This window comes from Pseudoalteromonas sp. PAR1, assembly GCF_947311895.1.
Taxonomy (GTDB): Bacteria; Pseudomonadota; Gammaproteobacteria; order Enterobacterales; family Alteromonadaceae; genus Pseudoalteromonas; species Pseudoalteromonas lipolytica_C.
Genome location: NZ_CAMZMY010000001.1, coordinates 1 through 57,671, shown reverse-complemented (window position 1 = coordinate 57,671; position 57,671 = coordinate 1). Strand labels below are relative to the sequence as shown.

At 46.9% G+C, this 57,671-nt stretch carries 54 protein-coding genes (1 of these 54 running past the window's edge); 41 read left to right on the top strand and 13 right to left on the bottom strand.

The window, feature by feature from the left end:
- From pglX to QL229_RS00235, 8 genes are all read left to right on the top strand, one after another.
- On the top strand, positions 1 to 662 hold the final stretch of the coding sequence (pglX, locus tag QL229_RS00270; RefSeq protein WP_281546387.1) for a BREX-1 system adenine-specific DNA-methyltransferase PglX. It extends 2,947 nt beyond the left edge of the window; only the last 662 of its 3,609 coding nucleotides appear in the window; the start codon falls outside the window, past its left edge; it ends in the stop codon at positions 660 to 662.
- Positions 662 to 3,319, top strand: a complete 2,658-nt coding sequence (gene pglZ, locus QL229_RS00265) for a BREX-1 system phosphatase PglZ type A (RefSeq protein WP_281546386.1) — start codon at positions 662 to 664, stop codon at positions 3,317 to 3,319. The genes pglX and pglZ overlap by 1 nt, the downstream gene beginning before the upstream one ends.
- Positions 3,320 to 3,335: 16 nt before the next feature.
- A complete protein-coding gene (gene brxL, locus QL229_RS00260) occupies positions 3,336 to 5,411 on the top strand; it encodes a protease Lon-related BREX system protein BrxL (RefSeq protein WP_281546385.1) in 2,076 nt (691 codons plus the stop codon).
- A 43-nt stretch (positions 5,412 to 5,454) separates the two neighbouring features.
- Entirely contained in the window at positions 5,455 to 8,106 is a 2,652-nt protein-coding gene (locus tag QL229_RS00255; protein ID WP_281546384.1) for a TrlF family AAA-like ATPase, read from the top strand.
- Positions 8,107 to 8,260: 154 nt separating this feature from the next.
- Positions 8,261 to 10,411, top strand: coding sequence for a MobH family relaxase (mobH, locus tag QL229_RS00250; protein WP_281546383.1), 2,151 nt, complete (start codon positions 8,261 to 8,263; stop codon positions 10,409 to 10,411).
- Positions 10,412 to 10,458: 47 nt separating this feature from the next.
- Positions 10,459 to 12,279, top strand: a complete 1,821-nt coding sequence (traD, locus tag QL229_RS00245) for a conjugative transfer system coupling protein TraD (protein ID WP_102136955.1) — start codon at positions 10,459 to 10,461, stop codon at positions 12,277 to 12,279.
- A gap of 9 nt (positions 12,280 to 12,288) precedes the next feature.
- Positions 12,289 to 12,849 (top strand): conjugative transfer protein, encoded by a 561-nt coding sequence (locus QL229_RS00240; RefSeq protein WP_281546382.1) that lies wholly within the window; start codon positions 12,289 to 12,291, stop codon positions 12,847 to 12,849.
- The gene (locus tag QL229_RS00235) at positions 12,836 to 13,471 is read left to right on the top strand and encodes a DUF4400 domain-containing protein (protein ID WP_281546381.1); all 636 of its coding nucleotides are present in this window, start codon (positions 12,836 to 12,838) and stop codon (positions 13,469 to 13,471) included. The genes QL229_RS00240 and QL229_RS00235 overlap by 14 nt, the downstream gene beginning before the upstream one ends.
- A gap of 26 nt (positions 13,472 to 13,497) precedes the next feature.
- Here QL229_RS00235 and QL229_RS00230 read toward each other — a convergent pair whose 3' ends face one another.
- Positions 13,498 to 14,085 carry a plasmid-related protein gene (locus QL229_RS00230; RefSeq protein WP_193305307.1) on the bottom strand — a complete coding sequence of 196 codons (588 nt, stop codon included), beginning with the start codon at positions 14,083 to 14,085 and terminating at the stop codon, positions 13,498 to 13,500.
- Between the two features lie 287 nt (positions 14,086 to 14,372).
- On the opposite strand from QL229_RS00230, the gene traL reads away from it, so the two are divergent.
- From traL to traA, 6 genes are all read left to right on the top strand, one after another.
- On the top strand, positions 14,373 to 14,654 hold the full coding sequence (traL, locus tag QL229_RS00225) for a type IV conjugative transfer system protein TraL (RefSeq protein WP_000433891.1): 282 nt from the start codon (positions 14,373 to 14,375) through the stop codon (positions 14,652 to 14,654).
- Positions 14,651 to 15,277 carry a TraE/TraK family type IV conjugative transfer system protein gene (locus QL229_RS00220; protein ID WP_281546380.1) on the top strand — a complete coding sequence of 209 codons (627 nt, stop codon included), beginning with the start codon at positions 14,651 to 14,653 and terminating at the stop codon, positions 15,275 to 15,277. The genes traL and QL229_RS00220 overlap by 4 nt, the downstream gene beginning before the upstream one ends.
- Positions 15,261 to 16,157 carry a type-F conjugative transfer system secretin TraK gene (locus tag QL229_RS00215; protein WP_257887785.1) on the top strand — a complete coding sequence of 299 codons (897 nt, stop codon included), beginning with the start codon at positions 15,261 to 15,263 and terminating at the stop codon, positions 16,155 to 16,157. The genes QL229_RS00220 and QL229_RS00215 overlap by 17 nt, the downstream gene beginning before the upstream one ends.
- 2 nt (positions 16,158 to 16,159) lie before the next feature.
- Positions 16,160 to 17,449, top strand: a complete 1,290-nt coding sequence (locus QL229_RS00210) for a TraB/VirB10 family protein (protein WP_281546379.1) — start codon at positions 16,160 to 16,162, stop codon at positions 17,447 to 17,449.
- Positions 17,450 to 17,523: 74 nt separating this feature from the next.
- Positions 17,524 to 18,096 (top strand): type IV conjugative transfer system lipoprotein TraV, encoded by a 573-nt coding sequence (gene traV, locus QL229_RS00205; RefSeq protein ID WP_024008834.1) that lies wholly within the window; start codon positions 17,524 to 17,526, stop codon positions 18,094 to 18,096.
- On the top strand, positions 18,093 to 18,479 hold the full coding sequence (gene traA / locus QL229_RS00200) for a TraA family conjugative transfer protein (RefSeq protein WP_281546378.1): 387 nt from the start codon (positions 18,093 to 18,095) through the stop codon (positions 18,477 to 18,479). The genes traV and traA overlap by 4 nt, the downstream gene beginning before the upstream one ends.
- Positions 18,480 to 18,749: 270 nt before the next feature.
- Here traA and QL229_RS00195 read toward each other — a convergent pair whose 3' ends face one another.
- Together QL229_RS00195 and QL229_RS00190 are read right to left on the bottom strand one after the other, a co-directional pair.
- Entirely contained in the window at positions 18,750 to 19,406 is a 657-nt protein-coding gene (locus QL229_RS00195) for a hypothetical protein (protein ID WP_141180374.1), read from the bottom strand.
- 43 nt (positions 19,407 to 19,449) lie between these two features.
- A complete protein-coding gene (locus QL229_RS00190; RefSeq protein ID WP_162838621.1) occupies positions 19,450 to 19,596 on the bottom strand; it encodes a hypothetical protein in 147 nt (48 codons plus the stop codon).
- A 241-nt stretch (positions 19,597 to 19,837) separates the two neighbouring features.
- Between QL229_RS00190 and QL229_RS00185 the strand changes: the two genes are divergently transcribed.
- The 7 genes from QL229_RS00185 to traN are packed head-to-tail and all read left to right on the top strand — an operon-like array spanning position 19,838 to position 29,607.
- The gene (locus QL229_RS00185; RefSeq protein WP_281546377.1) at positions 19,838 to 20,530 is read left to right on the top strand and encodes a DsbC family protein; all 693 of its coding nucleotides are present in this window, start codon (positions 19,838 to 19,840) and stop codon (positions 20,528 to 20,530) included.
- A complete protein-coding gene (gene traC / locus QL229_RS00180; RefSeq protein ID WP_281546376.1) occupies positions 20,530 to 22,929 on the top strand; it encodes a type IV secretion system protein TraC in 2,400 nt (799 codons plus the stop codon). The genes QL229_RS00185 and traC overlap by 1 nt, the downstream gene beginning before the upstream one ends.
- A complete protein-coding gene (locus QL229_RS00175; protein WP_281546375.1) occupies positions 22,922 to 23,269 on the top strand; it encodes a plasmid-related protein in 348 nt (115 codons plus the stop codon). The genes traC and QL229_RS00175 overlap by 8 nt, the downstream gene beginning before the upstream one ends.
- A complete protein-coding gene (locus QL229_RS00170; RefSeq protein WP_188708039.1) occupies positions 23,253 to 23,765 on the top strand; it encodes a S26 family signal peptidase in 513 nt (170 codons plus the stop codon). The genes QL229_RS00175 and QL229_RS00170 overlap by 17 nt, the downstream gene beginning before the upstream one ends.
- Positions 23,766 to 23,775: 10 nt before the next feature.
- Complete coding sequence (locus QL229_RS00165) at positions 23,776 to 24,900, top strand: TrbC family F-type conjugative pilus assembly protein (RefSeq protein WP_281546430.1); 1,125 nt, start codon at positions 23,776 to 23,778, stop codon at positions 24,898 to 24,900.
- Complete coding sequence (locus QL229_RS00160) at positions 24,884 to 25,912, top strand: TraU family protein (protein ID WP_281546374.1); 1,029 nt, start codon at positions 24,884 to 24,886, stop codon at positions 25,910 to 25,912. The genes QL229_RS00165 and QL229_RS00160 overlap by 17 nt, the downstream gene beginning before the upstream one ends.
- 2 nt (positions 25,913 to 25,914) lie before the next feature.
- A complete protein-coding gene (gene traN / locus QL229_RS00155; RefSeq protein ID WP_281546373.1) occupies positions 25,915 to 29,607 on the top strand; it encodes a conjugal transfer protein TraN in 3,693 nt (1,230 codons plus the stop codon).
- Positions 29,608 to 29,771: 164 nt separating this feature from the next.
- On the opposite strand, the gene QL229_RS00150 is transcribed toward traN, so the two are convergent.
- The 3 genes from QL229_RS00150 to QL229_RS00140 all read right to left on the bottom strand — a co-directional run bounded on the left by QL229_RS00150 (position 29,772) and on the right by QL229_RS00140 (position 31,843).
- Positions 29,772 to 30,299, bottom strand: a complete 528-nt coding sequence (locus tag QL229_RS00150) for a hypothetical protein (RefSeq protein WP_281546372.1) — start codon at positions 30,297 to 30,299, stop codon at positions 29,772 to 29,774.
- Positions 30,300 to 30,308: 9 nt separating this feature from the next.
- On the bottom strand, positions 30,309 to 31,082 hold the full coding sequence (locus QL229_RS00145) for a hypothetical protein (RefSeq protein WP_281546371.1): 774 nt from the start codon (positions 31,080 to 31,082) through the stop codon (positions 30,309 to 30,311).
- A 158-nt stretch (positions 31,083 to 31,240) separates the two neighbouring features.
- The gene (locus QL229_RS00140; RefSeq protein WP_199356486.1) at positions 31,241 to 31,843 is read right to left on the bottom strand and encodes a hypothetical protein; all 603 of its coding nucleotides are present in this window, start codon (positions 31,841 to 31,843) and stop codon (positions 31,241 to 31,243) included.
- A gap of 367 nt (positions 31,844 to 32,210) precedes the next feature.
- On the opposite strand from QL229_RS00140, the gene QL229_RS00135 reads away from it, so the two are divergent.
- The 17 genes from QL229_RS00135 to QL229_RS00055 all read left to right on the top strand — a co-directional run bounded on the left by QL229_RS00135 (position 32,211) and on the right by QL229_RS00055 (position 49,272).
- Positions 32,211 to 32,537, top strand: a complete 327-nt coding sequence (locus tag QL229_RS00135) for a plasmid-related protein (RefSeq protein ID WP_281546370.1) — start codon at positions 32,211 to 32,213, stop codon at positions 32,535 to 32,537.
- A 15-nt stretch (positions 32,538 to 32,552) separates the two neighbouring features.
- Positions 32,553 to 32,972 carry a single-stranded DNA-binding protein gene (ssb, locus tag QL229_RS00130; RefSeq protein ID WP_032469935.1) on the top strand — a complete coding sequence of 140 codons (420 nt, stop codon included), beginning with the start codon at positions 32,553 to 32,555 and terminating at the stop codon, positions 32,970 to 32,972.
- A 79-nt stretch (positions 32,973 to 33,051) separates the two neighbouring features.
- Positions 33,052 to 33,870, top strand: a complete 819-nt coding sequence (bet, locus tag QL229_RS00125) for a phage recombination protein Bet (RefSeq protein WP_000414662.1) — start codon at positions 33,052 to 33,054, stop codon at positions 33,868 to 33,870.
- An 81-nt stretch (positions 33,871 to 33,951) separates the two neighbouring features.
- Complete coding sequence (locus tag QL229_RS00120; protein WP_015066581.1) at positions 33,952 to 34,095, top strand: hypothetical protein; 144 nt, start codon at positions 33,952 to 33,954, stop codon at positions 34,093 to 34,095.
- A 61-nt stretch (positions 34,096 to 34,156) separates the two neighbouring features.
- On the top strand, positions 34,157 to 35,173 hold the full coding sequence (locus QL229_RS00115) for a lambda-exonuclease family protein (RefSeq protein ID WP_281546369.1): 1,017 nt from the start codon (positions 34,157 to 34,159) through the stop codon (positions 35,171 to 35,173).
- Positions 35,174 to 35,382: 209 nt separating this feature from the next.
- Positions 35,383 to 36,342 carry an AAA family ATPase gene (locus QL229_RS00110; protein WP_001959209.1) on the top strand — a complete coding sequence of 320 codons (960 nt, stop codon included), beginning with the start codon at positions 35,383 to 35,385 and terminating at the stop codon, positions 36,340 to 36,342.
- A complete protein-coding gene (locus tag QL229_RS00105; RefSeq protein WP_281546368.1) occupies positions 36,342 to 37,109 on the top strand; it encodes a hypothetical protein in 768 nt (255 codons plus the stop codon). Before QL229_RS00110 ends, QL229_RS00105 begins: the two co-directional genes overlap by 1 nt.
- A gap of 98 nt (positions 37,110 to 37,207) precedes the next feature.
- Positions 37,208 to 38,161 (top strand): DUF3150 domain-containing protein, encoded by a 954-nt coding sequence (locus QL229_RS00100; protein WP_281546367.1) that lies wholly within the window; start codon positions 37,208 to 37,210, stop codon positions 38,159 to 38,161.
- Positions 38,162 to 38,222: 61 nt separating this feature from the next.
- A complete protein-coding gene (locus tag QL229_RS00095) occupies positions 38,223 to 38,663 on the top strand; it encodes a hypothetical protein (protein WP_024015929.1) in 441 nt (146 codons plus the stop codon).
- 69 nt (positions 38,664 to 38,732) lie between these two features.
- A complete protein-coding gene (locus QL229_RS00090; protein WP_281546366.1) occupies positions 38,733 to 40,388 on the top strand; it encodes a VWA domain-containing protein in 1,656 nt (551 codons plus the stop codon).
- A gap of 85 nt (positions 40,389 to 40,473) precedes the next feature.
- On the top strand, positions 40,474 to 40,971 hold the full coding sequence (radC, locus tag QL229_RS00085) for a DNA repair protein RadC (protein WP_000791199.1): 498 nt from the start codon (positions 40,474 to 40,476) through the stop codon (positions 40,969 to 40,971).
- A complete protein-coding gene (locus QL229_RS00080) occupies positions 40,971 to 41,312 on the top strand; it encodes a plasmid-related protein (protein WP_085285714.1) in 342 nt (113 codons plus the stop codon). The genes radC and QL229_RS00080 overlap by 1 nt, the downstream gene beginning before the upstream one ends.
- Before the next feature lie 91 nt (positions 41,313 to 41,403).
- On the top strand, positions 41,404 to 42,477 hold the full coding sequence (locus QL229_RS00075) for a primase-helicase zinc-binding domain-containing protein (protein ID WP_281546365.1): 1,074 nt from the start codon (positions 41,404 to 41,406) through the stop codon (positions 42,475 to 42,477).
- Between the two features lie 89 nt (positions 42,478 to 42,566).
- Positions 42,567 to 43,271, top strand: a complete 705-nt coding sequence (locus tag QL229_RS00070; RefSeq protein WP_281546364.1) for a hypothetical protein — start codon at positions 42,567 to 42,569, stop codon at positions 43,269 to 43,271.
- A gap of 92 nt (positions 43,272 to 43,363) precedes the next feature.
- Positions 43,364 to 44,308 carry a thioredoxin family protein gene (locus tag QL229_RS00065; RefSeq protein WP_032081044.1) on the top strand — a complete coding sequence of 315 codons (945 nt, stop codon included), beginning with the start codon at positions 43,364 to 43,366 and terminating at the stop codon, positions 44,306 to 44,308.
- Between the two features lie 2 nt (positions 44,309 to 44,310).
- Entirely contained in the window at positions 44,311 to 45,699 is a 1,389-nt protein-coding gene (locus tag QL229_RS00060) for a conjugal transfer protein TraH (protein ID WP_025587948.1), read from the top strand.
- A 3-nt stretch (positions 45,700 to 45,702) separates the two neighbouring features.
- The gene (locus QL229_RS00055) at positions 45,703 to 49,272 is read left to right on the top strand and encodes a conjugal transfer protein TraG N-terminal domain-containing protein (RefSeq protein ID WP_281546363.1); all 3,570 of its coding nucleotides are present in this window, start codon (positions 45,703 to 45,705) and stop codon (positions 49,270 to 49,272) included.
- A 32-nt stretch (positions 49,273 to 49,304) separates the two neighbouring features.
- Here the strand turns inward: QL229_RS00055 and eexR are convergent, their stop codons facing one another.
- Genes eexR through QL229_RS00020 form a run of 7 tightly spaced genes read right to left on the bottom strand, consistent with a single transcriptional unit; the run spans position 49,305 to position 52,980 of the window.
- Complete coding sequence (eexR, locus tag QL229_RS00050; protein ID WP_000183214.1) at positions 49,305 to 49,736, bottom strand: entry exclusion protein EexR; 432 nt, start codon at positions 49,734 to 49,736, stop codon at positions 49,305 to 49,307.
- Positions 49,737 to 49,793: 57 nt separating this feature from the next.
- Positions 49,794 to 50,327: a FlhC family transcriptional regulator gene (locus QL229_RS00045; protein ID WP_000566753.1), complete on the bottom strand. Its 534-nt coding sequence runs from the start codon at positions 50,325 to 50,327 to the stop codon at positions 49,794 to 49,796.
- Positions 50,324 to 50,623 (bottom strand): flagellar transcriptional regulator FlhD, encoded by a 300-nt coding sequence (locus tag QL229_RS00040; protein WP_000210563.1) that lies wholly within the window; start codon positions 50,621 to 50,623, stop codon positions 50,324 to 50,326. The genes QL229_RS00045 and QL229_RS00040 overlap by 4 nt, the downstream gene beginning before the upstream one ends.
- A complete protein-coding gene (locus tag QL229_RS00035; protein WP_025610846.1) occupies positions 50,620 to 51,168 on the bottom strand; it encodes a lytic transglycosylase domain-containing protein in 549 nt (182 codons plus the stop codon). Before QL229_RS00035 ends, QL229_RS00040 begins: the two co-directional genes overlap by 4 nt.
- The gene (locus tag QL229_RS00030) at positions 51,155 to 51,817 is read right to left on the bottom strand and encodes a DUF6475 domain-containing protein (RefSeq protein ID WP_007105460.1); all 663 of its coding nucleotides are present in this window, start codon (positions 51,815 to 51,817) and stop codon (positions 51,155 to 51,157) included. The genes QL229_RS00035 and QL229_RS00030 overlap by 14 nt, the downstream gene beginning before the upstream one ends.
- Positions 51,804 to 52,673, bottom strand: a complete 870-nt coding sequence (locus QL229_RS00025) for a hypothetical protein (protein WP_281546362.1) — start codon at positions 52,671 to 52,673, stop codon at positions 51,804 to 51,806. Before QL229_RS00025 ends, QL229_RS00030 begins: the two co-directional genes overlap by 14 nt.
- Positions 52,674 to 52,728: 55 nt before the next feature.
- On the bottom strand, positions 52,729 to 52,980 hold the full coding sequence (locus QL229_RS00020; protein WP_000451746.1) for a helix-turn-helix domain-containing protein: 252 nt from the start codon (positions 52,978 to 52,980) through the stop codon (positions 52,729 to 52,731).
- 117 nt (positions 52,981 to 53,097) lie between these two features.
- Here QL229_RS00020 and QL229_RS00015 point away from each other — a divergent pair, with 117 nt between their 5' ends.
- From QL229_RS00015 to argS, 3 genes are all read left to right on the top strand, one after another.
- Positions 53,098 to 53,745, top strand: a complete 648-nt coding sequence (locus QL229_RS00015; protein WP_000854920.1) for a LexA family transcriptional regulator — start codon at positions 53,098 to 53,100, stop codon at positions 53,743 to 53,745.
- 256 nt (positions 53,746 to 54,001) lie between these two features.
- Positions 54,002 to 55,591 (top strand): peptide chain release factor 3, encoded by a 1,590-nt coding sequence (prfC, locus tag QL229_RS00010; protein WP_135925889.1) that lies wholly within the window; start codon positions 54,002 to 54,004, stop codon positions 55,589 to 55,591.
- A gap of 61 nt (positions 55,592 to 55,652) precedes the next feature.
- Positions 55,653 to 57,395 (top strand): arginine--tRNA ligase, encoded by a 1,743-nt coding sequence (gene argS / locus QL229_RS00005; protein ID WP_135925888.1) that lies wholly within the window; start codon positions 55,653 to 55,655, stop codon positions 57,393 to 57,395.
- The last annotated feature ends 276 nt before the right edge of the window (positions 57,396 to 57,671 follow it).

Sequence of the window (57,671 nt, the reverse complement as noted above, 5' to 3'; positions counted from 1 at the left end):
ACTCTGAAAACTATGGTGGTTTTATTCCTGATGAGGATGCCATTATTCCTTTGACAGACAATGAGTGGTTTAAAGACGATGCCACAAACCGTTTTCGTGAGTTTGTTCAGGTTGTTTGGGGTGAGGAACACTTACAAGAAAACCTCGATTTTGTTGCAGAGTCTCTGTGCTTAAATGCCATAAAGCCCAAGAAATCAGAATCAGCTCTTGAGACGATCCGTCGCTATTTATCGACTCAGTTCTATAAAGACCACCTGAAGACTTACAAAAAACGCCCTATTTATTGGCTGTTTAGCTCAGGTAAACAGAAGGCTTTTGAGTGCCTGGTTTACCTGCACCGTTACAACGAGGGCACGCTTTCTCGTATGCGTACCGAGTATGTCACCCCGTTACTAGGCAAATACGATGCTTATGCAGAGCAACTTGAGAAGCAGATTGAAACGGCAGACTCGACCAGTGAAGCGAACCGCTTCAAGAAAGAGTTGGATGCCTTAATCAAGAAACAGGTCGAACTACGAGAGTTTGATGACAAGCTAAAACACTACGCTGATATGCGTATTTCACTGGATCTGGATGATGGCGTGAAAGTGAATTACGGCAAGTTTGGTGATCTGTTGGCTGATGTTAAGGCCATTACCGGTTCGGCCCCGGAGGTTAACTAATGCAGATTAGCGAACTGGCACAAGGTGTCGCTGCCAAGCTCGAACAAAGCCGCATTGTGTTTTGGTACGACCCAGAGCAAAGCTTTACTGAAGAGCTTGAGCATTTAGCTAACGCCCTATCTATTGCAAAAGAAGTAGGCGATAGCGCAGCAGATATAACTGCCAGAGTACTGCCAAATGATTTGACCATCCTCAATATGGGTAGTGAGTCCGTATTGGCAGTGAAAAAACGCATTGAAGTAGATGAGCGTGAAGCTAAATTCCTTATCTATTTTCCAAGCGCTGAGCCAGAGCCTGACCGCGATTGGTTGCTAGACGTGCGTTTGTATAGCGAGCAGTTTTTTGCTGATCACAGCTCAATGCTGCTTAATGAGCTGGGTATCCCGAAAATGGCGCTACGCACGCACATTCGTAAGCGCCAAAGCTTTTTTGCCAATAAACAGCGCATAGCCGGTTTAAAGAAGTGGGTGACTGAGAACGAAGACGAACTGTCGTTAGACAGGAAGATGATGGCGGTGGTTGTAAAAGCTGATTCTGCGTCTTTGTCGGACATTTTGCTTGGGTTACTACGCGAATATGCGGCTTATATCGAAGATGAAAGCCTTGGCCAACCTTTATGGAGCCAGCTAGGAAAGTTTGATCTTGAGACCTCACTCTGGGCATATCTGAGTGAGGGTTTTGGCTATACAGTCGAAGAGCCAACCTTCCCAGACTTCGTGTTGAAATTATTCTGTACTGAATTCTGGAGCCAAATTGAAGGTGTTGAACGCGATTGGTTGCTTAACAATGTTCTAAAAAGCGCATCAGGCCGGGCGACAGCCTTGGCGTTTATGGTGAGCTGGCGCGACAGCCGCTCTTTCGCCGCTTACTACGAAAGCATCTCTAAGGTGCTTAGCCAACAGTTGGAAATTTCGACTCGTGCTGGCCAGTACCATCCGGTTGAACTTATCGAATGCGAAACGTTCGAGGCTGTGGAACAGGCCATAATCCGTGGTTTAGTTCGTGATTTGCTCGATAGCAGTAAAGCGCTAGACCGGGTTCAGTTTGATACGGTCTTATCAAGACGTCTTGCTAGCCACTGGACATTGTCACGCAAAGAATACTTCGCAATTTATGAAGCTATCCGCAACGCTGAAGAGTTAATGCACTTGCGAAATCGCTATGTGGACGGGTTCCACTTTGATAACGCGAAAGCAATGTACGACGCCTATACCACAGACATTTATCGTTTTGACCAGGCTTACCGTTTGTTCAATGAGCATGTGCACTCTGTATTGAGTAAAGGTGCAGACATACTGCGTCAGCTCGACGACGAAGTCGAAAGCATTTATACCAACTGGTACTTATATGAGCTTGGCCTTGCCTGGGATCGTCACTTGGCCAATGAAAAATTACTTGAAAAGTGGCAGATTTCTGGCGTACCGCACCAGTATGACTTCTATGAAAAAGAAGTTCGCACACGACTGAGTCTGAAACAGACAAAACGAGTGTTTGTGATTATCTCTGATGCCCTGCGATTTGAAATTGCGAATGAGCTTGGCGCTATCATTAACAACGAGAAGCGATTTAAGGCTGAGGTGTCTACGCAGTTGGGTGTTTTGCCAAGTTATACCCAACTTGGGATGGCGGCATTATTGCCTCATAAGGCGCTCAGTTACCAGCCAGAGCAAGGCACGGCTGTTTATGTGGATGGTATTTCTTCACAGGGTTTAGAGAATCGTACCTCCATCCTACAGAAGGTAGGTGGTATGGCAGTGAGTTCTAAGGAACTGATGAGCTGGAGTAACCAGGAGGGGCGTGACAAGGTTCGAGACGTAGAAGTAGTTTATATCTATCACGATACCATTGATGCGATTGGTGATAAGGCAGCAACTGAAGAGAAAACGTTTGAAGCCTGTCGTAGTGCCATTGAAGAGCTAAAAGACCTCGTTGGGCGGGTCATCAACCGTCTAAACGGCAGCCGAGTTGTGATCACTGCTGACCATGGCTTCCTCTTCCAACAAAAAGCACTTGTAGCGGCTGACAAAACCTCGTTGAAAACCAAACCTGCTGGCGCGATAGAAGCCAAGAAACGTTATATCGTTGGTAATAACTTGCCTTCAGATGAAGCCTGTTGGAAAGGCTCAATTAACGATACGGCTCATGGCTCTAGTGATACCGAGTTCCTGCTTCCAAAAGCGGCTCAACGCTTCCACTTCGTTGGTGGTGCTAAGTTTGTGCATGGCGGAGCGATGCTACAGGAAGTCTGCGTACCGGTACTACATGTGCGAGAGCTACAAAAAGAACAAGCAGCAAAACATGAGAAACAACCGGTAGGTGTTGTAGCAGCCACTCAGCCCATCAAATTAGTAAACAATATCGACAAGGTCAGATTTATTCAGACAGACCCTGTAGGCGAGCGTTTCGTCGCACGGTTGTTGGATGTCTATATCGTCGATGCACAAGGTAATGAAGTCTCCAGTCGTGAAACGATTAACTTTGATAGCGTGAGTAAAGTGATGGATGAACGTACTCGCGAAGCTAGGTTAAAGCTTATTGGCTCTCAGTTCGACAGGAACGCTCAATACACATTAGTTCTTGAGAATGCGGAAATGAGAACCCGTTATAGCCAATACGCGGTAACCATTGATTTGGCATTCCAAGATGATTTTTTCTAAGGCGCTGAGGTGAAACATGACAACTGATTTTTCACAAGATCATAAAGACGAAAAAAATCAGATGCAAAGCGCCGACTTAGACGCATTGCTCAACCAATATTTTAAAGGCCGTGTCGTTCGAAAAGATCTGACAAAGCAATTGAAAGAAGGCGCTAACGTCCCTGTTTACGTGCTGGAGTATTTACTAGGGATGTATTGTGCGTCCGATGACGACGAAGTTGTAATGCAAGGCCTTGAGAATGTGAAAAAAATCTTGGCTGAGAACTATGTTCGACCTGATGAAGCGGAGAAAGTGAAGTCACTTATCCGTGAACGCGGCACGTTTAAAATCATCGACAAAGTAAGCGTTAAGCTCAATCAGAAAAAAGACGTTTATGAAGCTGCGTTGTCGAACCTGGGGATCAAGGATGCCCTTGTACCGACCAAAATTGTACAAGACAACGAAAAATTATTAACTGGCGGTATCTGGTGCATTATTACCGTCCAGTATTTCTTTGAGGAAGGTCAGAAGACATCACCTTTCTCCATTATGAGTTTAAAACCGATACAAATGCCGTCCATGAACATGGATGAGGTGTTTTCAACCAGAAGACAGTTTAGTACCGATCAGTGGATGGATGTGTTGCTTCGTTCCGTGGGTATGGAGCCAACCAACTTAGAGCATCGGGTGAAATGGCATCTTATCACTCGCATGATCCCATTCGTTGAAAACAACTACAACGTTTGTGAGCTCGGACCAAGAGGGACAGGTAAAAGCCATGTCTACAAAGAGTGCTCACCAAACTCATTGCTTGTCTCGGGCGGACAAACAACTGTGGCGAACTTGTTCTATAACATGAGCTCGCGCCAAGTTGGGTTGGTCGGAATGTGGGATGTTGTCGCCTTTGATGAAGTAGCGGGTATTAACTTTAAAGACAAAGACGGCGTCCAAATAATGAAAGATTATATGGCGTCAGGGTCTTTTGCCCGTGGTCGTGATTCAATCGAAGCGAAGGCTTCCATGGTATTCGTCGGTAACATCAATCAAAGCGTTGAGACACTGGTGAAGACCAGTCATCTGTTGGCACCTTTTCCTGATGCCATGATTGACACTGCTTTTTTTGACCGTTTCCATTCCTATATTCCTGGATGGGAAATACCGAAGATGCGTCCTGAGTTTTTCACCAATAGTTACGGATTAATCACAGACTATCTTGCTGAATACATGCGTGAAATGCGCAAAAGAAGTTTTGCGGATGCTATCGATAAGTTCTTCAAACTCGGTAATAACCTTAATCAGCGTGATGTAATTGCTGTACGCAGAACTGTTTCGGGCTTGTTAAAGCTACTACACCCCGACGCACAGTACTCAAAAGATGATGTAAGAGCCTGCCTGACCTATGCGCTGGAAACTAGACGTAGGGTCAAAGAGCAATTGAAAAAGCTTGGCGGAATGGAATTTTTTGATGTGCACTTTAGCTACATCGATAACGATTCATTAGAAGAATTCTTCGTCAATGTTCCGGAACAAGGTGGCAGCAAGCTAATTCCTGAGGGCTTACCTCGCGCTGGTGTTGTGCACTTGGTTACTCAGGGAAGTACTGGGCAGCTTGGGTTATATCGCTATGAAACCCAGATGATGGCTGGTTCTGGTAAACACTCAGTGTCTGGCCTTGGTTCGAATACCGCAGCGAAAGAAGCTGTGCGTGTTGGCTTTGATTATTTCAAAGGTAACCTGAATAGAATAAGTGCGTCGGCGAAGTTTTCTGATCATGAGTATCACCTCCATGTTGTTGAGCTCCACAATACGGGGCCAAGTACAAAGTCATCGCTCGCTGCATTAATTGCGTTCTGTTCAATTCTGATGAACCGACCGATTCAAGAGCAGATGGTTGTTTTGGGTGAGATGACTTTAGGTGGTGTTGTAAATCCTGTTCAAGATCTTGCAGGCAGTCTTCAGTTAGCTATGGACAGTGGCGCAAAGCGTATTTTGCTCCCAATGGCCTCAGCCTCAGATATTCCAACGGTTCCTGCTGAGTTGTTTTCAAAATTCCAGATCAGCTTTTATGCAGATCCCGTCGATGCCGTGTTTAAGGCGCTTGGGGTTAATTGATTAGGTGTCGTTTGACGCGCCATTTTATGGAGTAATTACAGGTATGTTTACCAAAGCTCGTTTCTTTAAATGTGCATTGCAGGTAAATCCGGCAGGATACATAAAATATCGTGGGCAACAGCAGACCATCACGGAAGATGAATATAACCAAAATCTGCTTGCGGCATCACTGGAAGCGGGCATAGAGGTCATTGGATTAGCTGATCATGGTTCAATAGATGGTGTTGATAAAATCCGCAATCTTTTTGTTGAGAATGGGATTGTTGTTTTCCCCGGCTTTGAGATTGCGTCAAGTGAGAAAATTCACTTTGTTTGTCTGTTTGATGAAAACAGAACTTCGCAAGAACTTGAACGGATTTTGGGGCGTCTAGATTTACTTGATCCAGAGGATGGTATTTTGCCGACCAACCTCACAGCAATTCAGCTGATTGATAAAGTGAATGAGATAGGTGGATTTATCTTTGCAGCACACTGCATAAATGATGATGGTGTGCTCAGTCGAAAGATGAACCATGTATGGAAACATGAAAGGTTGATGGCAGCTCAGATACCAGGCGACAAGTCGATTGAAGATCTTAAAGGAATAGAAAATGATTTCTACCGTAAGGTCTTCCTCAACAAAGATCCTAACTATAAGCGCGAGCGCGAAATGGCTGCTATTAACTCCTCAGACGTTGCAAAACCAGAGGATATCAAAGCATCGGGTGCTTCTTGTTTGATTAAAATGACCAACCCTTGCTTTGCTTCCTTTAAGCAAGCCTTTTTAGATGCAGGTTCGAGGGTTCGTTTGAACTCAGATAAGCCAGAAAGCTATGCTTCGGCAATTGAGCGTATTCGATTTGTTGGTGGCTATCTGGATAGCGTCGATATTGAACTATCGGACCATCTAAATGCTGTGATTGGTGGTCGTGGAACTGGTAAGTCAACCTTGTTGGAATGTATTCGCTATGCTTTCGGATTAGAACCTAAAACACCTAACGCAATCAAACAGCACAAAAGTGTCATTGATACTAACCTTGGGAAAGAACGAGGTTTAGTTGAAATTACGTTGCGTTCATCAGTTATGCACGGTCGCAGATTCAAAGTAAGCCGAAAACACGGTAGTGATCCGGTAGTGGTTGACTCCCAAGGAAATATATCCCCCTATCTTCCGACGGATCTTTTGCCTGGTATAGAGCTTTACGGGCAAAACGAAATCTATGAAATGACACGAGATGAACAAAGTCGTAATCAGCTCATCGAACGTTTTCTTGAGGGCGAACATGAAAAGTTTGATGCAGATATCGCTGACGTTTTAGCAAAGTTAAAAGATAATCGAGAATCCATCAAGCGAGTCCTAGGTCAGAAAGATGACATTGAAGCAGAGGTCGAGCGCTTACCTAAGTTATTGGATCAGGCAAAACAGTATCAAGCATTAGGTATAGATGAAAAGCTGGAGCTTATTCCTAAACTTGAAAAAGAAAAACAGTTGAATGATCAGATTGGTGAGGATGTTGCGAGCGTCCAACTGGCTATCGATGCGCTCAAAAACAGTTTGCCAGATACTTTGTATTTAAGTGATACCAATTTGGATGGCTTACCTCATGCTGAGCTCTTGAAGCAGCAGCGTGAAGTTTTGAATGCCCTGAAAACGGGCGTTCAACAGACATTAGTACAGTTAGAACAGCTAACTTTAAATGCAAATCAACAGTTGTTACCGGTCAAGCAATCTTTATCAGAAAAGCAGCAACTTGAAGAGCAAAAACTTGAGTTGGCTTTTAAGGATATACCTGCAAGCCAGGGTAAAACTGGCCGACAAATTGGTGCTGAATATCAGACTCTGTTAAAACAAATTGAGCAGATACGCCCTAAACAAACCACCTTGCAAGATCGCCAGACACAAATTGACGAATTGTACAACTCGCGAAAGAAGCTGCTTCTGGAGTTAGAACAACACACAAGTGCGCGTGCGAGTAGTATTACTAAATCTGTTAAAAGGTTAACAAGAAAACTGGAGCAGAAGGTACGGCTTACCCTACAGCCAGAAGGTGGCCGCCAAGAACTTGTGAATTTTCTGACTGGGTGCAATTTAGAGGGGGTTGGGCCTAAACGTCTCGCCTGGGTATTAGAAGGTAACTTCTCTCCAAGCAGTTTAGCCTCGACTATCCGTCAAGGAGAGTCGGAGCTAGGACGAAAGTTTGGCATATCAGGCACTGTTGTTTCAGCTTTAATTCGTCTTTCAGAAGTAAAACTAATGGAACTGGAAGAATTGCAGTTACCGGATACCATGGCGATTGAGTTAAATGTGACTCATGGAGAACGAGAAGCTGTATTTAGGTCAATTGATGAATTATCGACGGGACAGCAGTGCACTGCTGTTTTGCACTTATTGCTGTTGGATAATCAAGACCCATTAATCCTTGATCAACCTGAAGATAATTTGGATAACGCATTTATAGCTGAGAGGATAGTCGCAGAACTACGTAGGGCTAAACTGAGTCGTCAGTTTCTATTTGCAACACATAATGCCAATATTCCGGTTTTCGGTGATGCTGAATGGATTGGCGTTTTGAGCGTAGAAGATAATAAAGGGCTAATTCTTCCAGAACAACAAGGTGCGATCGATGTTTCCAATGTTCAGGCTTTAGCCGCTGATATATTAGAGGGCGGGAAAAGTGCATTCAATCAGCGTCGTGAGAAATATGGATTCGTGTAAAGCACAATCTTGGGATTAATCACTAAGAATCAGGTTCCGCACCTCTTTGAAACCGTGAAATTAGCTCGTATGTTATTCTTCTACATGAATTATCAATCTATCTAGCCATCAAGCTCAGAGTTGAACCTTCACACTATCGTGTCGGAGGTTCACTATGTTCAAAAACCTATTTTTTCAAGCCAAAGCATTACCAGATCTGTCATCTCAACTCGATGCAGAAATTCCGCGCTATCCGCCATTTCTAAAGGGGTTGCCAGCAGCGTCACCCGAGGATTTGCAGTCCACACAAGACGAGCTAATTGCCAAACTGCGCCAAGTACTTGGCTTTAACCTGCGTGATTTTCAAAGGCTAATTCAGCCCTGCATTGACCATCTGGCTGCTTACGTTCACTTGCTGCCAGCTTCTGAGCATCATCATCACAGTGGTGCTGGTGGTTTATTACGTCATTCGTTGGAAGTTGCTTTCTGGGCGGCACAAGCAGCTGAAGGGATCATCTTTGTTGCCAGTGGCACACCGGTTGAGAAAAAAGAGCTGGAACCAAGGTGGCGTGTTGCTGCGGCTCTTGGCGGTTTGTTCCATGATATTGGTAAACCTGTTTCAGACCTGTCCATCACAGACGAAGATGGACGCTATCAGTGGAACCCATTTTTAGAAACCTTATCCCAGTGGACCACTAATAACAGCATTGAACGCTATTTCATTCGCTGGCGCGATGGACGGTGCAAGCGGCATGAGCAATTTTCAATTCTGGTGTTAAACCGGGTGATGACACCTGAGTTGCTCGCTTGGTTAACCCAGCCGGGCCCTGAAATTTTGCAAGCCATGTTGGAAGCAATTGGCAATACCGATCCCGAGCATGTCCTGTCTAAATTGGTTATTGAAGCTGACCAAACCAGTGTTCAGCGAGACCTGAAAGCTCAACGAATTTCCGTTGACGACAATGCCCTTGGTGTCCCAGTCGAACGCTATCTACTTGATGCCATGAGGCGATTGCTTGCCAGTTCCCAGTGGTTGGTCAATCAGCGAGATGCCAGAGTTTGGATACGAAAATCGAATCAATCAACCCATCTTTACCTGGTTTGGAAAAGCGCGGCTAAGGACATCATTGAGCTGTTGGCCAAAGACAAGATACCTGGCATTCCAAGAGATCCCGATACCCTTGCGGACATCCTTATTGAGCGAGGATTGGCCACTAAATCCGCCTCGAATGAGCGATATGAAAGCCTTGCCCCTCAAGTGCTGATCAAAGACGACAAGCCCATCTGGTTACCCATGCTGCATATATCTGAGGCCGATTTATTGTTCAGCTCGAATGTACCAAGTAGTGTGAGACTGTTTAGCAAATCTGAGTGGGAAGCAACACAGCAAACACAAGCAGAGCCACAGAGTCGCTCCAGTGAGCATTCAGACTTGCCTGAAGCGTCATCATCAATCGAACACGGCAATTCGGCTGAGTCGTCATCGACAAACTCGTCCGAACAAGATGATGAACTTCGTCTTGCTAGTGATGTTAATAACCCCCAGGCAAATGAAAATGTTCCGGGTGATGGATGTGAAAAGCCTAACAACTCATATGATGGCGCTATCTCAAATAACGTAAACCAGCACGATGCAGAAGCATTGAATCTGCCTGAATCTTTGGCATGGCTCACAGAGGCCAGTAGTGCGTTGGTTATGGTTGATGAACAGATACTGATCCGCTATCCCGATGCCGTAAGACATTGGTGTGCTCCCCGAAAACTGCTTGCTGAACTCAGTCGATTAGATTGGCTTGAACTAGATCCGGCAAACCCGACACGTAAAGCCAGAACTGTGACTACAAATGATGGAGTTCAGGAGCAAGGGTTACTGCTGAAAGTATCGATTTCTAAAGGGCTAACTGCACTGATAGACCTTTCCAAACAAGACGCAGAATCAGTGACAGCAATTCAGAACAAAGAGGCTTCACAGCGTCCGAGTAGAACTGAGACAACCAATGCCCAAGCAAAAGAGCCCGTCACAAGAGCGGAGCGTAAGCAAAAGCCGATTGCGCCCAATGCGAACTCAAGTACAGACCCCAAACACGCGCAGCGGCAACAGATGGTTAATTTTGTGAAAGATTTGCCCATCTTACTGACCGATGGCGATTACCCAGACGTGGATCATAGTGCCGATGGTATTCGCGTCACGATTCAAACCTTACGCCAAGTCGCCAATGAGCATGGTATTCCAGCTGGGCAATTGCTTCGGGGGATCTCTGCCAGTGACCAATGCCAGTTTGATGAGGGGGAAACGGTTCTGTTTACCGCTCACGCTAAACGTTAATCCTTTTGAAATTAAGCGATTGCAAACGGTTATTTTGGGGAGCATGAATGAAAGAAAACGCATACGAGATGCCCTGGCGCACGAACTATGAAGCCATGGCAGCAGCAGGTTGGCTAGTTGGGGCAACTGGGGCAATTGCAGCAGAAATACTCACTGAGTTACCACCTGAGCCATTTTGGTGGATGACAGGGATTTCCTCGGGCATGGCGTTGTATCGCCTGCCTGAGGCTTACCGTCTTTATAAGTTGCAGAAGGGGCTAAAAGGCAAACCTTTGGCTTTTATGGAGCTGTCGCATTTACAAAAGGTGATGGCAAAACATCCTGATGAATTGTGGTTAGGCTATGGCTTTGAGTGGGACCAACGTCATGCGCAACGCGCTTATGAAATATTAAAGCGGGATAAGCAAACCTTGCTTAACCAAGGTCACGGCAAACAAATGGGTTCGACCTGGATTCATGGTGTTGAGCCCAAAGAAGAAGATGTGTACCAGCCAGTTGGTCACACTGAGGGGCACACCTTAATTGTCGGCACGACCGGTGCCGGGAAAACCCGATGCTTTGATGCGATGATCACTCAGGCCATTTTGCGTAATGAAGCCGTGATTATTATTGACCCTAAGGGAGACAAGGAACTTAAGGATAATGCACAGCGAGCCTGTATTGCCGCCGGTAGTCCTGAGCGCTTTGTGTATTTTCATCCGGGTTTTCCAGAGCATTCAGTACGTCTAAATCCCCTGAGGAACTTTAACCGGGGTACTGAAATTGCCAGCCGAATTGCGGCATTAATCCCCTCTGAAACCGGTGCTGATCCATTTAAAGCCTTTGGCCAAATGGCACTGAATAACATAGTGCAAGGTTTGTTGCTTACGTCACAACGTCCTGATCTGAAAACACTGAGGCGTTTTTTGGAAGGTGGCCCAGAAGGCTTGGTAGTAAAAGCCGTCACAGCCTGGGGGGAGCAGGTGTATCCCAATTTTAGTGTGGAGATCAAGCGCTTTACCGAAAAGGCCAACACCTTGGCTAAACAAGCCATGGCGATGCTGCTTTTCTACTACGAACGCATTCAGCCCGTTGCCGCCAATACTGATTTGGAGGGCCTTTTGAGTATGTTTGAGCATGACAGAACCCACTATTCAAAGATGGTGGCCTCATTGATGCCGGTGCTCAATATGCTCACATCAAGTGAACTAGGTCCATTGCTATCACCGATTGCAAACGATGTGGATGACAGCCGGTTAATTACGGATTCTGGCCGTATTATCAACAATGCCCAAGTGGCGTATATCGGCTTGGATTCATTGACCGACGCCATGGTTGGCAGCGCCATTGGTTCGTTGCTTTTATCCGATCTCACCGCCGTGGCCGGTGACCGCTATAACTATGGTGTTGAAAATCGTCCCGTAAATATCTTCATCGATGAGGCTGCTGAAGTCGTCAACGATCCCTTCATTCAACTGCTCAACAAAGGTCGTGGTGCAAAAATGCGTTGTGTGATTGCTACTCAGACCTTTGCTGACTTTGCAGCTCGAACAGGCAGTGAAGCTAAGGCTCGCCAGGTGTTAGGTAACATCAACAACTTGATAGCCCTTCGGGTGATGGACGCCGAAACACAGCAGTACATTACCGACAATCTGCCTAAGACTCGGTTGCAGTACATCATGCAAACTCAAGGTATGTCGTCCAACTCGGACAGCCCCGCGTTGTTTACCGGCAATCATGGCGAACGCTTGATGGAGGAAGAAGGCGATATGTTTCCACCGCAGTTATTAGGCCAGCTTCCCAACCTGGAGTACATCGCCAAGCTTTCAGGTGGCCGCGTGATCAAAGGCCGCATTCCTATTTTAACCAGCTCTACACAGGCAGCATAAGGAGTCTGTATGCATCATTCTGTCTGTCTGAAAATGACAACACTTACCAGTAAAGAAATGCTCGCTCAGTGGCAGCAACATAACCCCCAGTTCAAGGAAACCTTAAGGCTGCTTGAAACCGACTGGCCTCATGCTTTGGCCTCGGTGTATTGCTTGGCGGACTACTTAACGGATGCGTTCACGTTAGATGGCCATTCCATCTTTGATTTGTGTCTGTGTAATGGCTTGGGCAGTTATGAAGAAGTCAGTTGTGATGATGACAGTGTACGCCTGTGGCATTTCATTGAGGCACTGACCTGGACTGCCGCAAGTGCTTTAACGGGGATTCGCCTGCGTGATCCTGACCATTTCGAGTGGGCCGCCGTGGATGGTGTGTATTTCTACTCCTGGATTCGTAATCGTCCAAATCGAATGGGGTATCTGGCTGAAGGACGCATCGATGTGCGTTATGTCAGTGGCCATACGACGACAAAGCGGCTTCAACAAGTGATTAAAGCCCGGATTATGACGCCAACCGTTGCAGCCATGCTGGTGCGAGTAGAAGAGGATGTTTGGCATGAGCAAGCATAAGTCGGTTTGGCTGCTGTGTCTGGCACTGATGCTGGAGATTATTGCCATTGGCGTGTTAGTGCCCGGTGATTGGACTGGCCGGGTTATTAATAAAGAGAAGCAGATGATTCAAAACCAATTGGGCGCACAAACAAGTTATTGGATTGGTCAAACTAGCCATCGCTGGTATCAGTCATGGGTTGTGGATACGCAGATGGAGCAATCTGTGCGAGATTTTCTAATCCCCACTGAAGAGCAACGACTGCGCTCTAAAGGGATGGAGAACATGGGAGGCTTTTGGTTTGTGTGGGTAGAAGACCGCATTCAGGCATTTTTTGATGTGTTGTACCAAGTATTCACTCGATTTGCTTTGCTGATGGTCTGGTTGCCCTTTGCGCTTATTCTCATGTTACCGGCGCTGTGGGACGGCTTGATGACCTGGAAGATTAAGAAGACAACCTTTGATTTTTCGAGCCCTATTATTCACCGCTACAGCATGATTATCCTGGGCTCAGGTGTCATTTTGCTGTTTATGGGATTGTTCGCCCCGCTGGCTATTCCACTGGTGGTGTTACCGTCGCTGATCATCGGTTTGGCATTGATGGCGGGGTTGGCGTTAAGTCACTTGCAGAAGAAAATATGAGGCCAGTTAGGCCTCATCTTGTAGAGCTAAAACCTTACGCCTACGGCATTGCCATTCTCGTCTTCAGATGGCAAATGGTAAGTATCAATAAGGTGACCTTGCAGCCAAATATATTGAGGCATCCAAAACGAGTACTGTCGTATAAGAGCCAATACTTCTTTCAGCGGTTTGTTTGCATGAGACTCGGCTAGGCGAAAGTACATGAATGAGCAATCATCTCGAAAATACTCATGAAGCTCTGAATCCGATAGCGTTTCTTTTAGTGGCCTGTTTTGCTCATCTTCCTCATCAGGGGAATTGGCATAAATTTCAAATAGCTGCTTTTCAGTAAGCATTTCCAAGAAATGGTCTTCAATTAAAACTCCATCACTGGTATCGACATCCATACCATCTTTGACATCAAAAGCCATGACACATCCTGAAGATAACGCCACTTCTGATGGTTTAAGTAAGTCATTAGCTTGTACAACCTGATGCCAATGATTAAAACCAACAGAGATTGCAATTTCATCGAGTGCTTCAGTGTGTGGAATAGATTTTTCACGTTTAAGCTTTCGTGCTTTTTGCTTTAAACGTTCAACCGTGTCAGAGGAAATGATTTTAATAATTTGCATTGAGTTTCTCCTATTAGCGAATACGGTGCCCACTGCCGAGGTCGCAGAAAAACCTAAGCAAAAAATAAATTTGATATGCATGTCGTCCCGTCCGGGTTTGCTAAAGTGGGCAGCTGGTCTCGACACGACCAATATCCTGATCATATCAACCGCATCAAAAAGATCAATTGTTAGTATTGTCTGAGTAGAACCCTCAAAACCTTCAAAAATTCGGCATCTAGCTGACCACCGAACCTGCCAATCCCAAGGCATTCTTCACTTCTCAATTCAAACAACGAGGAGTGACTATGGAACCTGTGAGTATTCCATCCTATATCGATGACCCGCCGCACTTCCTGCTTTGGAGTGCCGATGAGATGGCTCCCATTCTGTTGGGGCTAGTGATCGGCATTTTTACCGGTAATGCCTTGGTTTTATGCCTGTTGGGGTTGGTGACAACCAAGCTCTATCGGCGTTTTCGTGATGGTCGCCCAGATGGTTTTATTCTTCACGCCATCTACTGGGCTGGACTATTGCCAACCAAAGCCAAGACGATCCCTAACCCATTTATCAGGAGCTATCTGCCGTGAAGTTCGACGTGTTTTTAAAATCATGGCAAGGCACGCAATTAGAGAACCGATGGCAGCGGTTCCTGATTGCAGTGCTGGTGCTATCTAATTTGCTGCTTGCGGTAGCGGCATTTTCTCGCAATACCGTGGTAGCTATTCAACCACCAACCTTGTCTGAAACGGCTGAAGTGTCACGAAACCAAGCCACTCAACCTTACCTTGAATCCTGGGGACTCTACCTGGCTGAGCTTATGGGCAACGTGACGCCGGGTAATGTGTCTTTCATCCGGGTTGCCATTGAGCCGCTACTTTCTCCTGCGGTGTACCAGCAAGTGGTCGATGCACTGGAGATTCAGGCAAGGCAAATCCGGGAAGACCGAGTCACGCTCAAATTCCAACCCAGACAAGTGGAGTATGAGTATGAAACCGGGCATGTCTTTGTGACCGGCTATTCCTTGGTCTCTGGGCCATCTGGAGATGAACAGCGCCAAACTCGCACCTATGAGTTTGACATCGATATTGAGCAATACCGTCCAAAACTTAGCTGGATGGATACGTATGAGGGGCAAGCTAGAACGAAGCGCGTTCTTGAAAAGTTGACCCAAGAGCAAAACCGGAGGGTGAATGATGCGAACCAAAATTAGTCGATGGATGACACCAAGCTTAATCGCAATCAGCTTGAGTGGCGTCCTGTTATCTCAAGCGTCGTATGCAGACGTGGAATTGCCAATTGTGCCAGCCAGTGTGATGAAGCAGTCTGCTACAGCAAATCCACCTGTTCAAACCAATACGGTTTCAACGGATGTGCCAACAACGTTACTGATGACACCGGGGGTTAATGAACTGATCCCTGTAGCTCTTGGGCATCTGAATCGGATTGTGACGCCGTTTGAATCACCTCAGGTGAGAACAACCAGTGATGCTCAGACGCAAATCAAGGGCAATGTTGTATATGTGGCCACGGACAAAGAATCACCGGTTTCACTTTATATCACTCCGCCGGGTCAGGAAGCGCCCGCGTTATCTGTCACCTTAGTACCTCGTCGTATTCCACCGCGTGAAATCACCTTAGCTATTGATGGTCAGCAGTGGCCTATTAAGGGCGTCGTGAACCGAAAAGCCGCCACTTGGGAAACGGCTCAGCCATACGTCGATAGCCTACGTGATTTACTCAGACGACTTGCACTAAATGAACTACCACAAGGCTATGACATCCGTTTGGCTGGCCAAACTGACACAAGCCCGAAATGTTTTCAGCCGGGCTTAAAGTTTGGTTTTAAGCAGGGGCAAATTGTGACGGGACATTACTTCACCGTCTATGTAGGACTGGTTGAAAGCTTTGCCGATGAGCCGATAGAAGCTAGTGAAATAGCTTGTCATGCACCAGATATAGTGGCAAGCGCCTACTGGCCTCGCAATATCTTGTTGCCGGGTGAAAAGACTGAGTTGTATGTGGTTGTTCGCAATCATCGTGAAGAACCAGTGGAAAGTCAGCGACCTTCGCTTCTTGTGGGAGGTAAGTAACGATGAAAGCACAATGGGAACAAATGAGCCCGAACATGAAGCGGGGTCTATCGGTTGCTGGTATTGCTGGTGGTCTCATTCTTATGGTGATGGTGTTTTCACCTAATCCTGACGATGGCTCAAGCAGTCGGAACCGGCAGGAAACGATCCGGCACATTCTTACGGATACCAATACTCGTGATGTTGGGGTCGATAGTTTGGCTGCGAACGTAAAACTACTCAGTGAGCGTAATGAACAGTTACGTCGTGAAGTTGAGCGCTTGCGTCGTGACGTCGATTCAGGACGGCTAAGCCCAAGTTCGCCTTCTATACCAAGTGAGGTCAATGCGGAGTTGGCTCGCCTTCGAGCGGAACTTGATGATGTTCGCGCTGGGGGAGATTCAGTAGTTGAAGGCACAAATAGCCGTTTTGAAATGCCTTTATCTGCCATGGAATTACCCAAAGACGAAAAGCCACTGCCGTCTAACTCAGACGACTATTTTGCCAATGCGCCGCTGCCTGATCCGCTCTATCAGCAGCCAGCCAATGGTCAAGGTACACGAGCACGGGATGTTCCATTGCCGCCAATCACGATTCGTATGATTGAGCCTGAAGTGGTTGCCGAACCAGAGGTTGTTGTGCAAGAAGCGCCGCCTTTGTATCTACCGGCGGGCAGCATCATCTCAGGTACTTTGATCACGGGTTTGGATGCCCCTACTCACGAGTCCGCAAGACGCGAGCCTTTTCCTGCATTGCTGAGGATTCAAAAGGAAGCCATTTTACCCAACCGATTTAGAGCGGATATCAAAGAGTGTTTCTTGATCGCCGCAGGTTACGGTGATTTGAGCTCTGAGCGTGCTTATTTGCGAGGCGAGACCATTTCATGTGTGAGAGAAGATGGTGGCGTCATTGAAACACGACTGGATTCTTATGCCGTGGGTGAAGACGGCAAAGCCGGTATTCGTGGCCGATTAGTATCGAAACAAGGCCAGCTGGTGGCCAAATCGATGATGGCCGGATTCCTTCAGGGCTTGGCAGGCGCATTTGATGTGAATCCTGTTCCGACGATTCAGACGGGTAATGCCGGTGATACTCAGCTGTACCAGCAAGTCATGAGCCAAGAAGCATTACAAGGTGCTGCGATTAAAGGCACAGGTAAAGCATTGGATCGAGTGGCCAAGTTCTATTTGGACATGGCTGAAAATATGTTCCCAGTCATAGAGGTAGACGCTGCAAGGAAAATTGAAGTCATAGTCACTCGTGGTGCCTCGTTGTCGTTGGCCACTTCGCAAGGGGGAGGTGCAAGAAGATGAAAAAATCCTGCATGTTGCTAACCGATCGAAGTCCGTTTCAGACAATAAGATGTGTATCCAGAGGAGAGTTAACCATGACGACATCAATGCAGAACAACCCAAAGCACCAGTCAAAACAGTGGTCTAAAGCTGGATTACTTTTATTGGCAGTCGGCTCAACCTTATTGTCTGGCTGTAGTTCATTGGGTCTTGGGAGTAGTGAATATGGATGCCCAGGTATGCCTGACGGTGTGCGCTGTTTATCCGCTCGTGAAGTCTATGAGCTTACCAGTAATGGCGCTGCACCCAAGACGATTGATGCTGTGGCGACTCGAATTGGTTCTCCCTCTGGGTATTCACAATCTGATTTAGAGACAGGACTGCTGAGCCATCCAGCATTACCTGAGACGCAGCAATCTGCACCTATTCGCATTCCTTCAAGGGTAATGCGGATTTGGATTGCGCCTTGGGAGGATGACCGTGGGGATCTGAATTTATCCAGCTACGTGTTTACCGAAATTGAACCGCGCCGGTGGGATATTGGGGTGTCAGCACCTCGAACGGTTTCGCCTGTGCTACGTCCACTTCAGACTCAGAGCGATTCAACCTCAGCGGGAGCTGATGGTAAGCGCGATAACTTGAGTATCTACGGAGAAACTAACGAATGACAAATGCAATTCGCACCATTCAAACTCAGCGCCTAATGACCATTGGTGCGCTTGGTTTAATGGCGTTAATGATTTCGGAGCCCTCATTTGCGGGCACCGGTGGTGATGCTTTCACTGATGTGTGGGATACCCTAAAAGATTGGACCCAAGGTACTTTGGGACGGATCGTAGCGGGAGCCATGGTTCTGGTGGGTATTGTGGGCGGTATCGCTCGCCAAAGCTTGATGGCTTTTGCCTTGGGCATTGGTGGCGGTATGGGTCTCTACAATACGCCAACAGTCGTTGAAAGTGTTATGTCTGCAACTTTACCTGTCGTTGCCAGCACTCAAGAAGTCATTGGCACAACAGTTCCTGCAATCAGCGCCGTCTTACTGGGCACCTGATAACAATAAAAAACGCCCAAGCGGCCAGATATCTGACGGCTTGGGCGTCATCCCACCCCGTACCCGTTTATCATGACGGCGTTTCAGTTTATAGGTTTCCCATTCACTTAGCTTGATTTCAAGCAGCGGCCATGAATACCGAAAAGAATGCTAGCGCCGCCACTGCAAAAGGCAGTTAGCGGGCTTTCCTTGAGGGAGCACATTCAAACAGGCTACTAGCCTGATATTTTGAGCTTTAGGCGCTCGTTCCTTTTGGGTTGGATTTACACACTACCAAACGGCAGGATATTCAACAATACCCGACACTGGGAATCCATGGTTTAAAAGAGATTGTCTGATTAAGAACGGCAACGTATTAGCATCACTTGGGTATCTGCTTAAATTTTCATTGGAATAGTGATCAATGAAATCGATTAGCTGCGTCGTAGTTAAAGGTTCGAGCACATGCGAATTCCAAACGGCATCCTCTACGCTATGATCAAGTTCTTCATTCGTATGCCTGAAAGTCAATCGACTTTGGCTGACGACGCGAAACTGATCGGCCCCTTGATGGTGTACCACGAGTTTTAGCTCTGGAACTTTTTTGACCAGTTTGCCTCGTTGGTCTCTTCGCGGATCATAAAATGCTTGGCTAAGAATTACCTTCCCTTCAACACGGTAAAAGGTTTTCTCCATAGTTTCAGTGTTTAATGACCAATAAACTTTAAAACTGTTTCGACGAATTTTGTTGCCATAGATATTGAGCAAAGGCAGCAGTTGTTGTTCAGTGCCTTGTTTCGAACCTTTGTTCCAAGCACTTACGATGGATTGCTGTGTTCTGCATTTTTCGGCAATCTCTTGTTGCGTCCACCCATCGTTCAGTGCAAGCCGAACAAGTTCTCTTGTCCATTTGAACGGTTTTTTCTTACTGTTTTTGCTCTTGTCCATGTAGCCCCTTAAAAGAAAGGGAGCATTAAGCCCCCTTCACAACTTATTTTTTCTTACCGCCATTCTGCGGATTTTGAGGGTTCATCTGCCACCCTCGATTTCCTTGGTTTTGTGAGTAAGTCTTGTTAGTACCAGACGTACCCTTATTGGCGTTTGTCATATCTGAGTTGTGATTGTTTTGCTTAGACATTTTTGTCTCCTTGTTTGTGTAAAAGTACAAGGCACATGCTATCAAGGGCAAAAAATCACGCGACTGATGATTTGATGATAATTGGTGATATTCACTGATATTTTCTGATTTTTCAATTTTTCTAGGTCAATGGGAGAATGCGATACTTAGCAAGGCATCCAATTCTTCAATCTATCTAACCGAGTCCACATAGGACAACTGCATAGACTGGAGCCTCGATTTACATTAACGAGGACTCCTCATGCGAAAACTATCTCCAATTATTCTGGCGCTTGCGCTGTCTCCTTTGGTTCAAGCTGAACCTGTGTCTGAAGTGTCGCCCGTTGGAAAAATTGACGGCATGGTTTCTTTGCCGGTCACGGGTTTGAAAGCGGTCGAAAGCAATGGCCGTATTGTTTTCATGTCAGACAGTGGCCGGTTCGTCATTGATGGCACGCTCTATGATGCCTGGTCCAAAAAGCCGCTTACCAGCCTTGAAGAAATTCGTGAAGCGGGGAACACGCTGGACTTAAGTCGTCTTGGCTTAAAAATGGATGATTTGAATCCACTGACGCTGGGTGAAGGCAAAAAGAAAGTGGTGGTCTTTGTTGACCCACGATGCCCGCACTGCCATGAGCTTTTGAAACAAGCTTTACCGTTAACCAAAGAATACACCTTCCAAATACTCCCTGTGCCAGTGCTTGGTCCTGATTCAGAGCGTCAGGTTCGCCAGCTTGGCTGTGCGCGTGACAAGAAAGCGGCCACCGATGCATTGCTGAATGGCCGGATTGGTAACCTAGAACAGGATGATGCCTGCAACTTAGAACCAATGCAGCGTACTTTGGTGACGGCTCAAATCCTGGGCATTCAAGGTGTGCCTTTCATTGTCGCCAATGATGGTCGCATCAGCCGAGGCCGTCCTTATGATCTTTCTGCTTGGTTGGAGGGGCGTTAATGAAAGCCTCTCTGTATTCAGGGCAACGCGCTTCAGAGCTCTTGCCAGTATTGGCCTATTCAGACGATGAGCAACTGTTTTTCATGGAAGACCAAAGTGTTGGCTTTGGCTTTCTATGTGACCCATTGCCTGGTGGTGATGAGTCTGTTGCAGACAGGGTTAATGTTCTTCTCAACAACGACTGGCCAAAAGACACTTTGCTGCAATTTGGCCTGTACGCCTCGCCTGATATTCAAACCGACCTTCAGCGCATGATGGGCTTACGGCATCGTCAATCCGATCCATTGCTCAGGGCGTCGATACGCAAACGTGCGGATTTTCTCGATGGGGGCACGGTTCAACCGATAGAAGAATCGACCCAGACTCAGGTACGCAACTTTCAACTGATCGTCACCTGCAAATTGCCTTTGGAAAGTCCTATACCGACGGAGCGTGAGTTGAGTCGAGCATCCGCGCTTCGGGCTTCTTTCTCTCAAGCGCTGGCAACGGTTGGTTTTCGCGTTACTGAGATGACTGACCGAAACTGGCTCGCGGCATTAAGTGCGCAGCTTAACTGGGGAAAAGATGCTTCCTGGCGTAATCCATCACCAATCCGCAGTGAGGCAGATAAACCACTTAGGGAGCAAGTGTTGGATTATGACCGGGCTATCAAAGTGGATAGTCAAGGTCTGATGCTGGGGGATTACCGAGTTAAAACCCTATCGTTTAAGCGCCTGCCTGAGCGGATCTGGTTTGGCCATGCCGCAAGTTTTGCGGGCGATATGATGACGGGCAGTCGCGGTTTACGCGGAAGCTTTTTGCTGAATGTCACCATTCACTTTCCTTCAGCCGAGGCGATGCGATCTCGTTTAGAGACGAAGCGTCAATGGGCGGTCAATCAGGCCTATGGCCCGATGCTCAAGTTTGTGCCGGTGCTGGCAGCCAAGAAAAAGGGATTTGATGTTCTTTTTGAAGCTTTGCAAGAAGGTGATCGTCCTATTCGGGCAAATATGACTTTGACGCTGTTTTCACCAACGGAAGAAGCGTCGATCAGCTCTGTTTCAAATGCTCGAACCTATTTCAAAGAACTCGGATTTGAGCTGATGGAAGACAAGTACTTCTGTTTGCCCATTTTCCTGAATGCCTTGCCATTTGGTGCTGACCGCCAGGCGATGAACGACTTGTTTCGATTCAAGACCATGGCGACACGGCATGTGATCCCTCTGTTGCCTTTGTTTGCGGATTGGAAAGGTACAGGCACGCCAGTGATTAACTTTGTTTCCCGTAATGGCCAGATCATGAGTGTGTCCCTTTATGACTCGGGCAGTAATTACAACTGTTGCATCGCGGCGCAATCGGGGTCGGGTAAGTCATTCCTGGTGAACGAAATCATCTCCTCCTACTTATCTGAAGGCGGCCAATGCTGGGTGATTGATGTTGGCCGCTCTTATGAAAAGCTGTGTGAAGTCTATGATGGTGAGTTCTTACAGTTCGGCCGGGACAGTGGCATTTGCTTGAATCCGTTTGAAATCGTTGAGGACTATGACGAAGAAGCGGATGTACTGGTTGGGTTATTGGCCGCAATGGCCGCACCTACGCAGTCATTAACCGATTTTCAGATGGCCAACCTAAAGCGTCAGACCCGTGAACTGTGGGAGAAAAAAGGTCGTGCCATGTTGGTTGATGATGTGGCAGAGGCTTTAAAAAATCATGAAGACCGACGTGTGCAGGACGTGGGTGAGCAGCTCTATCCGTTTACGACACCGGGCGAATATGGCCGTTTCTTTAATGGCCACAACAATATTCGCTTCAAAAACCGTTTCACCGTTCTGGAGTTAGAAGAGCTCAAGGGACGCAAGCACCTGCAACAAGTGGTGTTGCTTCAGCTTATCTACCAAATCCAACAAGAGATGTACTTAGGTGAGCGGGATCGTCGCAAGATTGTGTTCATTGACGAAGCTTGGGATCTGCTGACTCAAGGTGATGTCGGTAAGTTTATTGAGACGGGTTACCGTCGATTTCGAAAATATGGCGGCAGTGCTGTAACGGTAACGCAGTCGGTCAACGATTTGTATGACAGCCCAACAGGTAAAGCCATCGCTGAAAACTCGGCCAATATGTACCTGCTTGGCCAAAAAGCTGAAACCATCAACGCGCTCAAAAAAGAAGGCCGCTTGCCACTAGGTGAAGGCGGCTATGAATACCTAAAAACGGTTCATACCGTCACTGGTGTCTATTCCGAAATTTTCTTTATTACCGAAATGGGCACCGGGATTGGCCGCCTCATCGTCGATCCGTTTCACAAGCTGTTGTACTCGTCCCGTGCAGAAGATGTAAACGCGATTAAACAGTTAACGCGCAAAGGCCTTTCTGTTGCTGATGCCATCTCTCAGTTGTTGAAGGAGCGAGGCTATGAATAAAACCACGCTTTGGCCATTTATGGCCTCTATTACTTTGTCTATTGCAGGCAGCGGTTTAATGACCAGCTGGCTCTTAATGAAAACACTCGAACCCATCCACAGCCAGTTGGCGTTAAGTACGCCCATTGCAGTCGTAGATTTTGGGGAGGCGGTGTTGTCACTGGGCCCCAATGCCAGCGAACAAGACATCGAATCCAGGTTGCTTCAGACCAATCAGCAAATTGAAAAGTTAAAAACAGCCGGTTTTATCGTGCTGGATTCCCAAGCGGTGGTGGGTGCTGATGATTCCGTATTTGTGCCAGTAGGCTCAAAGGAGGTGTCTCATGCAGATACTCCGTAAAAGAATGCCTTGGCGGCCATACCTCATCCGGTTGACTGTTCTTGCGTTAATCATGGCCTTGGTAGGCACCTACGCCATGATGCGCTACCGAATAGGTATTGATACCCAGCAAGAGCGCTGCCTGCCTGATACCACGGTGTATCTGATTGACCTATGGAATAAAGAGCCCGTTAAGGATGGTTTGTATGCCTTCCACTCAAAAGGACTCGCTCCGTTATATAACGACGGTACTCGGATGCTGAAACGCCTAACAGGGATGCCTGGGGATGAAGTCAATGTGACGCCTGAGCATGTGCTGGTGAACGGTGCTGAAGTCTCTACCGGCATGGCATTAGCCCAGCGTCTTGGTGTGGCGGAATCACAATTTAGCCGCTCATTGACGCTGCAAGAAAACGAATATTGGTTTTCCGGCGAGGCTGCAACGAGTTTCGACTCCCGCTATTGGAATGCCGTTAAGCGCGAGCAGATTGTCGGTCGCGCTTGGCCGCTTTGGTAGGAGGTAGATGATGCAAAGACTATGTCTCTTATTTTTGTTGGTTGCTCCATTGTCTTGGGTTCAAGTGTCCTGGGCACAAGAGCCTTATCCGTTGTCTGACGAAGACAACAAGATCGTCGAAATGAGCCGCAGCATTTTACAAAGTGCTGTGGATGGTTCATCTGAATTTATCGAGCCTTTTTCACCGATTGAACAACCTGCGTCGCTCAAACACAGCGATGAATGGTTGATATTTGCGTCGTCCTCACTGGGGGATTCGTCGCTGAAGCAGCTATTTAAAGAGGCCAGTGCTACCGGCGCTATTGTGTTGTTTCGGGGAATTCCTGAAGGAAAGACCTTGGGGGCGGCTATCCGTGATTGGCATACGCTGATGGTGGGACTTGACCCTGTTCCTCAGGTTCGAATCGATCCGAAAGCCTTTGTGCACTGGCGGGTGACTAGCGTGCCTGCCATTTTCCGCATAGAAGATGACAAGGTGACTGCAAGTGCACTAGGGGTTTACAGCAAGGACTGGTTGCAGCGTCAAATTGAAACAGGCAATACCGGTTCATTGGGTCAACGCGGTCCTATTCATTCCATTTTAGAACCGGATTTGATGCAAGTGGCGATGCAGCGTTTACAGTCGCTTGACCTGGGCGCGTTAAAGAAAAAAGCCATTGAGCGTTTCTGGTCTCGCCAAACTTTCACTGACTTACCCAAAGCCACGCAGTATCGGATAAGAACGGTTGATCCAACCATCGTCATGCAGCGGCCACTATTGGATGCCAATGGCCGAACATTGATCCCAGCAGGAACGCGTATCAACCCGCTCAAAGCCTTGTCGTTCACTCAGCAGCTTGTTGTGTTTAATGCGTCGAACGCTGAAGAAGTGGACGCAGTAGCGCATTGGCTTGAGACGCAAGATAGGACTCTGCGCCGCATCACGCTTATCACCACGCAGCTCGACCGTGCCCAAGGCTGGAATCGCCTCAATGCGCTCGAAAAGACATTGGACAGTCCGGTTTACCTTCTCAATGCCTCGCTAAAGCAGCGCTTTGATCTGCAAGTCACCCCATCGTTTGTTCAAGCAAAGGGGCTCGCGTTTGAAATAGAAGAAATTCCAGCAAAGGAGCTTGTTCATGAAAAAGCTCAATAATTCGTATCGTCTGTTGCGGACTCTCGTTGTCCTGCTTGTCTTGGGCGCATCTATTCCTGCAAAAGCCGAATTGACCTGCCCAGACGCGGGGTTATTGTCCGGCAAGTTGCTGACGGATGTTTGCTGGTCATGCATTTTTCCTATCCGGGTTGCCGGTCTTCCTCTTGGCTCTGGCAATGTCCCAAGCGGCGCATCAAACAAGTCATTTTGCTTATGTGAAGACAACTTAGGTGTGCCAAGGCCAGGTATTGTTACCAGCATGTGGGAGCCAGCGCGTTTGATTGAACTGGTCAGAACGCCAGGTTGTTCGCCTTCACTGGGAGGGATTCGTTTACCGTTAGGTGATAGACGACTGCAAGGTGGTCATGGCGAGGGTGAATACGATACCGGTGATCTTGCTTTCTACCATTACCATTATTACGCCTTTCCGCTTTTGGTCATGCTCGATTTGTTCATGGATGGCAATTGCAATGCCGATGGTTACATGGACTTTGACTTGATGTATTTGTCGGAATTGGACCCAACATGGCTGAACGATGAACTGGCCTTTTTTACTCAGCCTGAAGCGGCTGCCGTTGCCAATCCATTGGCTATATCTGCTTGTACCGCTGACGCTGCTTCATCAACGCTTGGTAAACCCATCGACCAGTTGTTTTGGTGTGCTGGCAGTTGGGGCCATCTCTACCCGTTATCTGGCCACACCTTAGCCTTTGGCTCATTAGCAGAAAACACCAGCCATTTAGCGGCGCGTGCAATCGCGGCTCAACACAGGCGTGGTCTTGCAAGGCGAACAATGGGGAACAGTGCGCTATGCCGACCTGTTATCGAACCCATGCTGCCGAAATCCCAATACAAGATGAGTATGTTCTTTCCTGTACCAGAAACTGAAAGTGCGCATGTCATCGGTGAAAGCACCATGAAATGGGGAGAGTGGCGAACAATCCCAGGTGCCGGTGAAGATGCGCTCTACATTTTGTGGCGCTGGCAAGACTGCTGTAACTCGGGAGGTTAACCATGAAACCAACACTTTTTACCCGAGTTTTAGCGGGTGTTTTATCAATCACTATGGCGTGCTTGCCCTTACATGGTGTGGCCGCTGATGTGCAGCGCCAATCCGGCTTAAGCGGACAACAAGAAGGTAAGCAATTACTGCAAAACTGGACGATGCCCGCACTTAACGGCAATACATTGTTGGTGCCGAGTGGCAGTGGTAATGAGTCCATTAACTTGCAAGAGCTATTCCCTGGTATGGATCAGGGCTCATTGGATGTCTTAACGGGCGTTTATGGCTCTGATACCAGCATGAATCAATTGGGGACGCAGCGCCAAGAGAGCATGGCATCCGAAAGTGGCGCTACGGGTGAGGCGTTTCGTTCGCTACAGCAAATCAAAGACAGGTCGCGGCCAGATATGGTCAATGATCCGCTTTGGGCATTAACCGATGCGGTTCAAACTGATCCCAATCTATTAACACAAAGCTTCCCAGGCTGTGAGTCTCAAGGTGAAGGTAGCCCAAATTACCAGCAATGCGACAGGCTCAATACAGCGGTTAACAGCTGCACGATTACTCACGATTACACGGCAGGCATTATTGAGCATGTTTCAGGGCCGATGAACCTTCGCTCTTGTGGTGAGGGGTGTCTTGAAGTTTGGATAGGACGAATTGGGGACAACTACTGGAGTGGCCGTTGTAAAGTGTTCGAGCAGGCCATCACACTCAAAGTCGTGAACCCCGATGCGATTACCTCAGCCGTTCTTGAATACGCCAAATGGGATGACTACATGCAAGTGTGGCTTGGCGATCAGAAAGTCTGGTCTGGACCGAACAATAACTTTCCACCAGAAACGGCAGGTCGCTGCGAGCTTAGTACCAGTTGGGAACGCAATCCTAATACTGACTTAACCGCCAAGCTAAAAGCGGTAGAGCCCGGTTTAGAAGTGCCAGTCAAAATTCGCGTATCGGTAACGGGTAGTGGTGAGGGGTATGCACGCATCAAGGTGCGCTTTGATTCAACCAAGGTGGTGATGAATGATAGTTGGTCGCCACAATCCTGTATCGAACAAGCAGCGGATATTCCGACAAAGTTTTCAGACTACAGCATTCAATGTACGGATCAGCCTTCTTCAACCAACGGATGTACGGTGGTCAATGGTGTTTCAGTTTGTGAATCCTACTTTGCCCCAAGCCCTGTGACTGGCATATCGCCTTTGTGTCGGCGTGTACAAGTGAGTGTGGATGACGAAAGCTATAAGGGGATTGAAAATCAGGCCTGCCAAGTGCTTGAAGCGAATCCTTCGTGTGGCTTCATGTCGTCAGAATGTGCCGAGACCAATGATAAAGGTGAATGCATTCGTTTTACCGATACTTATGACTGTGGATTACAAACCAGCGATCCAAAGTGCGTGGTATCCAATCTTATGCCGAGTAGTTTTGAGGCCTGTGAGCCTACTCAGACGATTACGCCATTTACTGAAACCAAGCATGTACCGGATTACCAGGTGTGCGAGAAGATCAGCACGCTTACTCAGTGTCAGTTAGAGCGACGTGTATCCGTTGAAACCCATCAACAAAGCTGGTCCATTGAGCGCGGTTGCTTTAGCTCTGAAACCATCAGTTTTGTTCCACAGCACAGCACCACCATGCAAACTGGAAACGCGACACTGAAGATTTTTGATAATCAAAATACTGAGATAAAAATCACCGAGTCGCCATCTAAGGCAAATGGTTGGAAAACGACACTCTCATTGACGGGCAACAAGGAGATGGTCACAGAGACGAAACCGTCCATTAAATACCCTGAAATGACCTGTCCAAAAGGAACCTTGGTTGGCTCATTGTGCAAGGTCGTTAATGGGTCGATTATTTCGTGGCATGAACCGCAGGAAGTCACGCGTTCCAGATGTGAGTCCGGCTGGAACAAAGTCGATTTCGATACTTGCAGCCGAGAAGTTCAGAAGTGTTTGGCTCCTGCGAAACTGAGCGCTTCATTGGCCTTCTCTGGCAAATACTTAGAGCAAGACGTTGTTCATCAATCAAGTGATCCGGGCATAGACCAATGCTTGATGCAAACGGATCAGTTTACTGCGGTTCAGTGGCGGTGTTTGGATACGGGCACAAAACGAATCGACGGGTTAACGGTTGGTAGTGGCGAGTTGGCCAATCTGGGAAGCCTTTATCCGGCGGTTGTTTCGTCTCCTGCTCATTTAACCAGTCGCGGCAGTTCTGATGGACTGGGGCTCTCATGCTGGAAGGCAAGAGCGACCTACAATGCTTCGACTTCTCATCCAGAGTTCAACATGGGCAGCTCAGATAGCTGGGTAGATGCCAATGGTAATACACAAACCATCGTCAATAACGGACAAAACACGACCACCAATACGTGTGCCGCGCTGGAGCAAAACCCGGCCTGCCAGTATGTCAGAACCGAATGCACTGAAGGCGGGTCTGGTCATGAAGGCTTCTGCTATATCCAAAGTTTGGTGTATGACTGCGGACAAAGCGTTGAAGTGCAAAACGCTCGAATGGAAACTCAATACAACTGTGAGGGGCCAGTTCGCTGTATGGGCACAGATTGTTTAGAGCCAGAGTCAATTAAGCAGGCTAACTTTGCAGAAGCCGCTGCGATGCTTAATGCGGCGCAGTTTATGACCAATGATATGTCATGTACGGGCGCTGATGGCCAAGATAACGTCGAGTGTACGGTTTTTAAAGGTAATGCAGGCCAGTGCAAAAAAGCCGTTGGCGGTATAGTTGATTGCTGTGAAAAGCCAAGTGGCGTGTCGTTATCGGATTACATCACGATGATAGTGGCAGTTAACAAGCTTGATACAGCAGTCATGGCCATGAATCCGTCGTCGGCAATCTATGGTTCGTGGAATACGCTTAGGGAACCGATAACGAGTACCTGGAGTGCGGTTAAAGAGCCTTTTGTGTCTGCATGGGACTCTCTCATGGGGGCTGGGCCATCAACGGCTGCTGGCGCGGGAGCGGAGCAAGCTGCGACTGGCTTCATGCAGGTGTTGACCAACAAAACGGCTGAATGGGTAGGCACTACCTTTGGTTCGGGGGCGCAATCGGCACTGTTTAGTAACGTTGGTGGCGCGGTTGGAGCCGATGGTGTTGTTTCAGGTGGTAACTTCGCGCTGGGTGGCGCTGCTGGCGCGGTTCTGAGTACGGTTATGACGGCCTACATGATTTATTCAGTCACCATGATCCTCATTCAGCTTATCTGGAAATGTGAGCAGAGTGAGTTTGAAATGAACGCTAAGCGGGTATTGAAGAGTTGCCATTATGTAGGCTCTTACTGCAAGTCTAAGTTCTTAGGTGCCTGTGTTGAGAAACGGCAGTCATATTGCTGCTTTACTTCGCCGCTTTCACGGATCATTCAAGAACAAGTTCGTCCGCAATTGGGCCTTGGCTGGGGCAGTGCAAAGTCACCAAACTGCGAAGGTTTGACCGCTAGTCAGTTAAACCAGGTAGATTGGAGCCAAGTCAATCTGGATGAATGGATAGGTATCTTATCGATCACGGGCAACCTACCCGAAGTACCGTCACTGGATCTGGAACGACTCACAGGCTCAGGAAGTACGCTAAACGTGGATGGAAACCGTCAAAGTGCCGCAGACAGAGCTATTGAAAGGCTAAACGGAATGGATGCTCAGAAACTGCGTCAGGAGGCGACGGAAGAAATTTCGGGGAATAATTGAGCTCGTCCTTATAAAAAAGCTGCGCCAATAATGTTCCATATTGGTTACTTTAATGAGCAAAATGCGCCTTAAGGTAACCATTTTAGCGCTTTGTGGTTGCTATTGCGTTTTTCTTCTAGGATGTTTCAATACTTGATGCGGATATGATTTTTTAAGTGCAAATATCAGCGACTAGAAACCCTAGCAAAATATTTATGTTGAGAAATTATGTTATTCTCACAATGCTCTAGATCTTTGATGTCTAAAACGGAAACTCCTAATGCTGCATCGTTAAGCTTTTTATAAATAAGTGAATCCGTACGAACCATTCTTGCTAGTTGACTTGACCAGACTGTGCAAAGCTTCTTGTATAGCAAAGGATCACTTTTTGTAAATGTTAATACTAGACCAAGATACCCAAGCCAATCAGGAAATACGCAGTTTTTTGAAATCTTTACTAGGTCGGCAGTTATGCAGATATCAACTATTTTACGCTGTTGTTCTGGAGTAAAAGTATAGGGGAATTGCCCAATTTTAACTGAGTAATTTGTTTGTTGTTTTTTCACCAACCAATTATCTTCAAGAGGGTGTTTACCCCGAGTTAGTTCAACTAGACCAAATCGAAAATGAAGTTGACCACAGGTGGTACAGTTTAAATTCCAGCACCATTTTTCTTGTGAAGCTAGTTCACTCATTGCCTCAAACGCATTCATAAATTTCTCTTAACTTTTTACAATAAAACGAATTTGCTGATCCGTATAAGCTGGATTTAGTAAATTAAATTTTTTTAAGTAAGCTAGAAATTTCTCACCATGGTATTCAGACAATGTTTTAGTCCCTACTGCGTTATTGCCTCCAAACTGACTACAGAAACGGTATGATTGACCATTAATTGAATACTCTTTGACCCAATACCTTTCATGATAATTTTTGGACGCTTCCGTTGAAATCATGATCAATGGGAAAGATATACCAAAGTGTTCTTTGCACCAGTCAATGTTTTTCAATAACTCTAAATGCTCTGCTGTTTGGCTGCAAAAAACGATAATTGCATCAATGTGTTCTTTAACCAATTTTCCAACTCGTAGCTCCACCATATCCACATCCTCTGAATGTTTTAACAATCTAAAAGCTTCACCCTCAGGCTTTTCTGTCGTCAATGTTAATCTAACGATTCCTTTATTTTTCCAGCCTCTCAAGGCTCCAGACCAAATATTGGCTTTAAGGTTAGAATGCTCTCCAAATTGCTGAGCCGACCATTCTTCAGTTGAGACTCGGCCATCTGCATATTGAAAAACCTTCCAAGCTTGCTTTTGATTTATCAAGCATTGCCTAAATTCATCTTCACTTGGAATAAATACCAATTCTGGTTTTCCAGTCACCGTTCTGGATTCATAGAAATCAAGAAGCCTACAGATCACGTTATCCGGTGTCTCAAATCCTATTACGTGTTTACCAAGGCGAAGGTAAGTTTCTTGCGATAGTTCAATTTGCATTGCTGACACTCATAAGTAATTTTGCTTACAATCATAGTAATGATCATTACATTTTAAGTCAACTGTAATTACAGTTGAGAAGTAACAGAGAGTTTTGGAATACTATCTGAATTAAAAAAGCCCCTTCGAGAGGGGCTGGTTGATGGGAGCCTAGTTGGCTAGTTGGCGGGGGTATCTGTTTCCTCTTCAGTGATATCGTCATCGGTTAAAGGCACCGCTTGTTCAACCTCTGCTTCTTTACCCTTAGCTTGGGCTGATTTTCGTGCTCGAATTTCGATATCAATAATGCGTCGTGCAAGTTTGATAATGCGCTGTTGCCATGCGTAGTTGCCATCAACACGTTGCTTGTTGCTAAGCACGCTAGATAACCAGAGTGTGTCCATTGAGATCATCAACGCATCGAGTTTGCGCACTAAGCCAACAAACTGGCCAACCTGAGGCGAGCTGATTTTGGCGTTGAAGGTAATCGGATCGGTGTAGTCAGGTACTTCATCGATACCGTTGGACTCCATCAGTTTGTCCAAACGAGCTTGTTCGTTGTCTACCGCCTTAGCGCAATCCTCGATCAGCTGGCTAATGATCTGTTCCACTTCATCAATTTCGTTCTCATCGCCAATGATGCGTAGGATGACATCGATTCCGTAGAGCGCACTGACCGTCCGTCTAAAAACACGGTCAACGACACGTTGCGCCTGTAAGCTATTAATTGTGAATGATTGTTCAAAGATGGGTTTTGAGTAATTGGGTTTTGCTTGGGCCATAAGTTTGCTCCTGATATGACAATAATCAGTCCCTAGCCTAATCCTCTGTGAGGTAATGGCCTTTCAGCTAGGTGGAAGAATTGAGCATCTTTCTAACTATCCTGTCTGGATAAGACGGTTACACTGACTATCAAATATTGCTGATCTGTTTCAGTGATATCTGCGCCGAAGAGCATGAGCTCAAAGGAAGCCCGCCGCTGAGTTTTCTCAGTGGTACTAAGAGGTAGCTAGCCTCCTTAAACAAATAGCCTGCATGTTTTTACATGCTCAACCATGCGTTCCTTACGGTTCGCCTTTTCACCACCCAACTGGGGGAGTTTTCCCCAGTTGGGGGTGACTCCTTCACAACCAAATTAAGGAGTCACCAATGGAATATATCTTCGGATTTATTATCCAAATCGCAGGCATTATGTTGCTTGCAAAACTGAGCTGGTCGCTTTTGCGATTGCTTGCTCGTCAAAGCGTGCGCCCGTTTCGATTTGTACTTACTCAAATCAAGCGATTGCTCACACTAAAACCAAAACGTCGTCCAATGGCAGTGCCTAAAGCTCCTGGTATGCCCCGTTTGACATCTGCGTTTTACAAAGAGCCACATCAGTACGACATGGCTTTACTCGAAATACCAACCTATCTGCGTCGTCAGTCTTCTTTGCCTAGCCGGACAGAAACGACTGTTTGCACAGAGTTCAACTAAGACAAGGAGAACATCATGAAAAACCAAGTAACACTCATAGGCTACGTTGGCTCTGAGCCAGAGACGCGAGCCTATCCATCAGGTGATTTAGTGACCAGCATTTCGCTGGCCACTTCTGAGAAATGGCGCGACCGTCAATCCAATGAGCTCAAAGAGCATACGGAATGGCATCGGGTCGTTTTTCGAGATCGTGGTGGATTTAAGTTAGGGCTAAGAGCAAAAGATTTGATCCAAAAAGGAGCGAAGCTTTTTGTTCAAGGGCCTCAGCGCACGCGCTCATGGGAGAAAGATGGCATTAAGCATCGATTGACCGAAGTGGACGCGGACGAGTTTCTGCTTCTTGATAATGTGAACAAAGCATCTGAGCCATCAGCGGCGGATGATGCAGGCTCCCAAACTAATTGGGCACAAACTTATCCTGAACCAGATTTTTAACCGAGTAAAAACGCTTTAACCCAGCCGGGAGTACTTTCCCGTCAGGGTCAGACTCCCACTTTGATTGTCGGAGTCCACAATGGAAAAACCAAAGCTAATCCAACGCTTTGCTGAGCGCTTTAGTGTCGATCCAAACAAGTTGTTCGATACCCTAAAAGCAACAGCATTCAAGCAACGTGACGGTAGTGCACCGACCAATGAGCAGATGATGGCGCTCTTAGTGGTTGCAGATCAGTACGGCTTGAACCCTTTCACCAAAGAGATTTTTGCGTTCCCTGATAAGCAAGCTGGAATTATTCCAGTGGTAGGTGTCGATGGATGGTCTCGCATCATCAATCAACACGACCAGTTTGATGGCATGGAGTTTAAGACTTCAGAAAACAAAGTCTCACTGGATGGCGCGAAAGAATGCCCTGAATGGATGGAATGCATCATCTACCGGCGCGACCGTTCGCACCCAGTCAAAATCACTGAGTATCTGGATGAAGTCTATCGACCACCTTTTGAAGGTAACGGCAAAAATGGCCCTTACCGGGTAGATGGTCCATGGCAGACGCACACTAAGCGAATGCTAAGACATAAATCCATGATCCAGTGTTCCCGCATTGCGTTTGGCTTTGTGGGAATTTTCGATCAAGACGAAGCGGAGCGAATTATCGAAGGCCAAGCAACACACGTTGTTGAGCCATCTGTGATTCCACCCGAGCAAGTTGATGATCGAACCCGAGGGCTTGTTTACAAGCTTATCGAGCGGGCGGAAGCTTCAAACGCTTGGAATAGTGCATTGGAATATGCCAATGAACATTTTCAAGGTGTTGAGCTGACGTTTGCGAAACAAGAAATTTTTAATGCACAGCAACAAGCAGCCAAAGCGCTCACACAGCCTTTAGCTTCTTAGCGCCACGCATTCATTTTACTAACCCTGGCGGGATTATTCTCCCGTCAGGGGGAAGGTCTCGTCTTTTTTTGGAGATCTTCCATGACTAAATCAGCCTCACTTTTTCGCTTGGTATTGGTTGTTGCCCTTGTCTTAGGTTCGATTCAAGCCGGTAAAGCGGCAATTGATTCGGTTCAAGCAAGTGTTGTTCAGCACCAAACAGCGTTAGCACAAGCAGCAAAGTAACCACTTAACCCTGAAGGGGAGTTCTCTCCTTCGGGGGAGTCTCCCCCTCAAAGGAGGCAATATGAAGGTTATCGACCTATCACAACGTACTCCTGCATGGCACCAGTGGCGCATTGCAGGGGTTACGGCATCTGAAGCCCCAATTATTATGGGGCGTTCACCCTACAAAACACCTTGGCGATTATGGGCAGAAAAAACCGGATTCGTATTACCGGAAGACCTGTCGAATAATCCAAATGTGCTTCGCGGTATAAGGTTGGAGCCTCAAGCAAGGCGAGCATTTGAGAATGCGCATAATGACTTTCTTCTGCCGTTATGTGCAGAAGCCGATCATAACGCAATCTTTCGAGCCAGCTTTGATGGCATCAACGATGCGGGCGAACCCGTTGAACTGAAATGTCCTTGCCAGTCAGTTTTTGAGGATGTGCAAGCTCACCGAGAACAAAGCGAGGCGTACCAGTTGTATTGGGTACAAGTACAGCATCAAATACTGGTCGCCAATAGCACGCGTGGTTGGTTGGTATTATATTTTGAGGATCAACTGATTGAGTTTGAAATACAACGAGACGCGGCGTTCTTAACTGAGTTGCAAGAAACGGCGCTTCAGTTTTGGGAGTTAGTTCAAACTAAAAAAGAACCGCCAAAATGCCCTGAGCAAGATTGTTTTGTTCCCAAGGGTGAAGCCCAATACCGTTGGACATCGCTGTCTCGACAGTATTGCTCAGCACATGCCGAAGTGGTTCGACTGGAAAATCACATTAAATCTTTGAAAGAGGAAATGCGAGACGCTCAGTCAAAATTGGTCGCTATGATGGGTAACTACGCTCATGCCGACTACGCTGGGGTCAAACTCAGTCGCTACATGATGGCGGGCACGGTGGACTATAAGCAATTGGCCACCGATAAGTTAGGCGAGCTGGATGAACAGGTTTTAGCCGCTTACCGAAAATCGCCACAAGAGCGGTTGCGCATCAGCACCAATAAGCCAGATCAGCCCGTTGAAACACCAATCAAAATCAGTCTTGAGCAAGAGAACTTGGTTCTGCCAGGTGACTCGCCGAGCTCATTTTACTTTTAACGTTCACTTGGAGCCGATTTCGGCTCCTTTCTCATGCGCTTACATCGAGTGCATCAGAAAGCAGTTTCACTCGTAGCCAATGCTGGGTACGAATGATAGAGCGAGCTGAACTCTTATATACACAGCCATACCACAATCAACACACCACCCGACGGGGACTTCATTCCCTGTTGGGGCATGGGGCCTCGTCAAAACAGATGAGGTTTACCATGACTGAACAATCCCCATTTTTGGTTCAAGTGAATCAAGCGTTTAATGTCCCGGCTCCTGATGCTTTCGTTCTGGAAGGATTTGGTGCCGACACTACCCATCCAAACATTCCCGTTCGCAAGGACGAGTACGTTTTTAGAAAAGAAGACTTACGTGACGTATTGGCGTTCTTGTCTAACCCAGACGGTGACGGTTTGTATATTACTGGCCCCACTGGATGCGGTAAGACCTCGCTAATTTGCCAAGTTGCTTCTCGATTGAATTGGCCTGTTCAGCAAATTACTGCGCACGGTCGATTGGAGTTGTCTGATCTTATCGGTCACCACACGCTGGTTAATGGCAACATGACCTTTGTGTATGGACCGCTGGCACTGGCTGTAAAGCATGGCCATTTGCTGATCATTAATGAAATGGATCTTGCTGAGCCTGCTGAACTGGCTGGGCTCAATGACATTTTGGAAGGTGCCCCATTGGTCATCGCACAAAATGGCGGTGAGATCATCATGCCACATAACAAGTTTCGTTTTATCGCTACCGGCAACAGTGCGGGCAGCGGTGATCAAACGGGCTTGTATCAAGGTGTGCTCCAACAGAATTTGGCTTTTCTTGATCGCTTTAGAATCATCGAAGCGACCTATGCAGAGCCTTCTGTAGAGGAAGCCATTCTGGAAAATGTTGCGCCGGGCTTGCCAGAAGTCTTTCGCCAAAAAATGGTGAAAGTGGCTGGTGACATTCGTCGTCTTTTTATTGGGGGCGCGGATGGCGGTGCAGAGCTTAGTATCACCATGTCCACTCGGACCTTGGTGCGCTGGGCAAAGTTAACACTTGCTTTTAAAGGTGCTCCTAACGCAGTGGAGTATGCACTGGTTCGGTCTTTGACGGCTCGTGCTGAGTTGGAGCAACGTGAAGCCATTCACCGTATTGCCGCTGATGTCTTCGGTGACCACTGGGAGGATTGATGATGGAAAAGTGCTTTGCTCTTTACCGTTACAGTCATTCTGATGGGACAGCCAAAGAATGGGCCATTTACGTTGGATCAGATACCCAGGAGATTGAAGTTCGGTTTGGAAAAGCCGGTCAATTGTCGCAGCAGCGATTGATTGATTCGACTGATCCTAACGCTGAAGCAGACCGACGAATCAATGAGAAAATCAACAAGGGTTATCGATTTGTTGGACAAGTCGGCATTGATCATCAAGGGCGGCCATTTGAACTCTCAAATGCGCTTGATAACGTAGCGTGCGCCAATAACGTCAGTTGGGAGTTTCGTACTCGCAAGGACGTCAATGGCCAAATCTCGCTGGCGCAAAAAGCGTTATTCGATATGGCAAAGCTGCTTGAAGCCTATGGCTTGGCTGTTATTGATGATAACCAGGTCAGGATTGGAGAATGGTCATTAGGGTTTTGCAAAAGCGGATTACCTAGTACCAATCAAATCAGCATTGTGTCAGGTGAAGGCGCTGGCATTGTTAACACGGATGATGGCCCGTGGCCATTGTTGCTGTTACTGGCCTTTAAGCGTCAATTGCCACCTCTGTGTTCGCTCACAGTAGCGAGTCCTGAAGGGATAGAAGTATCCGACCAACTGAAGTTGGAAAAAGATGTATTGAGGCTATTAGGCAGTGATTTAGAGCGGGTTCGCCCGATAGCTGAAGCACTGGACTTAATGCCTGTGAAAATCGATCTCAACCAATCGTCGCCTGATTCGCAAAATTACTATTTCTGATAGTGATGTTGCCATTAGCGCGTCAACTACTACCACCCAAACGGGGGCCATTGCTCCTGTTGGGAGTGGTGCGTCCCCATCTTACATGAGGATGCACTATGAGTATTCAAACCCTCGACAAACTCTTGATTTGTCACATCGACTGTTCCATCTGGAGCGGTAGAAAAAAACTAAGGCCTGAAGATTTCAGATTAGCCAATGGCAGCCAACTTCCACCGAAGGATGTTGCCAGCTTAGGGAGTAAAAAAATTTGCGACCCTGAGGCATTGGCGAACTTTGAAAGGCTTAAGAAAGAAGCGCAGCGCTTGTGTGAGCAAGTCGGTGTGCGGTTTTTAGGTGGCTATGCCGTCCCTGAGGACCGAATTGATCAGATTGTTCCAGAGCTTGACCGGATCGGTCAGGAGTTTGCGCAGTGCAAGCAGTTGTTCTTGGACAACTATGATCAGGTGACGTTTGACTGGGTTGCAAAACACCCGGAATTTGCAGATGCAATCCGGCGTGCGCTGTCACCCATCGAAGACGTGGAACAACGGCTTCAGTTCGATTATGCCATCTATCGAATGCAACCGGCTGAACAAGCTGGTGGCTTAGATGACAAGGTCAATGGCATGGGACACACCCTCTTTAGGGAGGTGGCTCGTGATGCCAATGAACTGTTTGAGCGTTCCGTTGCAGGTAAGAATCAAATCAGCCAGCGAGCCCTTAATCCTCTCAAGCGATTAAGAGACAAGTTGGATGGTTTGTCATTCCTGGATCATCGAGTTCAGCCGATGGTTGAAGCGATGGACAATTTATTTGTTCGTCTGCCAAAGACCGGCCCTGTGACAGACAATCTCTATCACGAACTGATGGCGACCATTTTAATTTTGTCTGATCCAGACAAGATGAGAATGCACGGTGAAGGTCAATTGGATATCAGACAACTGATGCCCAAACCTGAACCTAAACCCGCACAGCCAGTATCTGCTCAGGCAGATAACTTACGTGCAATACCACAACCAACCGTCAGACCAAACCTTGGTTCGGCTGTACCAAACTCATTTTATTTCTAACGTCCTTGAGGGCATGTTGCCCTGAAGGGCGCATGTCCTCTGAACTATGTAAGAGGAAATTATGCAATCAACCATCCATAACCCCAGCCAACTGAACCAGTTTGAAGCACATTTTCGTGGTGTGACTGATGCTGTTGAAAGTGAATCGATACCAGAAGTGGCGTGTTGTCGAACGTTAGTACAACGGTCGTACTCAACACATAGTGTCGTGATCCCCAAGAACCCTGTGCTGATCGCAGATGCGGACGCACAAGGAGCTTGGGTAACGGCCATGGTATTTGTTCCAAACATGGCATTGCAGCAAACCGCTTTTGAGCGGGCCTGGCTGCAATATCAACACGAGGTGTCTACTCAGTTACAAGACCAGTACGGTCTGACATTGGATGACATCCTGAGTTTAGACCAGCTTAAAACGTCATTTGAGCAGCACGAGAGTCCAGCTCAATTGGTGGCTTGGTTAGGTCAAAAATACGATCTGGATAAGCTAAAAGCACAGGTTTAAACACTTACATTCCCAGCGGGGAAACGCTCCCGCTGAGGGAGTATTCCCCCTAATGATTAGGAGACTCCCATGAATCATCCATTAAAAAACGCACTGCCAATCGTTGCCGCCGCTTATGGCGAAAAGTTTGGTGTGAAGGTGCTTATTCAAGGACAAGATGCGTTTACCGATGGTGAGCGGATTGTGATTCCAACAGCAAACCCAGACGACCCACACTATCAACAGATAGCTTGGGGTTATCTGGCTCATGAAGCGGCGCATATTCGGCATACCAATTTTGACATGGTGCAGAAGGCGTCGTCCAAGCCGATCCGAAAGGCACTTCTCAATATCATTGAGGATGTTCGCATTGAAAACGAATTGGCAAAGGATTACCCCGGAACCCGGCGCAGTATTTCGCAAGTGATTGAGTACATGGTGGACACACAGCAAATGTGTGTACCTGAACAGCTTGAGCCTGCATCTAATTTGCAAGCATGGTTGTTGTTCCGCTTGAGATGCCATTTTCTGGGCCAGAAAGCGCTGACGCCTTTGTATCAAGCAGTCGATGAAAGAGTGAGACAACTCTTTCCTGCCGCAGCGATGAGCCGGTTAAGCGCCATGCTGACAGCAGTGCCTAGCCTAGCGTCTACAGGTGAAGTGCTAAAACTTGTCGATGCCATCGTTGCCATGTTGGAAGAAGAATCTCGTCCACCACAGGATGAGTCGGATGCTGATAACGGTAATGACATTGGACAAGATGCGAGTAATGACAGCAATAACAGTAGTGACAGTCAAACCCCGGAAGCAGACTCGTCTGCAATGGGGGATGCTGCTGAAACGGGGGATTCAGATAACTCTGATCAAGCTGACAATTTGCGACAAGCCTTAGAGGCCAGTGCCGCTCAGTTTGAACCCGATACCTTTGCCCAAGTGGCAGAAGTGTTGTCGGAACAAGCTGAAGGACATCAGGGGGGCACTCCACTCAGTTTGCCCCAAGCAGAGCACGCTATGTTGGGTGATGAGGCCATCTTGACCTTATCGGCGTCTGAGTCCGCTCAAATTCGAGCCCGACTTAGGGGCATGGTTCAGTCCAGTCAGGACAATCGGAATCATGCCAAAAGTCACGGTCTTCGAGTTGCAACCCATCGTCTTGCCGCTTCACAAGCCGGTGAGTCGAGATTGTTTATTCAAAGGCAACCTCGCATTGCGCCTAATGCTGCTGTGCACTTGCTGGTCGATATATCGGGTTCAATGGGTAAACCCATTGGCGAAGGTAATCGAAAGTACTTTCATGTTGCCAATGAAGCCGCTTTGGCTTTGGCCATGGCACTGGAAGGCATACCGGGTGTTGTACCTGCGGTCAGTTATTTTCCTGGTATTCATCAGGAAGTTTCTATCGCGTTATTGCCCAAGCAATCGGTTCGACATCGGGCCGCCTGTTTTGACCAAAAACCACGAGGTTGTACGCCTATGGCACAAGCAATGTGGTTTGCGGCAAACAGTTTGTTAGCGCAAAAACAGAAGCGAAAGCTAATGATAGTGCTAACGGATGGTGACCCAGATGATTGGGCTGCCACGCATGACATTGTTGACCGGTGCAGACGCAGTGGCTTTGAACTGCTGGGGATCGGGATTCAAACACGCAGTGTTGAGAAATTCTTTCCTCAAAGCATTGTGATTAATGACGTCAAAGATCTAAAGCGTGAGTTATTCGAAGTAACACAACAACTGTTAATTCAGTAACCACATCAATTATACCACCCTGCGGGGACGATTCCGTCCCCGTCAGGGCATGGGTTCGTCTCCGCTTTTTTTTGTGGAGACTCCTATGAAAAACAAAAAGTTCTTAGCTGGCGAAGAAGCCGGTACTTACATCGTTCCTGAGCAAGTGACTGAAGCAGATATCTTAGATATGGCGCTCAAGCTTGCCCGTGGTCGATTGAGTAAAGGTCGCAAAATTGAACAGCCATCATCGGCGTTCTCATACCTGCAAACACTGATGCACGAGTATGAGCACGAGGTTTTTGGTGTGCTGTTTCTTGATACAAAGCATCGCGTCATTCGATTTGAAGAGCTGTTCAAAGGCACTTTAGATGCAGCGAGCGTGTATCCAAGGGAAGTAACAAAACGAGCACTAGAACTTAATGCGGCAGCAGTGATACTGGTTCATAACCATCCATCGGGTGATCCTGAACCCAGTGAAGCTGATAAACGCATCACTCATCGACTCCGTGACGCCTTGTCACTTGTTGATATTCGAACGCTTGACCATGTCGTGGTCGCATCCGAGGGGTGCGTTTCGCTTGCCGAACGCGGTTATCTTTGATGAATGGGCGCATTGCCCATTCTCCTACATCACAAAAGCAGTTCCATCAACACACATCATCACAGCTCGAATTTCTATTTGAGTTTGATGATGCCCCAGTCACTTGGTCTGACACGGAAATCTGGCAGTTACGCGAAGGCATTCTATTGGATGCGATCCGTGTATTACTGGACGGTCGTGTCAGTACTCGGTTGCGAAAGGATGTGTTGTCGTGGATTCAGAATGACGAAATAGCGCCATTTTGCTTTCGTGTTTGCGCAATAGCTGCGGTTGTTGATCCTGATGTGCTTCGTGATTCCATCATGTGGCTATTAAGACGACATGGTATCCAGCTTGACTAACGTTCCTGCATTAACCAAACGGCTCAATGCAGGACCCAAGCTGACTTTTACCACCTGTGGTAGGAGTCGGCTTTTTACTTAAGGAGGTTATATGGCGATACCTTTACAGATTGAAACAGTGAGGCCATATCTTAATGGTCAATGGCTTCAGGTATTGGCGGCATTGGTGCCAGAACTTGATGCCGCTATTGCTCGAAAAGGCCGTCATGTGGCTTGCCCTGTTCATGGCGGTCGTGATGGCTTTAGGCTGTTCAAAGATGCTGAATATACCGGAGGTGGCGTTTGTAACACCTGCGGTATCTTTCATGATGGTTTTGAACTGTTGTCTTGGATTAATGGGTGGAACTTTGCTCAGTCTATTGAAGCAATCGGCCAGGTTCTTGGTATTCAACCCGGACAAATACAAGCACCTTCTCGGGCAATAACGCGTAACGCTGTTGATTGGAAGGCTAGAAAGCAGGACGAGGACAAAGCGATTATCCATCGCTTGAATCAAACCTGGGGAGAAACGTTTTCTCTTGCAGATACTCGTGCGCAACCAGTTTGGAACTACTTGCATCGTCGTGGCATTGTGACGCGGCTTCGTCCTGAATGGAATTCGGTGCTGAGGTTTCATCCAAGCTTGCCTTACCATGATGAAGATGGTCTGTTTATCGATAGCTACCCAGCGCTGCTAGGTAAAATCGTTACTCAGCAAGGGCGTTCGGCCACGTTTCATCGGATCTACCTAAGTGAAGATGGATTCAAAGCGCCGGTTGAAAAGCCTAAAAAGATGATGCCGATACCAAGTGACAGAACAATCACAGGTGGTGCCATTCCGATAGGTGAGCCTGGTGAAGTACTAGGTGTTTCTGAAGGTATAGAAACGGCCCTAGCGGTAACCAGAGCAACGGGGCAAACATGTTGGTCGGTTGTGAATGCAACGCTACTGGCTAGGTTTGAACCACCAAGTAATGTGAAAATGCTGTACATCTGGGCAGACCACGATCTCTCTGAGACCGGCCTGAATGCAGCGAATGAACTCAAGAAAAAAGCCTGGCAAAAAGGCATTCTGACACAAGTCTTGATCCCTCCTATACCAACGTCACTCGGCGTGAAAAGTTGGGATTGGAATGATGTGCTGAATGTTTACGGTGCCATGGGGTTTCCGAAAGTTCATATCTGATCCAAGGGGCTTCGGCCCCTTTTTTTGCGCCTTGCATATTTGAAAAAACATGGAGAATGAAAAAAAGATAACCAATAGGAGAAACAAACATGATGGTATTAACCCTGTTAACAAAGCAGATTGATGGTGAGTTTACGGTTTACTGGAAGACCGGCCTTCGAAGAGGTGGTGAGCTAAAGGTCGATTTAGGTGAGCAATACGACATGCTACCTGAGCAGCAAAAGCCAATTGCAGCTGAGCTCTATGCGATTCACTACCTATTGTCAGTGAAAGAGGTGATGGGGAGTAACCGAAGCGGTAATGGGCTTCAAATCCGGGTCAGTAAAGGAGCTATCAAAAAGTTACAGAAACAACGCTCAACTCAGCATTCACTATACAGTCTGACCAGGTTCTTGCTCACCCGTTACCAAGAAGCACAGATATCGGTAGAGAAGCGGGACGATTGGCTCTCACATTCCTTCGAAGAGTACAGCGTCGATAATGCTACAGTGAGAGAAATCGATGAGGTCATCAACGTTCCGAACATTGGATCTGTCGTGGTGACTCGTCATGCACTGGAACGGTTTGTGGAGCGGCTTTCAGACGGTGCTCCTAAGCATCCTTGGAAGGCTTTGTGCGCCAAATTGTGTAGCACAGAATTGGCAAAATCATTATTGCCAGAATATATAGCTTCAAACAAAGCCAAAAAATACTTCGTACAGGCAGAGTTTTGGTGTCATGGCAGCTCTGGTATGCACTTTGTTATGGTGCCATCAGCTAACGTACTTACGTTAGTAACAGTGTTTAATAGATAGTCAGAAACACACACGATTCCTTCATCTATCTGGCCAATCGCTCTTATGGGGATCTTTAGCATGTAGCTCTGTGAAATTTTCTGGAGCTGACAATGAGAACCCCTTTGTTACCTTGGTTCATCCTATGGGTGACCATCCCAATCATTATTTTCTTTCTATTCATCTTGCCCGCCCATGCTAGTGATGGGCAATTCTATCAGCGTGGTCAGGAAGGCTGGTTTTGGTATCAGGTCATTCCTGAGCCAGCGGAGGCTGAAGAGCTTATTAAGCCGGAATCTGGTGCGGCAGAGTCGATTCAGAGCGAGCTGAAGCCCTTCAGTGCTGCCTGGTTTCGTGAGCACATGCAGTCGTTCATGGACAAGGCAATTGATGAGCCGACCAGTGAGAACGTCAGAGCCTATCTGTATCTCCAGCGCGTTATGATGGATAAGGGCTCACTATTTGCTGATGTTAGTCAGCAGGTGGTCATGGGCGATCCTGTTTTGGATGAAATCAGTCGAAGACCCTTGGCGACTTATGCCGCCAATCGGATGGATCGAGAAGCTGGCACTCAACGGGATGTTGCTTTAGGTGAGGTAGCAAAACGAGCTGGCTTGTTCTTCTTCTATCGTTCGGATTGCCCTTACTGCCATGCTCAAGCGCCTATCATCGAATCCATGGCTTTGAACTACGGTTTTGAGGTGTTTGCTATTGCTGTTGATGGCTTGCCTTTACCCGGTGGAGAGTTTCCCAATTACAAAGTTGATTCAGGACAAGCACAATCCTTGTCCGTTACGACTGTCCCTGCCGTGTTCTTAGTTGATCCACCTAATGTCATCACTCCGATTGGCCAAGGCGCAATGAGCCTTGATGAACTCAATAATCGAATCATTCTCGCAGCCCATCAAGCCGGTTGGATTGACGATCAAACTTACTATGCCACTAGACCTGTTCAACCCGGCGTGTCACTCGCGATGTCAGCCCAAGAGCTTAACGAAAAGATATTACAGGACCCTGAGTTCCTTGTTCGCTATCTGCGTGCACAAGGAGGGTTATAACGATGAAAAAAGTATTCCGAGTATCGCTAATCGCCTGTGCGATTGGTTTTTCATCTATGAGCCAAGCAAGCTTGCAACAGGAGATGAACCAGTTGTTTGGTTCAATGACCAACACCACTGCGCCAGGTGTATTCGAGAGTCAGCGGCGTGGCGTTATATCTGGTGGAAGCGTTGTTGTCCGTAACAGAATCATGAACGAGAACCTCGTCTCTATGGTGCCTCCGTCATTCCAAGCCGGTTGTGGTGGCATTGATATGTTCGCGGGAAGTTTGTCATTTGTTAACGCGGATCAGTTTGTTCAATTACTTCGCTCTGTTGCTGCAAACGCCAAGGGGTACGCATTCCAATTGGCGCTCAGTGCTATGTGTGAGAAATGCTCCCAGCACATGGAGACACTGCAAAAGAAAATCCAGCAGTTGAACGAGTATTTTGGCAATTCCTGTCAAATGGCTCAGGGAGTCGTGAACGATACTCTGGCTGCTTTTGGTAAAAAGGGGCAAACAGAAGCCAGCATGTTGAGCTCACTTAAAGGGGCTGGAGACGTTTTTACCAGTTGGAGTGAGTCCAATGGTAAGAACCCATATGAGAACGCTTCGAGTGTCGCGGCATCTGATGTAAACAGAACGATTAAAGGTAATTTGGTTTGGCGAGCACTGAAACGTCATTCGGCATCAAGCTGGTTTGCATCGGGGGATGACCGTTTTCTTGAAGCGGTTATGTCGGTGACTGGTTCGATTATCGTTGGTGATTTAGCGAATGCCGCTGATGGCCAAGGTAAAGCCCCAAAACTGACCAGGCTGAATGGCAATAAAGTGACTATTGAGCATCTAATTCATGGCGGTAACGTCGCTATGTACCGATGTGACACAGTGACGCAAGACGGTTGTTTGAACCCGACAATCACTAACGTGACCCTTACCGGGTTATCAACCCAAGTAGAAAATTTACTTCTTGGTACAGGTTCCAGTAACGGCATTATTTTTAAATTTGCTCGAAATACAGGGGCTGCTAGCACCACCGAAAAGGCTTTTATGACCTCGGCTCCCGCGAGCATTGGCGGCATGATTCGAACACTTTCTGCATTAAATGAAGGTGCCGCTAGGTCGTTTGCTTCACGAGCAGCACCATTTATTGCTGTTGAGATGGCCCGAGCATTGGTTGAAGACATGCTCAATGCAGCTAGAAGCACCTCTGGTGTAGAAGATCATGCCTATGCGAAGTTATTAACTGAAGACCTTGAACGTGCACGTCGCCAAATCAACGAGGAATACGCCGCGTTACAGCGAAGATACGGTTCAGAGCAAGAATTGCTGGCGCATTTTAACCAGGTGATTCAGACCATTCGCAAACAGCGTTATTACACCGTTAAATCTACGGCGCTGGGGGAATAGGTCATGTGGGAAATCTATTCCATCGGGGATTCGGCTTTTTTAGAGCAGGTCTTGAACGCTGTCGCGATGATCACTGGTACAGGCGACTTTACTTCAATGGTTCGCATTGGCTTGCTCATTGGGGTATTGATGGTCTCTGTTCAGGCCTTAATGCAAGGTGGTCGTGGGATTAACTTTCAACACGTTTTAGTCTCATGGCTAGTCTTTGCAACCATGTTTGGGCCCAGTACCCGAGTGAGCATTGAGGATGCGTACACGGGACAAGTTCGAGTGGTTGATAATGTGCCCATCGGTGTTGCTGCCGCAGGCAGTACGATTTCGACTGTTGGCTTTCAAATCACGCGATTGTTTGAAACGGCGTTCTCAACTCCCGCCATGACGGAATACGGCTTTGCATCCAGTTTACAGTCACTGATTAAAGTGAGAAAACAGGTGATGGATCGCTCGGGGTTGGGTGATGCAAATCGTGTCGGTGGCTCAGATATCGAACAATCGTGGTTTAACTACATCAAAGAGTGCACCTTGATTGGTATCGACATCGGCCAAAAGAACCTCGATCAGGTGCTGAGTGATCCTAACCCGATGACAGCGATTAGGTTTGACTCGCGCATTTATGGCACGCGCATCATGCTCAGTGGTAGCAGTAGCGATTTGGACTGCACCGATGCCTATAGCCAGCTGAAACTCATGACAGAATCAACCTTCATTCCAAGGCTTAAACAGGTTCTGTCAGCCTCATTGGGGACTTCGTCTGCAACGGACACTGATGACGTGATCCGAAATGCACTGAATAACCTTGGTTTGGCTTCAGTAAACACCCAAGAGTACATGACCGCGTCGGTGCTTTTGCCTATTTATGAGCAAAGCGTGACGGGCAAGTATATGGATGATCAAGCTTTCACCGCAGCCGTCATGGTTAACCAAGCGATTGAGCAGCGCAATACACAATGGGCGGCGGAGCAGACCCTGTTCCAAAGTATCGTTCGTCCGATGATGACGTTTTTTGAGGGTTTCATTTACGCCATCACCCCATTGATGGCCTTTGTGATTGCCCTTGGCCAAATCGGGATGCGAATGGCCGGGAAGTACTTGTTAATCCTGCTTTGGATTCAACTTTGGATGCCTGTCATGGCCATCATTAACCTATATATCCATTTAACCGTTGCTGGGAAAATGTCGGCTCTTGATGCCTTTGCAGGTACAGAAGTGCCATCTTTTGCTGGGATGATGCAGATGGATTCAGTGCTGCAAACCTGGATAGCTACTGGCGGCATGTTGGCGTCGAGTGTTCCGGCGATTTCGCTCATGCTCGTGTATGGCTCAGCAATAACCGCTACCCACTTGGCTGGACGTCTTCAAAACGGTGATGCCATTGATGAAAAGATGGCAAGTCCAGATGTCGCGAAAAATGCCCCGGTGATGCAATCACAGTCAATGTTCCAAAATTCAGCCCTCACAGGTTCTGCAATGACCGGTGCGTCAAACTTACTAAGCAGTTTCTCTGTCGGAAATGCGGTGGGTTCAATGGTCGGTTCTGCAAAAGAATCCATGACTCAGGCAACTCAAGCCTTTAGCCGTCAAGTTGGCAATACCATGAGTCGAACTTTTGGTGAAAAGCTAAGTTACGACAACCTTTCTTCGGTTGGACGTCAGATCGGTTCTTCTAATTCCGCATCTAGCGCCGTTGTTAATCAGGTTACTGATGACCTGCAAACACGGTATGGTTTCGGAGACGATAAAAAAGACGCTGTACGTGGCTTGGTATCGGGCGTGTTATCGGGAGGCCTTAGGGTCGGTGGAGATGGAACCATTACAAATACCGGTGATAAAGAAGTAGCAGATAAAGGGTTCTTGGGAAGATTACTTGGTACAGGGGGGAATGACTCCCCACAAGGCAACCTACCAGGAGTGGATAAGCCTGAATCATCAAGAGTGCCAAAAATATCACGGTTACGAGCAGGCTTGGATTTAGGTGGTAACTTTAGTGGCCAAGTTGAGTCATCAGAGGGCAGTTCTCGGTCAACGACCGCAAATACGCTCACTGGGGAGATGCAAAGCTTGGCATCAAGTGATTCACGACGTGCTGAGTATCGCGATGCAATGGTTAAAGACCTTTCAGATTCAAGACGCTCTGGCGTTGAGATGTCGTTGTCTAATCAAGACTATCAGTCACTTCAGAGTTCAGCACAAGACGTTATCACGGCATCAAACCGCTTTAGTGAGCTTGATCAGGCCAGCTACAGTCTATCAGGACAAAGGAACACGGATGGTGCGACGTTAACTCGATTAGCAGCGGATAATCCTGAAGTCATGGATTATTTAGGTCGCTATATGAACCAGCATGTTGAAGCAGGTAACCGATTACGTGAAAACCTTCCAATGTATCAGCGCTTGCTACCTGATGATAATCAGGCGTATGTGGCCGCAGCTATGGAGTCTTTAACCTATAGCAACTCCTCGACGCCCGCTGAACGAGACAATGACTATCAAGCAGCAATGACTGTTATGGCCATGGCTACCGGAGCCGATTTACGATCTATTCAGCCACGCTCTAATGAAGGCTTGTCATCAACTGCACCTACTTTTGGTGGCACTCAAAGCCAAGTGGAATCGGGTGTATTGGGCGGCTACGAGGATGCTGCAACTGTTCAAACGCAGTTCAACGCAGCTCAATCGGCTTACCAAACTAATTTGTCTGGTGTTGATGGACAACTAAATGCGCATCAACAACAAGCACAACAGGCCGTAGTTTCTGACACAAGTACCTATCAATCTGGACTAAACAGTGAAGCTGGCTCTCAGTGGCGATCTCGCATTATGGCTGATGATAGCGGAGTTTCTGGTGCTGAAATGTTCTTCAACAGCGCCAGTGCTATTGGTGACTTCAGTGGCAAGCATACTGATGCAGCACTGCATACCTTGAATCACTTTGGCGAAGACTATGAGAGTTACAAGGAGCAAGCACTTGAAGACCCTAGCTCACGAGGTTTCTTGCACAATGCAACGGTGGCCAGTAAATCAACCTGGGATGGCTTAAAAGCAGCCGTTGACGCCGGAACCTCTTTGGAAAACCCATTGACGGCGTTTAATGATGCATACAGTGGATCGAGTTCGCAGTATGCCTCCGAAGTAAACTGGGGTACTAAGTCTGAAGCCATGTTGGCTGGGGCATTCGGTGCGGCAGTTAACAATCGATATGGTGAGTTCTTAGAACAGTATGCCGATGATTTTAAACAGGAAGCATACAGCGAAGGGCAGAGAATGGGATTGACCCCGATTCAAAGTCAAGTGTTCGCTCAAGCTTTCAATGAAGGGTTGGCGGGGCGCGTTTTCAACTCTGAAGACTCATCGAGTTGGTCGCCTGAAATGCTTGGTCTAAGGGAGCAAATGCTAAATGAGTATCGTCAAAAAGATGAGAGCGGTGCTTACATCCCCGACAGTGTGTCCGAAGAAGATAAAGCATTTGTGGATAAGCAGATTGCAGTGATCTCAAATGCATCCCTCGCTGGAGATTATGCTCAGAACAACTTGATCGATATTAGGGCCTATAACCAGGCTTCAGGAAGGAACTAAAAACAGAAGGTAGCCAGCTTGTGATGGGCTGGCTATTTTTTTGGCCTTTTGGGGAGGATAGATGAGCGACCGTCTGCAAATTCGTTTACCCAGTACCAATATTTTTTTTCGCTCAGGCTTAGTTCTCGACCGGTATCTTTCAGTTGTCTTTGAAATAAATGGATTAGTCCGCTTAAGCCTAAGAAAGCTAAACCGACACATAAAATTGCCCAACTCGCTTGCCAATATGCGATTGCTAAACACATAGTGGTGATGGTTATAAGGCCGATAGGACTAGCAGTTGCTTTGAATCCCAAGTAGCTGAAAAAAACGATGGTGCAAATCAGAAATGGCAAAGCCGCTAACTTGGCAGATGCCGTAAATATTTCTGATGGAAAAAAATGAGCCGCTGCCAAAGTCGCCAGAAAAAGCCCCAGTGATATAAACCAGCAGCGTGCTGGTAAAGATTTAAGTAAGTTTGTCATCTTCTTAGTACTCTCAAAGTGCACAGACGGTGCACAATCAAATCATGCATCAGCATGTTAGTTCTCAAAAAGTGCTCTAGTGGTTTGCTCGGCCATAATCTCACACACAGGGCATTTAAGCTGAATGCGCTGTTGTGATACCGTCAAATACAGACTGCCGCATCGACACCGGTGTAAGGATGCAAGCTGTGATCTTAAATCACGAGCTAGAACCCAACCTTCATTGATGGTCAGTTTTTTCCAGGGGATCTCAGCTGGAAGATCTGCTTCTTCTCTTGCAACCAAATACGCATCGTAAGCCTTCATCAAAGCATCGATATTTAATTGCTTGTAGACATTATCACCACCAATGTTGACATAAAGCGCCATAAGCAGGGAGCCTTCAACTAATGCTCTTCTGCTTTTGACGATGGCATCAGATTCTGGCAATTGACCAGGACAAGGTGACTTGCCAGTCACTTCTTTATGGAGCCTTCTGATAATGTGGATTGGCAAACCTGTATCGAGCGCGATAATGGTTGTTCGAAATCCGTATTTAATAAGCAGCGAGGCTCGGGTAAATAGCTCACTTTTGGACAGGTTATCAATCATGCATCCCCCTTGTTGTTTAGGGTTGATAATAAATAAGCGATTCTTGGGATACCTGTGCCTTTGCTCTTCACCATCTCAATCAGTTGGCTTTGGTTACCCCTTGGTTGAAACAGCATGAATGATGAGGTCGCCACTCGTTGCAGGTCATCAACACCAGCATTAATCAAAGCATCAACCACGTCGCGTGTAAGTCCAAAGCGCAAGACGGCCTCTTGCGGATCAATTCGCGCTAATTCTCGTGCTGCGTGCAGGTACGCCAAATTTAATTGATAGAAGTCTTGTTGATTGGTTGTCATTGACGGACCTCCAGTTCATGTAAAATATTGCGATAGATAGAAAGCACTCTTTGCCCATACCAGCGTGCACGCTCTTCGTTCCAACTGTGATAGCGGCCTATGCCAAGCTCTAAATCGTTTGGTGAAGATTTGATTGCTTCGGCCAAAATACTGGAGCCGACGGTAAGGTTGGTGATGGGGTCTAGCAGTTCTGCCGCTGAGCTCACCCGATGTCCGTGCCAATGCAAATTGATTTGCATTAGGCCAATATCGAGCTGGTATTTTTCACTCTCTTGCAGTGCCTGGTTTAACAGTTGCTCAGCTTCTGTCTTAGATTTGGCGTAGGTTGCATTTGAACCATTGCGAATTGCGTATGGCCATGGACTGGTCATGTTGAGACCACGATGTGAGGCGGACTCAGCCAAGGCAACGGCGTAGAGCATGACAGGATCAATACCAACGCTTTGTGCTGCTTTTTCCCACTGATAGCCCGGAAACGCATAGACTGAAGTGCTTGCGGACATGGCTATCACTAGGGCAATGGTTTTTGCTTTAATCGTTTTCATTTTTGTCCTCTAATTGATTTCCGAGAAGCGCCTGAATGGCTTTCGGGCTTATTCTTTTTAATGGCACTGCGCTAAAGTCGGCGATGCCTCTCGTATAAACTTGTGCCGCTTTTGACCAGTCGCCTACGGCAACAGGCGCTTGCATATCAAATCCTTTTTGCTGGTTCTGATGGTCTGCAATACCTTGTAATAGCCTTGGGTATTCACCCACTTCGTCCCGCAACAAGTAAGCCTGGTAGCGTGTTAAAAACTCTTTTTGTTTAAAGGGGTATTCCCTGTCATCTACCTTGCAGAGTTCAACCCATCCCCCCATGTCTGAAATAACGCGGTGAATAAGCGCATCGTCAAACATCACGGATGTCCAAGCGCCAACCTGACGAACAGCCTTGTCAACTTTGTTCCAAGCAACCATGGCTCTTGAACCCGAGTTGCCATCGATATGCTTGATGACGTCAGCGGGCTTTGGAAAAAATTGCCCAGTATCCGGTGATTGAATATGCCGAGTCAGACCGATTCGCACTTCTTCAATGCTATAAGCACGAAGGGCTTCAAATGCGATGGATAGCAATTGTGGTGATACGCTTTTGCCATACATGGCCCAAGCAGCTCCCCAAACTTCAGCAAACTCGCGTTTATCAACCTCCTGCACTTGAACGAACCTCCCGAATACCTGGTCCGGCCCAGCTTTCAGCAATGCGGCGATTGCTTTCTTCAATGTTCAACTGGTGATTGCTGCCCTTTAGGCTCGTCGATGATTGCTGTGCTTCATCAATGCGAACGTACTCGTCTTCCCATTGCCGGTTTAAAAGCCAGTTATGTGGCATAGGGGTCTTAGTCCGATCTTGATACTGCAATCGGTTGTCTCGTTGCTCTTTCCAGCGTGTTAGCACTTCCAAGGCGAGTTCATGGTCTTCATTGAGGCCCATGCGTAGCCATTCTTCTTTGGCTTTCGCTTTTTTTTCTTTGCGTATTTGTACATCCCAGAAGTCTTCAAACTGTATGTGGTCAACAGTTTTAACTGTTGGCTTATTGCTTCTCTCAGAGTCATCCGACCGTTGAGAGTCCCTTACCGGGTTGCCATCAGGCATAAACAATGATGAATATTCTTCTGGTAGCCGAGCTTGAAAAGCGGCAAGAGATTTCAAAAGCGATGCCATACCAATGAAGTCGGCAGGTACATCTTTAAGCAACCGAAAGGCTGCTTTACCTTGGTTCGGGTTTTCGATTGGGTTGTGCTTCAGAAAGCTCCGAATCAAAGTCCAACCGGATTCCTCGCAACGAATGAGGAACTGATCTTGTTCTAACTCATTTAGAGCCTTGGCAACCTGTTGCTCTTCCCAATTCAAGTCAGAAGCAACGTAACCAATCGGCAATCGAAAGCAGCCAAGCAAATTACAATGTGGGCATGTAAGCAAATACAGTCCTAGCAACTTCGCTGAGTCACTCCAGGACAAAACGTTTTGCTTTAGCCAAAAGCGGGTATAGACCTTGCCATAATCACGCATGGAGGAACTCGCTTTTGTGTTTACGTAAAATGCTGACCATTACTTGCCCTTAATCCTACTGGTTACTGGCTTTCAGCTCGCTTGGGCATTCGGGATAGATGTCCGGTCTTAATTGGGATCGGGTTACCTGTCCTTGCGTAGCTTGTTCGATGGGTAATACGAATTCAGCGGGAACACGCCCTGATTTATTCAACCAAAACCAGACGTTTTGTTGTTTTGAGTTGATGGCTCGTGCTAATGCTGATTGCCCGCCGACCAAGTCAATGGCACGGCGGAGATGTTTTTGTGTCGTGTTGAACACTTCCATACCGTCTCCTGTTACAATAATAACTGTTACAAGATCGAATGTTACAGTTTAAACTGTAGATTAGTCAACAGTTAAAATTGTTGAAAGGCTACAGTTTTATTTGTAGAATACGGGCTTATGAAAACTTTATCCGAACGACTAAACCATGCCTTGCAGCTTACTGGGGTGACTCAGTCTGAGTTGGCTCGTCGCATTGGTATCAAACAGCAGTCGATCAGCCAGATTTGCTCTGGTAAATCGGCTAGGTCTCGTTACACCATGCAGATCGCGGAGGCGCTTCGCGTGAATGCTCATTGGCTCGCCACAGGTGATGGCGAGATTGGCTTGGGGGTCGGTAATGTAGAAGTTGGGCCTGACATTAAGGGAAGAATTCCTCTCATTAACTGGGTTCAGGCTGGTGATTGGACTGAAATAGCGGAGGGATTTGCCCATGAAGATGCTGAAGAGTGGCGTGAAGTCACTGGGAAAGCACATGAGGGTTGTTTCGCACTTCGCGTAAAAGGCGACAGTATGGAAAATCCAAGCGGGAAAAAATCCATACCTGAGGGGGCAGTGATAGTTGTTGATCCTGAGTTACCTTACTCTTCAGGTTCATTGGTTGTTGCGCGTTTGGATGATTCGAAAGAAGCAACCTTTAAGCAGTTGGTCATTGACGGTGAACAGAAGTACCTAAAACCTTTGAACCCCCAATACCCTGCAATACCGATCAACGGCAACTGCACCATCATTGGTGTAGTACGACAAGCTATCATCGATTTTTGGTAGCGAAGGAGTTTGTGGTTTAGCCACAGTTGTTCATGAGCTGAAGAAGCAACGATTGCAAACAGCTACAACTGAGCATTGGCGCACGCTGAGAGTAAATGGTAACCGATTAGATAACCATTGATTGTTTATAAAGTCAAGATCAGCGAAAATAGCGGCCAATTACGATTAACACGACGGATTTGACAAGCGAAGAACTGAAAAGAGAGTACTTCCAAAAGTGTGTACAAATCCGTGTACAAACTAAAAGAATTTATACATGGCAAACCAAGATTTTCTTAATGAAATCAATAAGCGAAGGACCTTTGCTATCATCTCGCACCCGGATGCGGGTAAAACCACCATTACAGAAAAAGTTCTGTTATTCGGACAAGCGATTCAAAAAGCGGGTACCGTAAAAGGTCGTGGCTCAAACCAGCACGCAAAATCAGACTGGATGGAAATGGAAAAAGAACGTGGTATCTCGGTTACTACGTCAGTTATGCAATTTCCTTACAATGAGCGTCTGGTTAACTTACTTGATACTCCAGGACACGAAGACTTCTCTGAAGATACCTACCGTACATTGACAGCGGTTGACTCTTGTCTAATGGTAATCGACGCTGCGAAAGGTGTTGAGGATCGTACTCGTAAATTAATGGAAGTAACACGCTTACGTACTACACCTATCGTAACTTTCATGAATAAGTGTGACCGTGATATTCGTGACCCAATGGAGTTATTAGACGAAGTTGAAACCGAGCTTAATATCGCCTGTGCACCTATCACATGGCCGATTGGTTGCGGTAAAGAGTTTAAAGGTGTGTATCACATTCACCGTGAAGAAACGATTTTGTATAGCACAGGCCAAGGCCACACTATTCAAGAAGTTCGAACAATCAAAGGACTCGATAATCCTGAGCTTGATCAAGCTATTGGTAGCGAACTGGCAGAGCAGCTTCGTGAAGAGCTTGAGCTAGTTGTCGGTGCATCACATGAATTTGATTTAGATCTGTTTTTAGCGGGCGAGCTATCACCTGTGTATTTTGGTACGGCATTAGGTAACTTTGGTGTTGACCATGTACTTGATGGCTTAACAGAATGGGCGCCTGCACCACTACCACGCGAAACAGAAGACCGCCAAGTTGTTGCAACCGAAGAGAACTTCTCTGGCTTCGTATTTAAAATCCAAGCGAACATGGATCCTAAACACCGTGACCGTATTGCCTTTATGCGAATTGTATCAGGCAAATATAGCCAAGGTATGAAGATGAGCCACGTGCGTATTGGTAAACAAGTGAGTATCTCTGATGCGGTAACCTTTATGGCCGGTGACCGTGAGCGAGCGCAAGATGCTTACGCCGGTGACATCATAGGTTTACACAACCACGGCACGATTCAAATTGGTGACACCTTCACACAAGGTGAGAAAATGAAGTTTGGTGGTATTCCTAACTTCGCACCAGAATTATTCCGTCGTATTCGCTTAAAAGATCCACTTAAGCAAAAGCAATTATTAAAAGGCTTAGTTCAGCTATCTGAAGAAGGTGCTGTGCAAGTATTTAGACCACTTATTAACAACGACCTTATCGTTGGCGCGGTCGGTGTACTACAGTTTGATGTGGTTGTTGCGCGCTTAAAAGCAGAGTACAACGTTGACGCCATTTACGAAGGTGTCAGCGTAAACACTGCTCGTTGGGTAAGCTCTGACGATGTTAAAAAGTTTGAAGAATTTAAGCGTAAGTGCGAGAGCAACTTAGCATTAGATGGCGGTGATAACCTTACTTATATAGCGCCAAGCCGTGTTAACTTGAACTTATCGATGGAACGCTATCCAGACATCAAGTTTAATCATACACGCGAAAACTAATACACTAAGCTTGCATCAAATTTAAGTGCCCGTACTGCGGGCCATAAAGGTAAAAATTACAATGAATATTCGTACTCTTTTAATCGAAAAAGCAATTGCAGCTATGGTTGCAGCTGGATTACCAGAAGACACAAATCCAGCGGTTACACAAAGTACACGCCCGCAGTTTGGTGATTACCAAATCAATGGCGCAATGGGCGCGGCTAAAAAATTAAAATCAAACCCGCGTGAACTAGCACAAAAAATTATCGATAACCTAGACCTTGCTGATATCGCAGAAAAAACAGAAATTGCAGGCCCTGGTTTTATCAACATTCACTTAAAGCCTGAGTTTTTATCAGCTAGCTTAAAAGCAGCAAATGAAGACGAAAAGCTGGCTGTTGCGCCACATGCAAAAGCGCAAAAAGTGGTTGTTGATTATTCATCACCTAACCTTGCCAAAGAAATGCACGTAGGTCACTTACGTTCAACTATCATTGGTGATGCGGTTGTTCGTGCCCTTGAGTTCCGTGGTGATGAAGTTGTTCGTCAAAACCACATGGGTGACTGGGGTACTCAGTTTGGTATGTTAATCGCGCACTTAGAAGATCAAATCAACCAAGGTGTTGATTTAGAATCAGTTGCACTTGCGGATTTAGAAACCTTCTATCGTGATGCGAAAAAACGCTTTGATGATGAAGAAGGCTTTGCCGATAAAGCGCGTAACTACGTGGTTAAATTGCAAAGCGGCGATGCACACTGTGAAAAACTTTGGAAGTTATTCATTGCCACTTCTGTAAAGCACTCTGAAGAAGTTTACAAACGCCTAAACGTAACGCTTACGCAAGATGACATCATGGCAGAAAGTGCTTACAACAGCGAACTTGCAAACATCATCGCGCTATTAAAAGACAAAAACATTGCTGTTGAATCTGATGGCGCACAAGTGGTGTTCTTAGATGAGCTTGCTAACAAAGACGGTGAGCCTTCAGTATTTATCGTACAGAAATCAGGTGGTGGCTTTTTATATGCAACAACCGACTTAGCGGCTTGTGATTACCGCTCAAATAAACTCGGTGCTGATCGCATCTTAATCTTTGTAGATGCACGTCAAAGCTTACACTTCAATCAAGTTGAGCTAACAGCACGTAAAGCGGGTTTATTACGTGATGAAACAAGTTATGAATTCTGCCCATTCGGCACCATGATGGGTGAAGACGGCAAGCCATTCAAAACTCGTACTGGCGGTACTGTTAAACTTGCAGACTTACTGGAAGAGTCAATCACTCGTGCAGCAGCTAAACTTGCTGAGCGTGAGTCAGATTTAAGCGACGAAGAGCGTAGCGAAATTGCCCGTAAAGTGGGTATTGGCGCAGTGAAATATGCGGATCTGTCTAAGCACCGTACTAGCGACTATATCTTCAACTGGGACACTATGCTGAGCTTTGAAGGTGCAACAGCCCCTTACTTACAATATGCATACACGCGTGTTCGCAGTATTTTCCGTAAATCAGGTATCGATGCTGCCTCATTAACAGCTGACGTTGCAATCAACGAGCCACAAGAAAAAGCACTGGCACTTAAACTTCTACAGTTAGAAGAAGTGCTTGATCTAATGATCAGCGAAGCGACACCGCACGTATTATGTGGATACCTATACGAACTAGCAAGCCTATACATGACGTTCTACGAAGCATGCCCAGTTCTTAAAGAAGGCGTAGAGCCAAGTGTTCGTGACAGCCGTTTAGTACTGTGTAATTTGGTAGCGAAGACGCTGAAGTCAGGATTGGATCTTTTAGGTATCGAAGTAATGGAGCAAATGTAATCTGCTTCGTGTAGTTCGCTTTAGCTGCGTTAATGAGTTTATTTAGCCTAAGTCACATACAAAACACGTATGCTCCTTGGCATAAGTAAACTCATTGCCTTGCTAGCACTCCTACACTTGCAGATGATGCGCTTTGTAGGTTGGGTAGAGCGTAGCGAAACCCAACAAAATTGACAGCTCAACAACCTTGATTAATCTTTAGCTGATAGCTGATAGCTGATAGCTGATAGCTGATAGCTGATAGCTGATAGCTGATAGCTGATAGCTGATAGCTGA

Bases quoted from the DNA above. Each gene is read 5' to 3' on its own strand.
- pglZ (WP_281546386.1), top strand. From the start codon at position 662: ATGCAGATTAGCGAACTGGCACAAGGTGTCGCTGCCAAGCTCGAACAA.
- brxL (WP_281546385.1), top strand. From the start codon at position 3,336: ATGACAACTGATTTTTCACAAGATCATAAAGACGAAAAAAATCAGATG.
- QL229_RS00255 (WP_281546384.1), top strand. From the start codon at position 5,455: ATGTTTACCAAAGCTCGTTTCTTTAAATGTGCATTGCAGGTAAATCCG.
- mobH (WP_281546383.1), top strand. From the start codon at position 8,261: ATGTTCAAAAACCTATTTTTTCAAGCCAAAGCATTACCAGATCTGTCA.
- traD (WP_102136955.1), top strand. From the start codon at position 10,459: ATGAAAGAAAACGCATACGAGATGCCCTGGCGCACGAACTATGAAGCC.
- QL229_RS00240 (WP_281546382.1), top strand. From the start codon at position 12,289: ATGCATCATTCTGTCTGTCTGAAAATGACAACACTTACCAGTAAAGAA.
- QL229_RS00235 (WP_281546381.1), top strand. From the start codon at position 12,836: ATGAGCAAGCATAAGTCGGTTTGGCTGCTGTGTCTGGCACTGATGCTG.
- QL229_RS00230 (WP_193305307.1), bottom strand. From the start codon at position 14,085: ATGCAAATTATTAAAATCATTTCCTCTGACACGGTTGAACGTTTAAAG.
- traL (WP_000433891.1), top strand. From the start codon at position 14,373: ATGGAACCTGTGAGTATTCCATCCTATATCGATGACCCGCCGCACTTC.
- QL229_RS00215 (WP_257887785.1), top strand. From the start codon at position 15,261: ATGCGAACCAAAATTAGTCGATGGATGACACCAAGCTTAATCGCAATC.
- QL229_RS00210 (WP_281546379.1), top strand. From the start codon at position 16,160: ATGAAAGCACAATGGGAACAAATGAGCCCGAACATGAAGCGGGGTCTA.
- traV (WP_024008834.1), top strand. From the start codon at position 17,524: ATGACGACATCAATGCAGAACAACCCAAAGCACCAGTCAAAACAGTGG.
- traA (WP_281546378.1), top strand. From the start codon at position 18,093: ATGACAAATGCAATTCGCACCATTCAAACTCAGCGCCTAATGACCATT.
- QL229_RS00195 (WP_141180374.1), bottom strand. From the start codon at position 19,406: ATGGACAAGAGCAAAAACAGTAAGAAAAAACCGTTCAAATGGACAAGA.
- QL229_RS00190 (WP_162838621.1), bottom strand. From the start codon at position 19,596: ATGTCTAAGCAAAACAATCACAACTCAGATATGACAAACGCCAATAAG.
- QL229_RS00185 (WP_281546377.1), top strand. From the start codon at position 19,838: ATGCGAAAACTATCTCCAATTATTCTGGCGCTTGCGCTGTCTCCTTTG.
- traC (WP_281546376.1), top strand. From the start codon at position 20,530: ATGAAAGCCTCTCTGTATTCAGGGCAACGCGCTTCAGAGCTCTTGCCA.
- QL229_RS00175 (WP_281546375.1), top strand. From the start codon at position 22,922: ATGAATAAAACCACGCTTTGGCCATTTATGGCCTCTATTACTTTGTCT.
- QL229_RS00170 (WP_188708039.1), top strand. From the start codon at position 23,253: ATGCAGATACTCCGTAAAAGAATGCCTTGGCGGCCATACCTCATCCGG.
- QL229_RS00165 (WP_281546430.1), top strand. From the start codon at position 23,776: ATGCAAAGACTATGTCTCTTATTTTTGTTGGTTGCTCCATTGTCTTGG.
- QL229_RS00160 (WP_281546374.1), top strand. From the start codon at position 24,884: ATGAAAAAGCTCAATAATTCGTATCGTCTGTTGCGGACTCTCGTTGTC.
- traN (WP_281546373.1), top strand. From the start codon at position 25,915: ATGAAACCAACACTTTTTACCCGAGTTTTAGCGGGTGTTTTATCAATC.
- QL229_RS00150 (WP_281546372.1), bottom strand. From the start codon at position 30,299: ATGAATGCGTTTGAGGCAATGAGTGAACTAGCTTCACAAGAAAAATGG.
- QL229_RS00145 (WP_281546371.1), bottom strand. From the start codon at position 31,082: ATGCAAATTGAACTATCGCAAGAAACTTACCTTCGCCTTGGTAAACAC.
- QL229_RS00140 (WP_199356486.1), bottom strand. From the start codon at position 31,843: ATGGCCCAAGCAAAACCCAATTACTCAAAACCCATCTTTGAACAATCA.
- QL229_RS00135 (WP_281546370.1), top strand. From the start codon at position 32,211: ATGGAATATATCTTCGGATTTATTATCCAAATCGCAGGCATTATGTTG.
- ssb (WP_032469935.1), top strand. From the start codon at position 32,553: ATGAAAAACCAAGTAACACTCATAGGCTACGTTGGCTCTGAGCCAGAG.
- bet (WP_000414662.1), top strand. From the start codon at position 33,052: ATGGAAAAACCAAAGCTAATCCAACGCTTTGCTGAGCGCTTTAGTGTC.
- QL229_RS00120 (WP_015066581.1), top strand. From the start codon at position 33,952: ATGACTAAATCAGCCTCACTTTTTCGCTTGGTATTGGTTGTTGCCCTT.
- QL229_RS00115 (WP_281546369.1), top strand. From the start codon at position 34,157: ATGAAGGTTATCGACCTATCACAACGTACTCCTGCATGGCACCAGTGG.
- QL229_RS00110 (WP_001959209.1), top strand. From the start codon at position 35,383: ATGACTGAACAATCCCCATTTTTGGTTCAAGTGAATCAAGCGTTTAAT.
- QL229_RS00105 (WP_281546368.1), top strand. From the start codon at position 36,342: ATGATGGAAAAGTGCTTTGCTCTTTACCGTTACAGTCATTCTGATGGG.
- QL229_RS00100 (WP_281546367.1), top strand. From the start codon at position 37,208: ATGAGTATTCAAACCCTCGACAAACTCTTGATTTGTCACATCGACTGT.
- QL229_RS00095 (WP_024015929.1), top strand. From the start codon at position 38,223: ATGCAATCAACCATCCATAACCCCAGCCAACTGAACCAGTTTGAAGCA.
- QL229_RS00090 (WP_281546366.1), top strand. From the start codon at position 38,733: ATGAATCATCCATTAAAAAACGCACTGCCAATCGTTGCCGCCGCTTAT.
- radC (WP_000791199.1), top strand. From the start codon at position 40,474: ATGAAAAACAAAAAGTTCTTAGCTGGCGAAGAAGCCGGTACTTACATC.
- QL229_RS00080 (WP_085285714.1), top strand. From the start codon at position 40,971: ATGAATGGGCGCATTGCCCATTCTCCTACATCACAAAAGCAGTTCCAT.
- QL229_RS00075 (WP_281546365.1), top strand. From the start codon at position 41,404: ATGGCGATACCTTTACAGATTGAAACAGTGAGGCCATATCTTAATGGT.
- QL229_RS00070 (WP_281546364.1), top strand. From the start codon at position 42,567: ATGATGGTATTAACCCTGTTAACAAAGCAGATTGATGGTGAGTTTACG.
- QL229_RS00065 (WP_032081044.1), top strand. From the start codon at position 43,364: ATGAGAACCCCTTTGTTACCTTGGTTCATCCTATGGGTGACCATCCCA.
- QL229_RS00060 (WP_025587948.1), top strand. From the start codon at position 44,311: ATGAAAAAAGTATTCCGAGTATCGCTAATCGCCTGTGCGATTGGTTTT.
- QL229_RS00055 (WP_281546363.1), top strand. From the start codon at position 45,703: ATGTGGGAAATCTATTCCATCGGGGATTCGGCTTTTTTAGAGCAGGTC.
- eexR (WP_000183214.1), bottom strand. From the start codon at position 49,736: ATGACAAACTTACTTAAATCTTTACCAGCACGCTGCTGGTTTATATCA.
- QL229_RS00045 (WP_000566753.1), bottom strand. From the start codon at position 50,327: ATGATTGATAACCTGTCCAAAAGTGAGCTATTTACCCGAGCCTCGCTG.
- QL229_RS00040 (WP_000210563.1), bottom strand. From the start codon at position 50,623: ATGACAACCAATCAACAAGACTTCTATCAATTAAATTTGGCGTACCTG.
- QL229_RS00035 (WP_025610846.1), bottom strand. From the start codon at position 51,168: ATGAAAACGATTAAAGCAAAAACCATTGCCCTAGTGATAGCCATGTCC.
- QL229_RS00025 (WP_281546362.1), bottom strand. From the start codon at position 52,673: ATGCGTGATTATGGCAAGGTCTATACCCGCTTTTGGCTAAAGCAAAAC.
- QL229_RS00020 (WP_000451746.1), bottom strand. From the start codon at position 52,980: ATGGAAGTGTTCAACACGACACAAAAACATCTCCGCCGTGCCATTGAC.
- QL229_RS00015 (WP_000854920.1), top strand. From the start codon at position 53,098: ATGAAAACTTTATCCGAACGACTAAACCATGCCTTGCAGCTTACTGGG.
- prfC (WP_135925889.1), top strand. From the start codon at position 54,002: ATGGCAAACCAAGATTTTCTTAATGAAATCAATAAGCGAAGGACCTTT.
- argS (WP_135925888.1), top strand. From the start codon at position 55,653: ATGAATATTCGTACTCTTTTAATCGAAAAAGCAATTGCAGCTATGGTT.